Raw genomic sequence first — 56,241 nt, forward strand, 5'->3', positions numbered from 1 at the left:
CGCGGGTGCATCCCCAGCAGCCGGGCGGCCGAGTCGATGCGGGGCGGCGAGGTGCCGAGCATGCGGTCGATGGCGTTCCGGACCTGCGGGGCGACGACCCGCCCCGGCTCGGGGAAGTGGCTGTGCAGGTAGTCGAGCGCGATCTCCCGCAGCGTGTCGTCGACTCCGGCGAGCGGACGGTCCAGGAGGCTGCGGGGCACGCGCAGCAGGGATGCGGCGGCACCGAAGCGCACCTCGGCCCCGAAGAATTCGGCGTACCGGGAGGCAGGAGCCTTCGGTGTGTGCGAGAGGTGCACCGAGTGCAGCCCGTAGGGTCCGTCGACCAGGAAGCGGATCATCCGATGCGAGAAGGCGAGGATGGCGTCCGTGGCCTGCCGCGGCGGCGTGCCCTCGGAGGACCCGTAGCAGAGACCGACATCGCCGGGACGGCCTTCCGGGTCGGACACGATCGTGAAGCGCAGCACCGGACTGTGGAGGAAGAGGAACTGGGACGCGCACTCCAGGGCAGCGCCGACGGTGGGCGAGTTCTGCACGGCCACGGCGAGCGGGCCGAGGATCCCGATGTCCTGGTACTCGGAGATGCGCAGGCCGAGGTCCGGGCAGGGCAGGACGCGAGCCGTACCCTCGAGGAGCTTGGCCATGGCGACGTCGGACACCAGGACATCGTCACTGTCGAGGGCCTCGACGGGCACACGGTACTGCGCCGCGAGCGCTTCGGCGTCGCCCCCGAACTTTGCGGCGACCTCACGGAAGCCGCGCATGCCGGCGGATCGGATCACGGAGCTCATGTCGTCCAAGGGTAAATAGGTGTCGCGCGAAGTCAAGCAGGAGGACCGGCCACCACCGAATAATGGACCTATGGACTCCTCCCTCGAACACCTCGACGTCGTGATCGTCGGCGCCGGGCTCTCCGGCATCGGCGCCGCCTACCGCGTCTCCACCGAACTTCCGGGCAAGAGCTTCGCCGTCCTGGAAGCCCGCAGTGCCATCGGTGGCACATGGGACCTCTTCCGCTATCCGGGCGTCCGCTCCGACAGCGACATGTTCACCCTCGGCTACCCCTTCCGTCCGTGGACCGAGGCCGAGGCGATCGCCGACGGCATGTCCATCCTCATGTACATCCGGGAGACCGCCGAGGATCCGCGGATCCAGGAGCGGATCCGGTTCCACACGAAGCTGGTCGGCGCGGCGTGGTCCTCCGACGACGTGCGGTGGACGCTGGAGCTCGACGTGACGGACGACGACGGCACCACCGAACGCCGACGTCTCACCTGCGGATTCCTCTACCTCTGCAGCGGCTACTACAACTACGAGCACGGCTATGACCCGACCTTCCCGGGCCTCGAGTCCTTCGAGGGCGAGATCGTCCGCCCCCAGTTCTGGCCCGAGGACCTGGACTACACGGACAAGCGCGTCGTCGTCATCGGCAGTGGTGCCACCGCCGTCACCCTCGTGCCGTCGATGGCCCAGGACGCTGCGCATGTGACGATGCTGCAGCGCTCCCCCACCTACATCACGGCCGTCCCAAGCCGCGACAAGTTCTCCGACGCCGCGCGCCGCCACCTGCCCGCGGGGCTCGCCCACCACGTCGCGCGGGCCAAGAACGTCCTCTTCACGCAGGCCTTCTTCCAGCTGTGCCGTCGCCGCCCGGAGCTCGCCAAGAAGCTCATCCGCTCCCAGACGGCGCGGATCCTCGGTAATGACACACTCCTGGACGAGAACTTCACGCCCGCCTACAACCCCTGGGACCAGCGGCTCTGCGTCGCACCGAGTGCCGACTTCTTCCGGGCCCTGAAGTCCGGCAGGGCCTCGGTGGTGACCGACACCATCGACACCTTCACACCTCACGGCATCCGCCTCTCGTCCGGGAAGGAACTCGAGGCCGATGTCGTCGTGACCGCCACCGGGCTGTCGATGCTGCCCCTCGGCGGTGCCAGCTTGACCGTCGACGGGAAGCCCGTGAACCTCGGCGACTCCTGGGTGTACCGGGGGCTCATGGTGAGCGGCGTGCCGAACCTCGCCCTCTGCGTGGGGTACACCAACGCCTCCTGGACGCTGCGCGCGGACCTCAGCTCGCGCTACGTCTGCCGCTTTCTCAAATACCTGGACCGCACCGGCCACCGCTACGGCGCCCCGGCCGTCGACAGCCGGATGAAGGCCCGTCCCATCCTCGACCTGACGTCGGGGTACGTGCAGCGTGCCGTCTCGGCCTTCCCCAAGCAGGGTGACAGGCAGCCGTGGACCATGAGCCAGAACTACCTGCTGGACGCCCCGACCGCACTGCACGGGAACCTCGCGAAGAACATGGTCTTCGACGCCCCCGCACCTCCGAGCACCCCTGCACCCGACCTCCAGGAGATCCACGCGTGAGTATCCGACCCTTCCAGTTCGCCGGCGCCACCGCCGTCCTCACCGGAGCCGCCGGAGGCATGGGCGAACACCTGGCCCGCAAGCTCGCCGAGCGCGGGAGCACGCTGCTGCTCGTCGACCGCGATGCCTCCCGGCTCGACGCCGTCGCGTCCTCCATCCGCTCCACCTATCCCGGCAGCAGGGTCACGACGTTCGTCGCGGACCTCGCGGACCGCGGTGCCGTCGAGCGCCTCGCGGCCGATCTGCTCGCCGCGACCGACACCGTGGACCTGCTGATCAACAACGCCGGGGTGGCCCTCGCGGGGAAGTTCGACCAGATCAGCCTGGAGGACTTCGACTGGGTGATGGCCATCAACTTCTCCGCGCCCGTGCTGCTCACCCACCGCCTGCTGCCGAGGATCTCCCCCGGCGGGCACATCGTGAACGTCTCCAGCCTCTTCGGCCTCGTGGGACCGAAGGGACAGACGGCGTACTCGTCCAGCAAGTTCGCCCTGCGCGGCTTCACGGAAGCGCTCCGCAACGAACTCCTCCCGCGCGGCATCGGCACCACCTCCGTCCATCCCGGCGGCATCCGGACCGACATCGCGCGCAACGCGCGCATCGGCGGCACCCTCAGCGAGGCGGAGGTGAGGAAGGCGAAGGACGACTTCGACAAGCTGCTCACCTTCCCAGCCGACCAGGCGGCCGAGCTCATCCTCGGGGCGGTGAAGGCCCGCAAGCCACGCCTGCTGATCGGACTCAGCGCCAAGGTGCCCGACGTCGTCGCCCGCGTCGCGCCGATGTCCTTCGGCACGCTGGAGCGCCGCGCGACAGCACTCCTCCGCCTGGCCGGGAAGGTGCGCCGATGAGCGGGGCGCGTGCCGACGTCGGGCCCTCGTCCGGTTCGGTCGAGTCCGCGTCGAGGTCCGCCGAGTCCCCGTTTCGTGCTGCCGCGCCGTCGTCCGGGAGCACGACGCCCGACGACGGCTTCCTGCGGGTCCGCGGAATCCGCGTACGCTACCGCGACGAGGGCGCGCGGGAGAAGCCTCCCGTCCTGCTGCTGCACGGCATCGGCCGCAGCCTCGAGGACTGGGAGGGACTGTACGGCCGGCTCACCCGCGACCACCGTGTCCTCAGCGTGGACCTGCCCGGCTTCGGGCTGTCCGAGAGGACCGAGGGACGGTACTCAATGGAGTCGATGGCCCGCTTCGTCCTCGCCGCCCTCGACACCCTCGGCGAGCACCGGCCCCTGCACGTGGTGGGCAATTCGCTCGGTGGCGCGGTCGCCATGAAGATCAGCACCCTCGAGCCCCAGCGCGTCCGGAGCATGGTGCTCGCGAACAGTGCAGGCTTCGGCAAGGAGGTGACGCTCGCACTGCGGATCCTCGCCATCCGGCCGATCGGCCGACGGCTCCTGAAGGACAAGTCCCGCAAGGCCGCCTATCGCACGGAGCGCTCACTGTTCTACGACAAGGCGTTCGTGACCGAGGAACGCCTCGACCACGCGCAGGAGGTGGGCAGGAATCCCGGATACGACGACGTCCTGCTCGCCGTCGCCCGGCACCTCGGCACCGTCCGCGGCGTGCGCCGGCGCTGGCGGACCCAGCTCCTCCGCACGGTCGCCGCCCAGCAAAAACCCACCCTCGTGGTGTGGGGCGACGAGGACCGGGTCCTCCCGGCGTCGCACCTGGAGCACGCCCGCACGGTGTTCCCGCATGCCGAGTTCCACCTGTTCGAGAAGTGCGGGCACATGCCGCAGATCGAACGCGAGAAAGAGTTCGACGCACTGGTGCGGCAGTTCATCGGCGGGGTCGAGGCGCAAGGCCAGGGCGTGCCTCCAGCTTGAAGCCAGAGTGTGATTGATCCGAGGACGGCACCGCCGCGGTAGGTGAGAATGAGTTTGTCGTAGCACCCATGCCCCGCCCGGGGACGCGCCGGTGGCTCAACAGGATCGGGAAGATCGGCGCGTGCCCCGCCTGGCCCGGTCGGCGTGAACTAGAGTCAGGGATTCGGGTGTGTCGACGGTGATGCTGACAAACCTGACCGCACTACTGTCACGACAAGAGATCAAGCAAAGGAAACCCACCGTGCCTGTCATCGCTATCATCGGAGCCGGACCGGGACTTGGGGCGGCAGTTGCGCGAAGGTTTGGACGTGAAGGCTTCTCGATAGCCCTGATCTCGAGGGACCAGTCGAAGCTTGACGTCATGGCCGCGAAGCTCGAGGACGGCGGCTTGACCGCGCGTGGTTATGCTGCAGACGTGCTGGTACCGGCAGCGTTGGAGGACGCCCTCACACGTGCCGCGGCCGAGCTGGGACCGATCACCACGTTGCAGTACAGCCCACTCCCATCGCGCGAGTACCTGAAGCCTGTACTCGACATGACTCCCGAGCTGGCGTTGGAAGCACTGCGGTTCTCGGCTCTCGGGCTGATTCACGCGGTGCGTACGGTATTACCAGCGATGCGGCAGGCAGGAGGTGGCAGCGTCCTCCTGATCAACGGCGGAACCTCGGTCAAGGCGCGCGCCGACTTCGCAGGCACATCGGTAGCGTTCCCGGCCGAGAGCGCCTACGGCGAGATGCTCCACGACGCACTCGAGGGTGAGGGCGTCCGTGTCTCGCAACTCGTGATCCCCGGGGGCATTCCCAAGCTTCAGCTTGCCAATGGAATCGACGACGTCGCGGATCGTATCTGGGGCCTCCATGCCGCAGCGGGTCCGTTCCGCACCATGCTCATCCCGCTCGAGGACGGTAGGGAGTAGGGGCAGCATCGACATCCTGAAGAGCGCGGTAAGCCCCTGGCCCCGGCGCCTCGTCGGTGATGGAATGAACCATGACGCGGGTCATCTATTACACGGCCTCCACGCTCAACGGCTTCCTGGCCGATGAGCACAATTCGCTGGACTGGCTCTTCGCCGTCGAACCTCCGCCACCCGGGCTCTACGAACGCTTCCTCGAGACGGTGGGCGTCCTCGTCGAGGGCTCGACGACGTACGAGTGGGTGCTGGACTTCGAGGGGCTGCTCGCCGATCCGGGGAAGTGGAGCACGCTGTACGGCGAGCGCCCAACCTTCGTCTTCACGTCACGTGACCTCCCGGTGCCGGACGGCGCGGACGTTCACCTCGTATCGGGCGACGTGCGCGCGGTGTTCGGGCAGCTCCGCGAGGCAGCGGGCGACCGCGATATCTGGGTGGTCGGAGGCGGCGACCTCGCCGGGCAGTTCCTCGCGGCCGGACTCCTCGACGAGATCCAGGTGTCCATTGCGCCCGTCGCGCTGACGGGAGGAGCCCCGCTGCTGCCGTTGCGGGTCGAATCGGACCGGCTCACGCTGCGGTCCGTGGAGCAGCAGGGCCAGTTCGCGTTCCTCACCTACGACGTCGCGCACGGCGCGCAGTAGGGCAGCTCCCTACATTTCCCTGTCCGGGCAGGTCCAGCGGAAACAGGGCGTCCTGGAGGACGGGAGCGTCAGTATGGCGCGGAGGCGCCGCCGTCGTCCGGAGCGACATCCCGGTGGCCGCCCGCTCCGGCCTCCGGGACGTAGGCGTCCCGCCAGCGCGCGAGTTCGGCGAAGAACTTGGACCGTGCCGGCTGCGGTGAGAGGGCGAGGTCATGGATGCCACCCTCGATGCGCACCAGGGTGACGTGCCGGCCGAGCCGCGGAGCCCGTCCCGCGATGTGGTCCACGTCGAGGACCACATCCGTCGACGAGATCCGCTCCGGCTCCCGCACGGGATTCGAGGTGGCGTCCGAACATGCGACGAACACCGGACAGTCGATGGCGAGCCCGCGGTTGAGGAGCGCATGGCCCGCCCGGATGGTGCGCAGCCAGCCCGCGACCACGGGGAACCCGCCGTGCGGCTTCCACGCCAGGTTGTAGTCCCAGTCCCCGCCGGTCTCCCGGTGCAGGTAGCGGCCGTAGGAGGTCCCGAGCTTCCCGACGACGGTTCGGGGCTTGAGCGTCCCGATCCGGTGGACCGCGGCCGTCCCCAGGGTGCGCTGGAACAGGCTGGCGTTGAGGTCGAACCAGGGGCTGTTGAGCACGAGTGCGTCCACGATTCCGCGGTCGCGCCGCCGGTGTGTCCAGAGGGAGGTGATCAGGCCACCGGTCGAGTGCCCCATGACCACGAGGACGTCGTGGCCTTCGTCCTCGCGGATGATCCGGGCGGCCTCGTCGAGTTCCTCGTCGTAGTCCTCGAGCGAGGTGACGTAGTTGGGTGTCTGGTGTCCGCCGATGGACCGTCCGTACTTCCGCAGGTCCAGGGCGTAGAAGTCGAACCCCGCCTCGCGCCATGCCTCGGCGAGATTGGTCTGGAAGAAGTAGTCCACGAAGCCGTGGACATAGAGCACTGCCCGGCGTGAGCCGCCCGGGAGGGCAGAGCGGACCAGCGTCGCGACGACCCGGCCCTCGTCGTCGGGCCGCAGCGGCAGCGTGCGCACGTCGTAGCCGGGACCGAGGAAGTCCTCGCGATACGCGTCCTGGTGCTCTGACTCCGTTGTCATGATGGTCCTTCCTGACCTGGATCCGGGCGGAAGGCCCGGATGGGCGCGTGTCGAACGGCGGACCTCTCCGTTCATCCGGGAGTAAGCCCACCGTTCCCAGTGTGTCACCGGTCACGGCTAAGCTGGCGCCACCGCACCACAACAGGAGCTGATTCACTGTGCCAGAAAGTTTCGTCAGGGGGCACCACCGCGCCATCGCGGCGGTCGCCTTCAGCTGCGTCGCAGCACTCGCACTCGCGCCCGCAGCAACCGCCGCACCCGGCGGAAGCAAGGGTCGCGAGGACCCGACGGCCACCATCACCGTTCTGGGGACCAGCGATCTCCACGGCTACATCGAGAACTGGGACTACTTCACCAATGCGGAGTACGACGACGCCGCCTCCAACGACGTCGGGCTCGCCAAGGTCTCCACCCTGGTGAACCAGGTGCGCGCGGACCGCGGCGCGGAGTCGACACTGCTGATCGACAACGGCGACACCATCCAGGGCACCTCGCTCACCGACTACTACGCCACCACGGAGCCCGTGAACGAGACCGGCGAGATGCACCCGATGGCCGCCGCCATGAATGCCATGGGATACGACTCCACCACCCTCGGCAACCACGAGTTCAACTACGGGCTCCCGCTCCTGCGGACCTACGAGGACCAGCTCGACTTCCCGCTGCTCGGCGCCAACGTCAAGGACGCGACGACGGGTGAGGATGCGTTCACGCCGTACGTGATCAAGGAGATCAAGCTCAAGGGCCAGAAGCCCATCCGGGTGGGTACCCTCGGCCTGACGACGCCCGGAAGCGCCATCTGGGACAAGAACAACGTCGAGGGCGAGCTGGAGTTCCTGGACATGGTGGAGCAGGCCAGGAAATACGTGCCCGAGATGAAGTCCGCGGGCGCGGACGTCGTGGTCGTCAGCTCGCACTCCGGACCGTCCGGCACCTCCTCCTACGGGACCGGCCTCCCGGTGGAGAACGCCTCCACCCTGATCGCCGAGCAGGTGCCGGGGATCGACGCGATCCTCGCGGGCCACGAACACCGGGAGATCCCGGAGCGGTTCGTCACGAACCGTCAGACGGGCGAGCAGGTGCTGTTGACCGAACCGAAGAACTGGGGCATGCGCCTGTCCGTGATGGACTTCGAGCTCACGAAGGTGCGCGGACAGTGGGACGTCACCTCGGCGAGCTCGGAGCTGCTCAACACGAACACCGTGCCGGCCGATCCGAAGATCTCCGCGATCGCCGCCGAGCAGCACCAGCGCGTCATCGACTACGTGAACACCCCGATCGGCACCGCGACGGAGACCATGTCCGCCGCCGATGCGCGGATTCGCGACACCGCCGTCATGGACTTCGTCAACAAGGTGCAGGCCGGCGCCGTCGACAAGGCCCTGGAGGGGACGCCGAACGCTGACCTGCCGGTGCTGTCCATCGTGGCACCGTTCAACCGGGCCGCCGTCATCCCCGAGGGTCCCGTCACCATCCGTGACATGGCCGGGCTGTACGTCTTCCCGAACACGCTGTTCGGCGTGGAGATGACCGGCGCCCAGGTGAAGGACTACCTCGAGTACTCGGCGAAGTACTTCACCCAGACCGCTCCCGGCGCTCCGGTGGACCCTGCGACGCTGACCAATGCCGCGGGGACGCCCGACTACAACTACGACATGATGTCCGGCGTCTCCTACGACATCGACATCAGCAAGCCCGTCGGTGAGCGCATCACCGACCTGAGCTACGACGGTGCGCCGATCGACCCCGCGCAGCGCTTCGCCGTGGCCACCAACAACTACCGGCAATCGGGCGGCGGGAACTTCCCGCACATCGCCTCGGCTCCGGTGCTGGTGAACCAGACCACGGAGATCCGCCAGCTGCTGATCGACTACCTGATCGCCGAGGGCACGATCGACCCCTCGACCTTCTTCGAGGAGAACTGGAAGCTGACCCGCGACGGCGTGCCCGTGTTCGGGTAACTCCTGCGGCACAGGCGCAGAACAGCAGGACGCGGACCGGGTGGTCCGCGTCCTGCTGTTCTTCGTCCTAGATTGGGAGCATGACCATCGACATCTCGACGGCGACGCCCGACGACGCCGCCGCCCTCGCGGCGTGTGCCGCCGTCGCCTTCCCGCTGGCCTGCCCACCCGATGCTGACCCGGACGACATCCAGCAGCACATCCGGACGCAGCTCTCCGCGGAGCGGTTCGCGGCGAATATCGCGGCCCCCGGGCACACGATCCTGTGCATCCGGGACGGCGACGGAATCGCCGGGTACAGCATGATCGTGCTGGACCAGCCGTCGGATGCGGACGTCCTGGCGGCGCTGTCGATCTCGCCGGCCGTGGAGCTCAGCAAGTTCTACGTGCATCCCGGCCACCACGGCCGCGGGTCCGCCGCCGCCCTGATGGCGGCGACCCTGCAACGTGCGGCCGCGTCCGGGCTGCCGGGCATCTGGCTCGGCGTGAACCAGGAGAACGCCCGCGCCATCCGCTTCTACACCAAGAGCGGTTTCCGCACCGTGGGCACCAAGCGGTTCCGGCTCGGGAACCGCTTCGAGGACGACTTCATCCTGGAACAGGCGCTACCTACCGGCGCGGACAGCGCCGCCTGAGCTCCAGCAGACTGAGGCTCAGCGGAGTGCCGTCCTCCCCGCAGGCCCCGGCCTTCCGGACCCTGCGCCCTACTCGACCGTCAGCTCTCCCATGCGGCCCCAGCCCTCGGCACCGATGCGCTCGCTGATGATCTCCGGGGTCTCCACGAGTGCCTGCGGCATGTCCTGCATGGCCTGGGAGAAGTGGTCGCTGTTGACGTGGGCTTCCGCGGCGTCGTCCTGGAACGCCTCGACGAGCACGAACCGGTTGGGGTCCTCGACGCTGCGGGACCAGTCGAACCACAGGTTCCCCGGCTCCCGGCGGGTGGCCTCCGTGAAGTCCCGCGTCAGGTCGATCCAGCGGTCGCTCCACTCGGGCTTCACGTTGAACTTGACGACGATGAAGATCATGGGATGGTGCCTTCCTGGTGGACGTACTGTGCTTGCGTACCGTTCCAACCTATAAGCTCCGGCGACCCGGCGCATGCGCTTCCCGCCTGCGGGGAGTTGTCAGAGCGCGAGGCTGGGGTGCAGCTTCTCCAGGGACCACGAGCGGTGCCGGTGCGCCGCGACGACGGACAGGCCCGCCGCGAGCACGAAGAAGACCAGCAGCTGCGCTGCCGAGAGCCAGACGATGCCGAGGTCCCCGCCGGCGATGAGGTGGCGCAGTCCGACGACGGCGTGCGTCATGGGCAGCAGCGGGCTCAGGAATCGTAATTGCGGGAGGGCGATATGACAGCGCGCACGACAACTGACAGCACGACGACGGGAAGGCCGCGGCGCCGCCCACGACGTGAGGACGTGCGCGGGGCTGCTCGTCGCGGCGCTCGAGGTCTTCGAGGAGATCGGCTACGTGGCCGCCCGGCTCGATACGATCGCCGAGAGGGCGGGCTACACGAAGGGCGCCGTCTACTCGAACTTCGGCTCCAAGCAGGAACTCTTCGCCACCCTGCTGAGCGAACGGCTCGCCGACACTGCCGCGGACGTCCTCAGCCAGGTGGATCACCTGACCTCGCTCGACGAGACCGTCCTGCACACCGCGCGCTACCTCGCCCGCGGCGTCCTGCGCGACCAGCGCTGGCATGCGCTCGTCGTCGAGTTCGCCCTCCAGGCGGGCCGGGACCCCGAGGTGGGTGCCGTGTTCCGCGAGCACCGCCGCACCCGGCGCTCGCTGCTGGCGACCACGCTGGCCGAGCGCGCTGCGACCTTCGGCGCGCCGTCGGACCCGGAGCACTACACGGTCTTCGCCACCATCCTGCTGGCGACGGTGAACGGCATGGCCATCGAGTGCGCCGCCGATCCCGGCGCCGTCACCGAGGACCAGGTGACCGAGAGCATCGCGGCCGTCCTGCGCGCCGCCCTCGCCACCCAGCAGTAGGGTGTTCACGGACGATCGCGGGAAGGGGTACGCAGTGGACTGGCAGGTGCTGCTGCAGGCCGCCGTCGCGATCCTCGCCGCCTACGGGCTCTTCCTCCTCTTCCTGGGCCTCTACGCCAGGCGGCACCCGGAGATCCTGTCGCTGACCGATGTGCTGCGTCTCGGGCCGGACCTCCTGCGGCTCATCCGCCGCCTCGCGGCGGACCGGACGGTACCGGGACGTGCCCGGTTCCTGCTGGGCGCCCTCGTGGTGTATCTTCTGCTGCCGATCGACCTCGTCCCCGATTTCCTGCCCGTCATCGGCTACGCGGACGACATCGTCCTGGTCGCCGTCGTCCTGCGCGCCGTCGTCCGGAGCGCCGGACCAGACGCTCTGGAACGGCACTGGCCGGGATCCGACGGTGGCCTCCGCCTCGTGCGCGGGCTGGCGGGCGTCAGCGGTCCGGATACCGCTGGACCCGGCCGCAATACTGCGTAACGCAATGTCATGAAGCGTCTTTGAACGGGCGTAATCTCCTCCGCATGGAGCATTCCACGGGATCGATCCCCACCCTTGACCTCAGTACCGCACGTTCCGCCGATGGTTCCTTCAACCCCGGCTTCATCGAGGAACTGCGCAATGCCGCGCACACCGTCGGCTTCTTCCACGTCGTCAACTACGGCGCCGCGCCCACGCAGGTCGACGACCTCTTCGATGTCACGCGCCGCTTCTTCGACCTCCCGCTCGAGGAGCGGCTGAAGATCCACAACCGCACCTCGCCCCATTTCCGCGGCTACGCAGGACTGGGGACCGAGATCACGCGCGGCAGGCCCGACGCCCGGGAGCAGATCGATTTCTCCCCGGAGCGCGAAGCGCTCAGCGACTACCCCGCCGACGAGCCGTACTGGCTGCTGCAGGGGCCGAACCTGTGGCCGCGGGAGACCCTCCCCGAACTCGAGGAGCAGGCGATGGCCTGGGCCGCGCTCATGTCCCGGGTCGGCGCCGAGCTGCTCTCGGCCATAGCCGTCGCCCTCCACCTACCCGAGGACTACTTCGCCGAGCCCTTCGAGCGGACGCCCGCCTGGATGGCGAAACTCGTCCACTACGTCGGCGGCGTCGTGGAGGGAGCCGGATCCCAGGGCGTGGGCGCCCACGCGGACTACGGCTTCGTGACCCTCCTGCTGCAGGACCAGGTGGGCGGCCTCGAGGTCCTCCCCCACAGCGCGAGCGAGTGGGTGCCGGTCACGCCGATCCCCGGGGCGCTCGTCGTGAACCTCGGCGAGATGCTCGAGGTGGCCACCGAGGGCTACCTCGCCGCCACCATCCACCGCGTCACCGCGCCCCCGGCGGGCGTCGACCGCTACGCCGTCCCGTTCTTCTGGTCACCGCGCCTCGACGCCGTGATCGCGCCGGTGCCGCTCACGGACGACCTGAAGGCCGCGGCCCGCGGCATCACGGACGACCCGGAGAACCCGATGCTGTCCACCTACGGATCGAACGTCCTGAAGGGCCGCGTCCGCGCTCACCCCGACGTCACGGAACTCCACCACCCCGAGCTCGCCAGGAAGTAGGCGCGGGTACGACGACGGCGGCACCCACCGGGTGCCGCCGTCTTCGTGATGTCCGGGATCACCCGCGCATCAGGACCGGTCGGGGCGGTCCACCCAGCGGATGCGGATGGGGCCGCGTGCCTCCGCCTCCACGGGCTCCCCGTGCTGCGTGACGTCCACGCGCCCCTCGCCGGCCAGCTCGAAGGCGATCCGCCGCGCTGCGGGCATCAGCTCCCGCCAGGTGCTCCCGCCGATGCTGCGGGCCGCGTCGGAGGGGCACAACGTCTTCTCACTCCCCCGCTGCTCGGCGATCCGCAGGATCTCCGCCCGCAGCATCCCGTCCGTCGGATGCTCACCCACGGTCGGGCCGCTTGGGGTGCAGCGCGTCGAGATCCTTCAGTGCGGCGGTCCAGCGGGCCGTCCGTTCGGCCTCGGACTGTTCCCACCAGGGGGTCCCCCGTTCGCCGAGCCCTTCCTTGGCCAGCTGGACGGTACGCCGTGCGCGGGGAAGTGCTCCGCCGTCGTCGCCCCTGGCGCTGTTGCGGACACCCGATCGTCCGCGACCCAGGTGGGACATCAGCCGCGCCTTGATGTCCTCGGGCAGCGACGGATCGGTCCTGCGCCAGCGGCGTCCGCCGGAGAGGAAGTACCGCTCGTCGTCGGTGGTGTTGCCTGGCTCGGTCATGGCGCGCCCGTCAGCTCGAGGATCCGGGAGGCCCGACGATCAGCAGCACGGTGAAGACGACCGAGATCCCGGCGATGGCGACGAGCAGTGCGGCGAGCGGGCTCCGCAGCACCCAGGCCTGCATGTTCTCGAGGGGGTTCCGGGGCGCCTCCGCGCCGGGGGCGAGCCGCCAGGCACGCGCGAGCCGCCCGTGGCGTTCGAGCCACCGCTCGTAGGGGATGGTGGCGAAGGGGACAACCGCCGACGCGAGCCCCAGCAGGCCCGTCGCCACGGACCAGCGCTGGTTGATCCAGACGAAGACCGTCGTGACCACGAAGCACAGGAAAACGAATCCGTGCACCGCTCCCGCCGGCGGCACGAGCGCCTCGGTGGTGCGGGCGACGTACTTGAAGAACATGCCGAGCAGCAGGAAGGCCCAGGTCACCGCCTCCGCGACGGCGACGGTGCGGAATAGCGTGCGGGGGTTCATGGCGGTTGCTCCTGGTCGGTGGTCGGTGCTGCCAATTCTTCCATCCCCCGGGATCGGCACCGAGCGCTCCCGCGCTGCTGTGGGCCGGGTCACACGAACGTCGGTGGGACATGATGGACTGGACGAGTCCCGGCAGCACGACGGAAGGTTCCGCAGCACATGTTCCTGCTCGACGGCGGCCCCGAGGCTTCCGGCCCCGATCTCGTGTTCTCCGCGACCGACCTCGTTCTGGCCTCTGAATGCGGCTACCGGCTCCTGCGCGTCCTCGACGAGAAGCTGGGGCGGGCCGAGCGCGCCGAGTTCACTGCGGACGAGATGCTGCAGCGTGCGGCCGCCCTCGGCGACCTGCACGAGCGCCGGGTGCTGGACGAGCTGGTGGCCGAGCACGGGCTCTGGTCGCCGGGCAACCCGACGGGCGTGTACGACGTCGAACCGGCCGCGGTGATGGACCGCGACGTCCTGGCGGACAAGCACGAGGAATCGATCCGCGCGCTGCGCTCGGGAGCATCCGTGGTGTTCCAGGCGGCCTTCTTCGACGGCACGTTCCACGGTCGCTCCGACTTCCTCGTCCGGCAGCGCGACGGCTCCTACGCCGTCTGGGACACGAAGCTCGCGCGCCACGCGAAGGTCGGCGCCCTGCTCCAGCTCGCCGCCTACGGCGATCAGCTGCAGGCGGCCGGCGTCCCGACCTCGCCCGACGTGACGCTCGTGCTCGGTGACCGTACGCACAGCGTCCACAGCCTGTCCGACCTCCTGCCGGTGTTCCGCGAGCGCCGCGCACGCTTCCTCGACCTCGTGCGCACCCACCGGAACCAGCCGGACCCCGTGGCGTGGGAGACGGCGGACCTCGCAGCCTGTGGTCGCTGCGACTACTGCGGGGAGCAGGTCGAGGCGACGCACGACCTGCTGCTCGTCGCCTCGATGACCGGGGAGCGCAGGGCGAGGCTCCGCCGGGAGGGCATCTCGACGATCGAGCACCTCGCCGCCATGGTGCCGCGCGTGGAGGATACGCCCCTCACCCGGCTGCAGGAGCAGGCGCGCCTGCAGCTCGGCACCGCGGAGGTCGATGGCGGAGTCACCTACCGCGACGCCGGAGGCCAGGAGCACACCGTCTCCTACCGCGTCCTCCCCAGCCACACCCTGGCGTCCCTCCCCGCCCCGAGCAAGGGGGACATCTTCTTCGACTTCGAGGGCGACCCGCTGTGGCAGGACCCCGCCGACGGGAGCTGGGGCATCGAGTACCTGTTCGGCGTCGTCGAACAGCCGGCCGACGACGCAATGGAGCCGCCCTTCCGTCCGTTCTGGGCGCACAGCAGGGCCGAGGAGCGCAGTGCCTTCGCCCGCTTTCTGGACTACGTGGCGCAGCGCCGCCGGCAGTATCCGGACCTGCACGTCTACCACTACGCGGCCTACGAGAAGAGCGCGCTGCGCCGCCTGTCCCTCGTCCACGTCATCGGCGAGGACGCCGTGGACACGCTGCTGCGGGACGGTGTGCTCGTGGACCTCTACGAGACTGTGCGCTCCAGCCTCCGGATCTCCGAACGCTCCTACAGCCTCAAGAAGCTCGAGCCCCTCTACATGGACGGCGACCTCCGCTCGGGTGATGTCACGGACGCCGGCGCGTCCGTCGTCGCCTATGCCGCCTACTGCACCGCTCGTGACGCCGGTGAGCAGGCAGCTGCGGCGGAAATCCTGGCGGGGATCAGCGACTACAACCGCTACGACTGCGTCTCGACGCTCCGGCTCCGGGACTGGCTGCTCGGTCTCCGGGGACGCCACGCGGGGCCGGACCCGATGGAACGGGAGGCTCCGGCCGACGAGGAGCGGCTCGCCTACGGGCCCGCCCCGGAGGAGGCGCGGCTGCTGGAACACCTCGCACGGCTGTCGCCCGAGGAGGCGAAGCACCCCGACCAGCAGGCCGTCGCCCTCGTCGCGGCGGCCGTGGGCTACCACCGACGGGAGAGGAAGCAGTTCTGGTGGTCGCACTTCGACCGCCTGGCGGCTCCCGCCTCTGATTCGGAGGAGTCCCGCGATGTGATGGTCTTCCGCACGCTGGAGGTCGTCGAGGACTGGGCCCGGCCGACGTACCGGTCCAACCCCGTGCGGACGCTGAAGGTCACGGCCCGCCTGCAGCCGGGAGCGGACTTCCGCGAGGGCTCCTCCTACTTCGCCCTCTACGACTCCCCCGTGCCCGCCGGCGCCGACGTCGCGGACAGCAGCGGCACCGGGCGCGGCGGATGGTTCGGCGTCGAGGTGACGGAGCTGTCGGAGGACGACGACGGCGTGACCGCGGTCCTCCGGGAGAAGCTGAAGCGCGGTGCAGAAGCTCGTCCCGACGTGCCCGTAGCCCTCGCCCCGGACCAGCCCCTCCTGACGAAGTCCCTCCAGGAGTCGCTGGTGGCGCTGGCGGACCGTGTCGGCCGGGCACTGCCCGGTATCCCCACGGGTCCTGCACTCGACCTGCTGCGGCGCGTACCGCCACGCCTCTCGAGCGGCGTCCTGCCTGCCGTCCCTCCGGGGAGTGACGGCTACGCGGAGGCGATCACCGCGGCGCTGCGACTGCTCTCGGACTCGTACCTCGCGGTGCAGGGACCGCCCGGCACGGGCAAGACGCACGTCGGCGCCGACGTCGTCGAACGGCTGGTACGGAACGGCTGGAAGGTCGGCGTCGTCGCCCAGTCCCATGCCGTCGTCGAGAATTTGCTGTGCCGCGCGATGGAGGCGGGGGTTCCCGCGCGCCTGGTGGCCAAACGGACCGAGGACCCCGACACGCCCTGGAACCAGCGGTCCGACGACGACGTCGCCCGCCTTCTCGGCGCAGCGGGTGGTTGCCTGATCGGCGGCACGGCCTGGACGATGACCGGCAGCAAGGTCCCGGCGGGCTCGCTCGACCTGCTGGTCGTCGACGAAGCGGGTCAGTTCTCACTCGCCAATACGATGGCCGTGGCGCAGGCCGCCCGTCGGCTCCTGCTCCTCGGGGACCCCCAGCAGCTTCCGCAGGTGACCCAGGGGACCCACCCCGAACCGGTCGATGCATCGGCCCTCGGCTGGCTCTCGGCCGGCCACGCAACCCTTCCGGCGGAGTTCGGCTATTTCCTGGCGGACACCTGGCGGATGCACCCGGACCTGTGCCGGGCAGTATCCGCCTTCGCCTACGAGGGACGCCTCACCACTGCTCCGGCCGCCCGCGGCCGCCACCTGGAGGGGCCCGGACCCGGCATGGAGTGCGTCTCCGTGGAGCATTCCGGCAATGCCACGTCGTCACCCGAGGAAGCCGAGGAGGTGGTCGCCCAGGTGCGGCGGCACCTGGGTCTTCGCTGGACCCCGGACGTGTGCGCCACCCCCAGCCCCCTCGCGCAGACCGACATCCTCGTGGTGGCCGCCTACAACGCGCAGGTGCAGCTCGTGCGGAAGGCACTGGCCGCCGCGGGATACGGGGAGGTCCGGGTAGGAACGGTGGACAGGTTCCAGGGCCAGCAGGCCGCCGTCGTGATCGTCACCATGGCGGCCTCCTCGGCTGCGGAGGCCCCGAGGGGCATCGGGTTCCTGCTCAACCGCAACCGCGTCAATGTGGCCGTCTCGCGCGGTCAGTGGCGGGCCGTCCTCATCCGCTCCCCCCGGCTGACCCACCACCTGCCGTCGACGCCCGCAGCCCTCGAGGAGCTCGGCGCCTTCATCGGACTCTGCCCCGGCGCCTCCTGACGGGCAGGAGGTCGCGTCCGATGTGGCCGGTTAAACGAAGAAGCAGGACGGACCGGGGTCCGTCCTGCTTCTTCGAAAAGATCTAGTTGAAGATCCGAGCCTTAGAGGGGCTGGATGTTCGACGCCTGGGGACCCTTGGGGCCCTGCTCGGTGTCGAAGCTGACCTTCTGGTTCTCGTCGAGCGAGCGGTAGCCGCTCGCGTTGATCGCGGAGAAGTGTGCGAACACGTCTGCGCTTCCGTCGTCGGGAGCGATGAATCCAAAGCCCTTTTCAGCGTTGAACCACTTCACGGTACCTGTTGCCATTTTTTGTTCATCCTTCTGAAATTCAGACGCGCTCCGACTTTCGGAACGCCCCAGTCGCGGCGTGCTTGTCCGCTTTTTCAGAGACGCGGCCTATCCCGCGAGGGCTAAACCGCGCGAAATTCAAATGCGCAACACTACAACTAGGTCCTACTTAACCAAACGTTGGAGGGTGATGGCAAGCAGAAGTGCGAGGTTCTTTTTTTAGCGACCCTCAGGCACCGACGGGAAGCATGGTGCCGGCCACCAACTCGAAGGAGCGCAGCCAGGCCTCGGTGCTGCCGGCCTGCGTCGCGACGATGAGCTCGTCCGCCCCGGTCTGGGCCGCGAAACGATCCAGGTAGTCCTGCACGACGGCGGCCGTTCCCACCGCGCTGTACCGGGCCATGTCGGCCATCTGCTGGCCGCCCGGAGAGGCGAGGATGGCCTCGGACTCCTCGCGCGTGAAGGTCTGGCCGCGGCCGAGGAGGAGGCTCACACGACGCAGCATCGCTTCGTGGAACTCGTGGTGCGCATCGTTCGCGCTGTCCGCTGCGATGACGTTGACCCCGGCGATGAAGTGCGGCGTGTCGGCCTGCTCCGAGGGCTTGAACTCCCGGCGGTAGATCGCCGCGGCGTCCTGCAGGGCCTGCGGTGCGAAGTGGGATGCGAAGGCGAAAGGCAGGCCCAGGGCGGCGGCCAGCTGCGCACCGAAGAGCGAGGACCCGAGGATGTACAGCGGGACGTCGGTGCCCTTGCCGGGGGTGGCCTGGACGCCGGGAACCCGCGTCTCGCCCGTGAGGTAGCCCTGCAGTTCGAGGACGTCCTGTGGGAAACTGTCGGCGGAGGCGGGATCGCGGCGCAGCGCGCGGGCCGTGAGCTGGTCGCTCCCCGGGGCCCGGCCGAGCCCGAGGTCGATGCGTCCGGGGTGCAGGCTCTCGAGGGTGCCGAACTGCTCCGCGATCGTCAGCGGAGAGTGGTTGGGCAGCATGACGCCGCCGGAACCGAGCCGGATGGTCGAGGTATGGGCGGCGACGTGGGCGATCAGGACGCTGGTGGCCGAGGATGCGATGCTACCCATGTTGTGGTGCTCCGCGTACCAGATGCGGCGGTAGCCCCACCTCTCCGCGTGCTGCGCGAGCGACACGCTGGACGCGAACGTCTCTGCCGGAGTGGAACCCTCGGCGACCTGCGCCAGATCCAGGATGGACAGGGGGACAGTCATGGATGCACCTCTCGATTTGCAGAACCACGACGGCGGTCGTGGGCCTGTTGAGGGAACGGTTGCCTCGGCGCATCTATTTCCTTGAGGGCCTCGCGCTGCAGGGCAGTGGCCGATATCACGCCGCGGCAGGATGCGCTCTGCGAGACTGGGAGCATGCCGAACACCGACCTGCCGACCTCCGAGACGGCGCTGCGCGAGCGCCAGGACTCCCTCGTCCGGGCACTCGCCGTGGAACAGAACACAGCGCGCCTGCAGTCCCTCAGCGACGAACTGGAAGCCGTGCAGCGGCGCCTGGAGCAGGTCCGCAACGGCTGAAGGGACGCCGGCGTCCAACCGGCCCTACCTGGACCTGCTCAGGCTGGTGCCCGCGGGGTCTCGATGACGAGGACTCCCTCGGCTCCCTCCGTCGACCCGTAGCAGTGCGCCGTGTCGCCGGGCCACGACCGCGACCCGCCGGCATCGACCGACCACTCCGCGCCCTGGGGCCCCACCCGGGCACTCCCCCGCACCAGCCGCAGATGCTCGGTGGTGCCCGGGGCATGCGGTGGTGAGATCCTCGTGCCGCCGGCGGCGATGGTGAGCCAGAAGACTTCCGTGGTCCCGCCGTCGTCGTGCAGGCGGACCGTCAGGAGCCGGGCGTCCACCACGCCGTCGGACACACTGCGGCCCGTCTCGTCCCCCACGAGGCCAGTCAGCGGAACTCCCAGCGGGCCCGCCAGCGCGTAGAGGGTCTCGAGGGTCGCGTTGCGGGTGCCGGCCTCGAGGTCGGACAGCGTGCCCTTGCCGATCCCCGCCCGGGCGGCCAGGCCGCTGAGCGAGAGGCCCTTCTCCCTTCGCAGGGCCGTGATGCGGCGGGCGACGGCGGTTCGCAGCGATACGGTCCGGTCGGGCTTGTCCTCGGGCATCCCCGCATCCTACGCTTGTCGTTCCATATACAGAACACTTCGACCGACGGGGCGCCCGATCGTTCCGGACAGGAGACCCCGGTGCACACGAGTACCGCCGTCCGGCCCAGCCTGCACGAACCGGTCCTCGCCGGGGTCGTCACGGCCCTCGTCGGCTTCACGTCGTCCTTCGCCGTCGTCCTGGCAGGGCTGCGGGCCACCGGCGCAACGCCGGAGCAGGCCGCGTCGGGGCTGCTCGCCCTGACGGCCGTCGTGGGCGTCGGGATCGTCCTGCTGTCGCTGCGGTACCGCCTCCCGGTCACCCTGTCCTGGTCCACCCCCGGCGCCGCCCTCCTGGCCGGCGCAAGCATCCCGGCGGGAGGCTGGCCGGCAGCGGTGGGCGCGTTCCTCGTCACGGGCGTCCTGATCGCCCTGACCGGGGCGGTGCCCTGGCTCGGCCGCCTCGTCGCCCGGATCCCGCAACACCTCGCCCAGGCCATGCTCGCCGGCGTACTGCTGCCCCTCTGCCTGGCCCCTTTCCAGTCCCTGGGCTCCATCCCCCTGCTGGTGCTCCCGGTGATCGCTGTTTGGCTCGCAGCCTCCGCCCTCGCCCCGAAGTGGGCCGTTCCACTCGCCCTCGCCGCCGCCCTGGCGGTGATCGGCTTCCAGCTCGCCCTCCACGGGACCGCCATCGAGCCGTCCTCCCTGGCACCCACGCTCACCGTCACCCTGCCGACCCTCGATCCGGCCGCCGTCGTCGGCATAGCCCTGCCCCTCTACGTGGTCACCATGGCGTCGCAGAACCTTCCCGGCGTCGCCGTCCTCGCGTCCTTCGGCTACCGGGCACCCTGGCGGCCCGCACTCGCGGTGACGGGACTCGGCACCGCCGTCGTCGCGCCCTTCGGCGGGCACGCGGTCAACCTCGCGGCCCTGTCCGCGGCGCTGTCCGCCGGCGAGGGCGCGGGCGAGGACCGGGACCGCCGCTGGATCGCGGCTTTCACGGCCGGAATCTCCTACCTGGTGCTCGCCGGAGCCTCGGGCGCCCTCGTCGTCATCGTTGGTGCCGCCCCGGCAGGGCTCGTGGAGGCCGTGGCCGGCCTCGCGCTCATCGGCACCATGGCGACGGCGGTGACAGCATCCTTCAGCGATGCGAGGGGCCGGATGAGCGGTGCCGTGACGTTCCTCCTGGCGGCGTCCGGCCTGTCCGTCCTCGGGATCGGCGGGGCGTTCTGGGCACTCGTCGGCGGGCTGCTGGTCCGGGCGGCCCTGGAACGGAAAGCTCCGCGCGGCTGAGCGGGTACGGCTAGACGGGTGTGTTCGGCGCCTGCGCCTCGTCGCCCTGTTCGCGCGCCTTACGCTCGCGTGCGCGATCCAGGGCGTTGATGATGGGCGCGGCCGTGATGCCATGGACCACGATCGACAGGACGATGACGAGTCCGCCGATCCGCCACAACGCGGTCTCGTCAGCCGTGAACTCGCCCTTCGAGAGCGCGTAGCTGAGGTAGTAGATGGAACCGATCCCGCGCACCCCGAAGAAGGCGAGGACACCCCTCTCCCGTGGGCCGGTCTTGCCGCGGGAGAGACTGAACCAGGCGGTGAGCGGGCGGACGAGCAGGATGAACGCGACGGCGACCACCACCTCGAGGGGGCGAAGCCCCTCGAAGAGCCCGCGGGCGACGGCGCCGCCGAGCAGGACGAGCACGACGACGGTCAGGAGCCGCTCGAGCTGCTCGATGTAGCTGTGGAGGACACCGTGATAGCCGTGGGTCTGCTCCGCCGCACGGATCGTGACGGCGCAGACGAAGACCGCGATGAACCCGTAGCCCTCCACCGCCTCGGTCACCCCGTACGTCAGGAACGTGGCTGCCAGCGCGACGAAGCCCTCGGAGTGATTCGCGAGCCGGACACTCTTGAACTGCGACCGGAAGAAGATGCGGCCCAGCAGTCTGCCCATGCCGAACCCGAAGGCACAACCGATGACCATGCGCCACAGCACGTCGAGCAGGATCCATTCCGGGAACCAGGCCGACGGCGCCATACCCACGGTGCTGATGAGGATGGCGAGGTAGACGAAGGGGAAGGCCAGCCCGTCATTGAGGCCCGCCTCGGATGTCAGGCCGAAGCGCACCTCGTCCTCTGCCTCGAGATCCTCCTCCGATTCGGATGGCTCCCCGACCTGCACCTCGGAGGCCAGGACAGGATCCGTCGGCGCCAGAGCTGCAGCCACGAGCAGGGCAGAGGCCAGTCCGAGGCCCAGCAGCCACAGTCCCATCAGGGTCAGGATGAGGATGCACAGGGGCATCGCGATGCCGAGGAGCCGCCAGGTGGTGGACCAGCTGCGCCAGCCGACCCTGCGGTCGAGCGCGAGCCCCGCTCCCATGAGCGAGATGATGACGCAGACCTCGCTGAGATGGATGGTGACATCGCTGTACTGCAGGGGGTCCGGGTCCGGCAGGTCGCCGGCGAAGGTGAAGATGAGGACACCCGCCGCGAGGAAGACCATGGGCATCGAGACGGGCGCGCGCATCAGCAGCCGGGGCAGCAACGCGGCGGCAAACACGGCGAACCCGGCCGCCGCATAGATGATGCTTGCTGCTTCGAACACGCTCGTCCTCTTCCGTCGTCCCCGCCATGCTGAATGTCAGTCCCCTTACCAACAGTAAGTGAGGCACCGGGTGCCGTTGCCCGCTTGCGTAATGCGGCATCAGCTGTCAGCGGACTCGGCCGCCGACAGTGGGCCATCTGTGGCCGGGCGCGTCACCGTCGCGTGAGAGCATGGAATTATGCCCAATTCCAGCCACCCCATGGTCGATGTCACCGACATCATCCGGATCGTGGGCGGGGCTGCGTTCCAGCGCGGACAGACCTACGCCAAGGACGGCGCCGTCAGTTCCCTCGCGTGGGATGCGGAGTCCAAGATCCTGACCGGAAAGGTCCGCGGCACCGCGCCCTCCGACTACCGGACCAAACTCCGCCTCGGGGTGAAGGGCGACGGCCGCTTCCGCCCGCTGGAGAACTTCTGCAGCTGCCCCGTCGGCGCGGACTGCAAGCACGTCGCCGCCACCGCCCTGCAGAGCAACACCGAGAACCTCCTCGCGCAGCACGAGCGCGAACTCGGCACACGGCCGGCGCCCCGCCCGTCGGTGCCGGAAGGCTGGCAGGTGTCCCTCCTCGACCTCCTCGAGGCCGACGGCTCCGACGAGAGCCCGGCGGCAGCGCTGACGCCCCTCGGGCTCCAGTTCGAACTGCGGACCCCCGAAGTGGCCGTCCAGCGGTGGGGGTCGGCTGCTGAGCGCCAGGGGCAGCGGACGCTCAACACGCGCCTCGGCGTGCGGCCGGTCAGCCAGAACGGCAAGGGCAAGTGGATCAAGAACAACCTGTCCTGGGGCAGCATCAGCTACCAGACGTACGGGTTGAAGCTCGACCCCGACCAGCACCGCTGGTTCTCCCAGTTCCCGGCACTGCACCGCGGGACGGGCGTCAACTACTTCGGCAACAACGACTCCTGGCTGTACCTCGACGACTTCAGCAATCCACTCCTGTGGCAGCTGCTGGACGAGGCGCAGCGCCTCGGGATCGCCTTCGTGGGGTCCAAGAAATCGGTGACCATCGAGCTCGCCGTCCGCGCCACCCTGAAGCTCGACGTGACGGAGACGGAGGACGGCTCACTCCAGCTCTGCCCGGCCCTCGACGTCGACGGCCGGCCCCACCCCTCGGAGACCGCCCACGTCATCAGCACCCACGGCATCTACACCGTCGCCCCCGATGACACCATCACGCTCGCGCCCACCTCGCGGAGGCTGACGCCCAAGGACATCGAGCTCCTGCAGCGCGGCCGTGCCGTCATCGTGCCCGAGGAGGAGAAGTCCCTGTTCCTGCAGGAGTACTACCCAAAGCTGCGGCAGACCATCTCCGTGGAGAGCAGCGACGGCTCGGTCGAACTGCCCGAGATCCAGCCCCCGGTCCTCGTCCTGACGACGGTCTACGGCGCCGACGGGTCCGTGACCCTCGACTGGCACTTCGACTACCCGCTGGGTGCCGCCGTGCAGCGCCGGCCGTTCCGTCGGGGCGGACCGGGCAGCGACGACGGATACCGCGACATCGATGTCGAGGACGCGCTCGCCACTGCTGTTCGCCAGGTCCTCGGTGCCCTGCCCCTGAAGTCCCAGAAGCTCGAGGACATGCAGGCCGTGGAGTTCGCCGAGGACGTGCTGCCGAGACTCCTGGAGCTCGACGGCGTGAGTGTGGACGTCGTCGGCGAGAAACCGGACTACCGGGAGCTGACGGAGACACCCACGCTGCGCATCAGCACCGTCGAGACGGACAACCGCGACTGGTTCGACCTCGGCGTGATGGTGACGGTGAGCGGGCGCACCATCCCCTTCGACTCGATCTTCCGCGCACTGGCGCAGGGCCGGACGAAGCTGAAGCTCGTCGACAACAGCTACCTGTCCCTCGAGCAGCCCGTCTTCGACCAGCTCCGTGAGCTCATCGAGGAGGCCCGCGCGCTGAGCGAGTGGGACCCCGAGTCCGGCCTGCAGATCAGCCGCTACCAGGCGGGGCTGTGGGCGGACTTCGAGGACCTCGCCGAGGAGACCGAGCAGGCGCAGTCCTGGCGCGACGCCGTGAGCGGCCTGCTCGAACTCAAGGATGTCGAAGCCACCCCGGCGCCCGCCGGCCTCGTCGCGGAGATGCGGCCCTACCAGGCGGAGGGCTTCAGCTGGCTCGCCTTCCTGTGGCGGCACCAGCTCGGCGGCGTGCTCGCCGACGACATGGGCCTCGGCAAGACCCTGCAGGCCCTCGCGCTCATGGCCTACGCGACGGAGCGCACGGGGCTCGACGCTCCGTTCCTCGTCGTCGCACCCACCTCCGTGGTGCCCAACTGGTCCAAGGAGGCGCACCGCTTCGCGCCCGGCCTCAAGGTCGCCGCGATCAGCGACACGCAGGGTGCCTCCGGCGTCCCGATCCGGAATCAGGTGGGCGACGCCGACATCGTCATCACCTCGTACACCCTGTTCCGGCTCGACTTCTCCGCCTACCAGGATCTCTCGTGGTCCGGGCTCGTGCTCGACGAGGCGCAGTTCGTCAAGAACCGCGCGTCGAAGGTGCATCAGGCGGCCAAGGACTTCGGCGCGCCCTTCAAGCTCGCCATCACCGGAACGCCCATGGAGAACAACCTCATGGAGCTGTGGTCCCTGTTCAACATCGTGGCGCCGGGGCTGTTCCCCTCCGCCCGGAAGTTCACGGAGGACTACCGGACGCCGATCGAGAAGATCGGCGACAACCGGCCGCTGGTGCGGCTGCGCAAGCGCATCCGGCCGCTGATGATGCGCCGCACCAAGGAAGCCGTCGCGTCCGACCTCCCGCCGAAGCAGGAACAGGTCCTCGAGGTGGAGCTCCATCCCGAGCACAGGCGCATCTACGAGACGTACCTGCAGCGCGAGCGGCAGAAGCTCCTCGGCCTGATCGAGGACATGAACCGCAACCGGATGATCGTCTTCCGGTCCCTGACCCTGCTCCGCATGCTCAGCCTAGATGCCTCGCTCGTCGATCCCGAGCACGAGGGCGTCCCGTCCGCCAAGCTCGAGGTCCTGTTCGAGAACCTCGAGGACGTCATTGCGGAGGGACACCGCGCGCTCGTCTTCAGCCAGTTCACGTCCTACCTCAAGAAGGCCGCCGAGCAGCTCGACGCCCGGGGCATCGAGTACGCGTACCTCGACGGCTCCACCCGCAGCCGGGGCGAGGTCATCGACTCCTTCAAGGACGGCAGGGCCCCCGTGTTCCTCATCAGCCTCAAGGCCGGCGGTTTCGGCCTCAACCTCACCGAGGCGGACTACTGCTTCCTCCTCGACCCCTGGTGGAACCCGGCCTCCGAGGCGCAGGCCGTGGACCGCACACACCGCATCGGGCAGACGAAGAACGTCATGGTCTACCGCATGGTGTCCACGGGGACCATCGAGGAGAAGGTCATGAAGCTCAAGGAGCAGAAGGCCAAGCTGTTCACCTCGGTCATGGACGACGACGCCATCTTCAGCGCCGCGCTCACCGCCGACGACATCCGGGGCCTGATCGAGGCGTAGCGCCGATCGGAGCCCTGATCAGGCTCGGTCGCGCAGCGAGGGGTCGAGCAGTTCCGCGAACGCGCGGGGTCGCGAGGCGATCCACCAGTGGCCCCCGGGAACGGTGGTGACGGTGAGGTCCTCCACCCACTCCTCCAGCCCGTCGACGAGGTGCGGGGACAGGAACGCATCCTTCCGGGGGACGATGACGTGCACGGGAAGCGTGACCGGGCGGCGCCGCGGAGGCTTCGCAGCAGCGCGGGACATGTTGGTCCGGTACAGGGCGAGGCCGCGGAGCGGATCGGCGCCCACGTTGCGCCGCGCCGCCAGCTCGTAGCGGCGGGTCAGGACGTATTTCCAGGCCAGCTCCGGCAGGGCAGGCAACTGGAAGGCCGCGACGTACCAGCTGCGCAGCACCTGTCCGATCCCCTGGGGGACCAGCCGCGGGTCGCGGAAGCGGCCGCGCAGCCAGCGGGAGAAATGGCGCAGGTCGGGACCCGAGATGCTCGTGTAGTGGGTGATCCTCCCGTCCGCGCGCTCGTCCTGCACCGCGGCCCAGCCCTGGATGGAACCCCAGTCGTGCCCCACGAGCCGGACCCCGGCGGGGGCGTCGATCCCGTCGAGGACGGCGAAGAGGTCGTCTACCAGTTCCGCCAGCGTGAAACCGGCCCCGTCGCGGGGGCGTGACCGGCCGGCGTTGCGCGTGTCGAACGCGACGAGTTGGCGTGTGGGTGCGAGCTCCCGCAGGACAGGGTGGAACACCCGGTGGTCGTCGGGGTACCCGTGCAGGAAGACCATCGTCGGAACGTCGGGGTGCGGGTCTCGCCCGTACTCGAACACCGCGAGGTCCGCGCCCTCCGTGCGGATCGTCCGATGCCTTTCACGCAATACGTCCATGCGTCCCACCCTAGGTGCTCACCGGCGCGGACGGGCCGTGTATCAGGGGGCGGAATCGATGCCGGCGCCGGGGATCCTGCCGTCCTCGAGCGGGCTGCGTCCGGGGCGGCGCCGCGTCAGGAGGCGGGCGCCGAGCCGGTGCCGCGGACCCTGCCGTCCTCGAGCCAGATGGACCTGTGGGCGACGGTGTCGGCGAAGGCGGCATCGTGCGTGGCCAGGACGACGGCGCCTCCACCCTTGGCATGGCCGGTCAGCAGGGTGGCGAGCATCGAACGGGTGGGCTCGTCGAGGCCGGCGGTCGGCTCGTCGAGCGCCCACACCAGCGGACCCGTGGCCATCAGGGAGGCAAGGGCGACGAGGCGCCGCTGCACGAAGCTCAGTTCGTAGGGGTGCGCGTCCTTCAGTGCGCCCAGTCCCACGCGGTCGAGGGCCTCACCGGCCTTCCGGGTGCCGTCGGCCCTGCTCGACCCGGTGGCCAGCGGGCCGAAGGAGACCTCGCGCAGCACGGTGCGCTCGAAGAGCTGCTGGTCCGTGTCCTGGAACAGGTGGCCGACCGTGGTGGCGAGGGTACCCGTCGGCTGGCGGCGGATCGGGATCCCGCCCACCGTGACGGAGCCGCTGTCCGCCCGGTACAGGCCGTCGAGGTGCTGGAGGAGCGTCGACTTCCCCGAGCCGTTGGGTCCCCGCACCGCGACGATCTCGCCCGCCGAGATCGACAGGTTCACGCCCGTCAGGCCCGTCGGCGGGCGGGTTCCACCGGTTGCCGGGTAGCGGAAGGTGACATCGCGCAGTGCGACGAGTGGAGGGTTGGGTTCAGCGTCGAATTCGTGGTCGGGACCCGGGCGGCCCGGGGTAGCTGCGACCCCGGGGTCGACGCGGGGAGGCTCTCCTGCCGTGCCGATCCCGTAGCGCCGCAATCCCGCCCGGAGCCCTTCCTCCAGCGCGCCGTCGAAGACGGGAAGCCCGTCGGCCAGCCCGACGACGCGGGCGCCCGAGGGTGCGGACCGCGGGAGCATCGGCTCGCAGACCACCACGGCGGTGCCGTCCCGGCGAAGGGCCTCCAATGCTTCCGCGACGTCCTGTACGGCGTCGTCGTCGAGCCCCTGGAACGGCTCGTCGAGGACGAGGATCCGGGGTCGCTGGACCATGGCAGCGGCGATGAGAGTCCGCTGCAGCTGGCCGCCGGAGAGCCGGCGGGGGTCGCGGTCGAGCAGGGGTGTCAGCTTCAGGGACGCTGCGACCTCCGCGACGAGCCGGCGCAGCCGCTCCGTGGGGACGCCGCGGTTGGACGGGCCGAAGGCTATCTCCTCCCCGACCGTGGCGGACATCATGGACAGCTGTCCCCACGCTCCCTGCGCCACGTACGCGACCCTGCTGCTCCAGGCGGCGGGGTCGATCCGCGGATCCGTGGGGGTACCCGTGAAACGGATCGTCTCGCCGTCCAGTGCTATCGATCCGCGGAAGACGGACCCGGCATCGGCACCCGTCATCCCGGCGAGCAGCCGGGCCAGCGTCGTCTTGCCGGAACCCGAAGCTCCCGCGATGACGACGTACTCCCCCGGCCGCACCGTGAGGGTCAGGCCCGCAAGGAGCGGTACGCCGTCGTCGTAGGTGAACGTCTCGCTGTCGAGGCTGATCATGCGATCGCTGCGACCACGAGCCAGGCCGCCGAGAACACGCCGACGACGCCGACCATCGCGCGGCGGGCCCGGCGCTGGTGCGGGGTGTCCGTGTCCGGCAGGTAGCTCGTGCGTGCGCCCGAGGACGAGAAGCCCCGGGCCTCGAGCATGGCGTTGCGTTCCGATGCGTCCACGAGGAGCCCGATGACGAGCGGCGTCGTGACCGTCACCAGGGCCCGGAAGCGCGAGAGCGGGCCGCGGCCGACGACCAGTCCACGGGCCTGCTGGGCGCGCGTGACCTGCCGCGCCCGCAGGGCGACGTGGGGAAGGAGCCCGACGGCGGATCCCACGATGAAGACGAGTTTCCGGTTCCAGCCGCGATGCGTCATGGTGGCCAGCAGGTCGGGGATGTCCAGCGTCATCGCCGCCGTCAGCAGCACTCCCGTGAAAACGGTCATGCGCAGGCCCATTCCGGCCGCGAAGGTGAGGCCCTCCGCCGTGACCCGGGCGATGCCGAGGTCCACCAGGACGGTCCTGCCCTCGGGGAAGAACAGACCATGGAGCAGGAGCGACGAGAGGAGCAGCGGCCCGGCCACGAGCACGATCGCGAGGCCGATCGGGCGCGCCCTGCCGGACAGCAGCACCGCCGGGAGCACCCCCAACACCAGGACCGCGAGGGAGAACTCCCAGCGGTTCACCACGAGGACGAGCACCACCAGCAGGACTGCGGCGAGCAGTTCGGTCAGTGGGTTGTAGATCCTTCGGCGGGGCATGGCTGAGGCTACGGGCGCTATTTCCCCGCGGGCTGGACGGCAGCGTCGCCGGTCCGGGTGCCGGTCCGCGTCCCGAGGACCCGGTAGGTCCGTGCGAACGGGAACTGGCGGACGGCACGCTGCGGCAGGGCGTAGACGATCAGGGCCACCAGGACGAAGACCACGATCTTGTCCAGCGAGTCCGACAGCAGTCCCTGCTTGGTGGCGGCGACCAGCAGCTTGTCGCCCATCGAGCGGAAGGCGGCGATGATGGCGTTGGTGCCGAAGGTCCCGGCCGCGCCGAACATGAACACGGCGACCGGGGCTGCCACGAGCCCGCCGATGGCGCCGACGACGACCCCCGCCACGGGCGCGAGGTATACGCGGCGGAACGCGCCGTACCTGGCAGCCAGTCCTGCGAGCAGTCCGATGAGTGCGGCACCCGCCGCGAAGGGCAGTGCGAAGGGGTTGAAGAGCCCCCAGATCGCGTTGCTGATCGCGCCGGTCGCGGCACCGGCGGCAGGACCGGCGAGGACGGCCACGAGGACGGTCCCGATGGCGTCGAGGTAGATCTGCATTCCCAGGGAGCCCGCGATCTGCCCGATGGCGATGTTCAGGGCGATCCCGAGCGGCATGACGACCAGGGAACTCGTGGTCAGCATCGGCAGGATGCCGCCGACCAGCAGCGCACCCCCGCCGAGGAATCCGAACAGGGAGACGAGCGAGGCCGTGCTGCCCATCCCGCCGGCGATCTCCGCCGGCTGGACGGTCACGAGGAACAGGTAGGTAGCGACGATGAGCGCTCCGCCCAGGGCGAGGAGCAGGCGCCGCGGGCGCTGTGCGGTGGGCTCGGCTGCGAGGGTCAGGGATGAACTCACGATATTCCTTGGGCACGATGGAGGGAGGAGGACGCACCTCATGTCACCTCGGCACCGGCCGCGCAGCACTGCGGGCAGCTACCAGTGTACCGGGGCGTTGCGCCGCCGCGCCGGGTGCCCAGGGCCGGGGCAACGCCCCCACGGGTCTGCACCGCCGCGCCGGGTGCCCGCCCGACGCCGGCGGGGGACGCCCTACGGATCGTGTGCCGCCGCGCCGGGTGCCCAGGGCCGGGGCAACGCCCCCACGGGTCTGCACTGCCGCGCCGCGTGCCCGCCCAACGCCGGGTGCACGCCCGACGCCGCGCTGAGGTCCGGCCGGACAGCAGGCCTCAGCCGTGCATCCTCGCGAGGCTCGACAGCCGGCGGACCAGGAGCTCGAACACCGCGGCAGGGTCGTTCCCCGTGACGATCCGCGCATTCGGCGCCCGCTTCCACATCCCCGCGAAGTCCGCGACCGTCTGCCCGATGGTCAGCGGCGAGTCCGTCTCGACGTCCACGGTTGCGAGCCGCTCCTCGAAGCCAGCCTCCCCCGTCGCCACCATCGCCGCGAACGGGTCGTGCAGGTGCGCGATGTAGCCCTGGTCGTACAGGCGGTGGAACTCCATGTAGAAGCGCAGGGCGTCGGACACGCAGGCGACGACGGCGTTGTCGCTGCCGCTGCGGGTCCCCTCCGGTTCGTCCGGGTCGAGCACCTCGGGTCCGGCACCGGCCGCACGCGCGACGGCGTCGACGTGGGCCGGCGTGCACTCGATGCGCTCCGTGGTCTCGAGCGCGCACACCACGGGCAGCTTCTCCCGCGGCAGGCCTTCGTAGGCCGCGAAGACCTCCTTGGCCGCGTGGGGGTCGACATGGATGTTCCATTCGGCCACCGGCGTCGTGTTCCCCGGGTAGTTGAACGCCCCGCCCATGATCACGAGGCCCTTCAGGAGCATCGGCAGCTCCGGCTCGGCACGGAGGGCCAGGGCGAGGTTGGTGAGCGGTCCGGTGACCAGCCCGGTGATCTGCCCTGGATGGCAGCGGACGGCTTCGAGCCACACGTCGACGGCGTGGCGCCTCGAGATAGAACCCCGCGGCGACGGCAGGACGGCGTACCCGATGCCCTGGTCGCCGTGCGTCTCCTCGGTGGTGACGAGCGGGACCTCGAGCGGGACCTCACTGCCGATGGCCACCTCGACGCCGGCATGTCCGCACAGTTCGAGCAGGGCGAGGTTGTTGATGGCCACCTGCCGGGCACCGACATTGCCGGCCGTGCAGGTGATGGCCTCGATGCTCACGCCGGGCGTCGCGAGCAGGTACAGGAGGGCGACGGCGTCGTCGATGCCGGTATCGACGTCGAGCAGGAGGCGCTGCCGGGTATCCGCCACCCTCAGTCCGCCGCGGTGGTGCGGAGCAGCTGCAGCCGGAGCGTGCGGGCCGTCTCCATGTGCGTCCGGGCGATGGCGCGGGCGTCGTCGCTGCGCCGCTCCGCGATGGCGCTGATCAGCGACTCGTGCTCGAGGAGCACTTCCTGCCAGCGGTTCCCCACGGAGAGCGTGGACCGCGGCGTGTGGATGAGGTGGGTCGAGAGCCGCTGCAGCAGGTCCATGAGGATGGGGTTGCGCGCGGAGGCCCAGAGAGAGGTGTGGAATTCGAGGTTGTTGGTCACCCTGGTGGTGTCATCGGGGTCGACGACGGCGCGGTCGCGTTCCAGCAGCGCCTCGAGGCGCATGATGTCCGCCGCGCCGCGGTTGAGGGCTGCCTGGCCGGCGGCTTCCTCCTCGAGCATGACCCGGAGGTCGTAGATCTGGATGACCTCCTGGGCGTCGATCTGGGGCACCTGCAGGCCGCGGGCCGCTCTCTCGAGCAGCCGTTCGTGCTGGAGCCGGCTGAGTGCCTCCCGGACTGGAGTGCGCGACACCCCGAAACGCTCGGAGATGACCACTTCCCGCAGTGCCGTTCCCGGCGGATGGACACCGGCGAGGATCTCGCTCCGGAGGACGCGGAAGATGGCGTCTCCGTCCACGCGCGTCGAAAGATCTGTCGACTCTGCCATGGCGCCCCCTCGGTTCGTCGCGGATCGGGTCGCAGGGCGGATGCCCTGCGGACGGCCCGGGCCGGGAGGTTGAACTCCCGGCCCGGAACCATGCGGACGCTAGCTGGCGAGCTGGCGCAGCACGTACTGCAGGATGCCACCGTTGCGGTAGTAGTCCGCTTCACCCGGGGTATCGATGCGCAGCACGGCGTCGAACTCGACCGGCGTGCCGCCGTCGGCCGGGGTCGCGGTGACCTTGACCGTGCGGGGCGTGCGGCCCTCGTTGAGCTCCGTCACACCGCTGACCGCGAAGGTCTCCGTCCCGATGAGGCCGAGTGACTGCGCGTTCTGACCGGACGGGTACTGCAGCGGCAGCACGCCCATGCCGATGAGGTTCGAGCGGTGGATGCGCTCGTAGCTCTCGGCGATGACGGCCTTGACGCCGAGCAGCGCGGTGCCCTTGGCGGCCCAGTCACGCGACGATCCGGAGCCGTACTCCTTGCCGGCGAGGACCACCAGCGGGGTGCCCGCTGCACGGTAGTTCTCGGCGGCGTCGTAGACCGCGGCCTGCGGTGCGTCCGGCTGCGAGAAGTCCTTCGTGAACCCGCCCTCGACGCCGTCGAGCAGCTGGTTCTTGATGCGGATGTTCGCGAAGGTGCCGCGGATCATGACCTCGTGGTTGCCACGGCGCGAGCCGTAGGAGTTGAAGTCCTTGCGCTGGACGCCCTTCTCGGTCAGGTAGCGGCCGGCCGGGGTGTCCGACTTGAAGGATCCCGCGGGCGAGATGTGGTCCGTCGTCACCGAATCGCCGAGCTTGAGCAGGACGCGCGCGCCGTCGATGTCCTCGACCGGGCTCGCTTCGCGCTGCATGCCCTCGAAGTATGGGGGCTTCCGCACGTAGGTGGACTCCGGATCCCAGGCGAAGGTGTCGCCCTCGGGCGTGGGCAGGGACTGCCAGCGCTCGTCGCCCTCGAAGATCGTCCGGTAGCTCGAGGTGAACATCTCCTCGTCGATCGACTCGTCCATGACCTTCTGCACCTCGACCGGGTTGGGCCAGATGTCCTTCAGGAAGACGTCGTTGCCGGCGTCGTCCTGGCCGAGGGGCTCGGCGTCGAAGTCGAAGTCCATCGTGCCGGCCAGGGCGTAGGCGACCACCAGCGGCGGTGACGCCAGGTAGTTCATCTTCACGTCGGGGTTGATGCGGCCCTCGAAGTTGCGGTTACCGGACAGGACGGCGGTGACGGCGAGGTCGTTGTCCTGGATGGCCTGCGAGATCTCGTCCTCGAGCGGTCCGGAGTTGCCGATGCAGGTGGCGCAGCCGTAACCGACCGTGAAGAAGCCGAGCTTCTCCAGGTACGGGATCAGGCCCGACTTCTCGTAGTAGTCGGTGACGACCTTGGATCCCGGTGCCACGGACGTCTTGACCCACGGCTTGGACACGAGGCCCTTCTCGACGGCGTTGCGGGCCAGCACGGCGGCGGCGAGCATGACCGAGGGGTTGGACGTGTTGGTGCAGGACGTGATCGACGCGATGCTGACGGCGCCGTGGTCGAGTTCGAACGCGCGGCCGTCCTTCATGCTCACGCTGACCTTCTTGGAGGGACGCGAGCCCGCAGCGCCGGCGCCGACGGTCTCGCGCGGCTTCGTGTTCTCCTCGGTGACCGAGGCCGTCGTGCCGGGGGTGAAGCTCGGCGAATCCGATGCCGGGAAGCTCTCCTGCGAGGACTCGTCGACGGTGCCGCCGGGCGCGAAGTCCAGGTCGGGGTCGGTCGAGTAGTTGCGCAGGTCCTCGCGGAACTGGGCCTTCGACCTGCTGAGCTCCACGCGGTCCTGCGGGCGCTTCGGACCGGCGATCGACGGCACGACGGTGGACAGGTCCAGTTCGAGGTACTCGGAGAAGCGGATCTCGCGCGACGGGTCGTGCCAGAGGCCCTGCTCCTTCGCGTACGACTCGACCAGTGCGACGTTCTCGGCCGGCCGGCCGGTGAGGCGCAGGTAGTCCAGCGTGACGTCGTCGATCGGGAACATCGCGGCGGTGGAGCCGAACTCGGGGCTCATGTTGCCGATGGTCGCGCGGTTGGCGAGCGGCACGGAGGCGACGCCCTCACCGTAGAACTCCACGAACTTCCCGACGACGCCGTGCTTGCGCAGCATCTGGGTGATCGTGAGGACGACGTCGGTCGCGGTGGCGCCGGCGGGGATGTCACCGGTCAGCTTGAAGCCGACGACGCGCGGGATGAGCATCGAGACGGGCTGGCCGAGCATGGCAGCTTCTGCTTCGATGCCGCCGACGCCCCAGCCGAGGACGCCGAGTCCGTTGACCATCGTGGTGTGCGAGTCGGTGCCGACGCAGGTGTCGGGGTAGGCGCGGAGGACGCCGTCGACCTCGCGGGTCATGATCGTGCGGGCCAGGTACTCCAGGTTGACCTGATGCACGATGCCCATGCCCGGCGGGACGACCTTGAAGTCGTCGAACGCGGTCTGTCCCCAGCGGAGGAACTGGTACCGCTCGCCGTTGCGCTGGTACTCGATCTCCATGTTGCGTTCGAGCGCACCGGCGTTGCCGAAGGCGTCGATCTGCACCGAGTGGTCGATGACCATCTCGGCGGGCGCGAGCGGGTTGACCCGCTTGGGGTCTCCGCCGAGGTCCGCGACGGCCTCACGCATCGTCGCGAGGTCGACGACGCAGGGAACGCCGGTGAAGTCCTGCATGATGACGCGCGCAGGGGTGAACTGGATCTCGGTATCGGGCTCTGCTGCGGCGTCCCACTGCGCGAGTGCGCGCACGTGGTCGGCCGTGATGTTCGCGCCGTCTTCGGTGCGCAGCAGGTTCTCCAGCAGGACCTTGAGACTGAACGGAAGGTTCTCGGCGCCCTCGACCGCGCTTAGCCTGAAAATTTCGTATTCAGCGCCGGCGACATCGAGTACGCCCTTCGCGCCGAATGAGTCCGCGGTCGACATGACGTTGGCTCCCTTCAGAGAGATTGTGGAATAGCTTCATCCTATTCCACGTCCAGCGTCACTGTATACAGTCGTACACCGAGGCGTCTGTCAGCGACAGGAAAGCCTCCTGTGCGTCGCGAGGAGGGGTCCTAGGCGTCGCGGCGGGTCGGGACGTCGCGCCCGGCAGCGCCCTGCAGCCCGACGAAGACGTCCTCCCGGTTCGGCGATCCGATCCGGCTGTGGTCCACCACGGGGCCCGTACCGGCTATTTCCCGGATGAGTTCGATCCCGGCGATCGCCTCTTCCTTCGAGGCGTAATACGTGGAAACTGCGACGAGCGTTCCATCCGGAGCGGTCAGTTTCACGCGGAAACCGTCGTCATGTGCATCCACCAGTTTGAAGTATCCTGCCATCGTCCTACCTCCTTGTAAGGGGCATTCCCACCAACCTGCGGTCCCATATGATAAGCATACTTACCGACCTGTTTCGCGGGACCCGGTACCTGTTTCCGGGAGACGGACACCGCGTGGGAGTAGTGTTCCCGGTGCCACCTCCGTTTCGACCAGGCGCTGACGACGACAGCGCATCGACCAGAAGGAGCACGATGACAGAGTCAAGCAGCGCCGGGGACCCTGCCGGCGCAGCCCTTCCCGCTGATCACCCCCTCGGGCCCGCAGTACCCATTCCCCCCCTCGAGAAGGAAGCCCGGCGCAGCCGGCAGGACCTCTCACCGGAGGTCGGTACCGCGCCGACCGATCGCCCGGATTCCGGCTCCGCCGGGCATGACGACACTCCTGGACATGGTGATGGGGGGCGCCCCCGCCGGGATCGGCGCGAGAACGTCCTCGACCCCTCGGCGGGATCCGGCGGCCACCACGGAACCTCCATCCGGGACGAGCAGCACATACACGAAGCAGGCGTGGTGCCCGCCGCGTACGTCGGCGCGGGAACGCCGGGGCACCCGGACGAGAACCGCCACCCCGAGGATGCCGTCCTGGAACCCGATTCCTGGGACCGGGACACCGAAGAGGATTGACGCGAGGAGGATTGACGCGAGAAGTCAGCGACCCCGCTGGGCGAGCCGCGCCACGACCGACGACGGCGCGACCCGTGCCAGTGCCGTGAGCGCCTTGTAGCGGAGGCTCGGGATGGAGACGGCCCTGCCCGCGGCCGTGTCGTTCAGCGCTTCGCGGACCACGAGCCCGGCATCGAGCCACAGGACGGCCGGGACGCTCGCCTTGTCGGCACCCATCCGCTGGTGGAACTGGGTGTGGACGAAACCAGGGCAGACGGCCGTCACCCGGATACCCTCCGGCCCGTAGGTGAGGTTCGCCCAGCGGCTGAAGCTGATCATGGCCGCTTTGGCCGCGCCGTAAGTGCCCCTCGGGGTGAATCCGGCGACGCTCGCCACGTTGATGATGGTTCCGGCTCTGCGGGGGCGCATCGACTGCAGGGCCGCATGGGCGAGAGCCAGGGGCACCTCCACGTGGATCCGGAGATGCCGGACCTCGTCGTCGAGCGTATTGTCCGCGAACGGCTTGACCAGCCCGTACCCGGCATTGTTCACGAGCACCGTGATGGCGCCCCGTGCTGCGCCCGATCCCCCCGCAGCGGGCTCCCCCGTATCGGGCTCGGCCGCAGCACGGATCCGACCGAGTACCCGCGCCAGGCCGTCGTCGTCGAGCAGGTCCGCGGCCAGAGTCTCCACGCCGACGCCCCACTTCTCCCGCAGGGTCGCCGCCTCCTCCTCGAGCGGACCGGGAGCCCGGGCCACCAGGACCAGGTCGCAGCCGCGGGCGGCGAACTGCCGTGCGAACTCGGCTCCGATGCCGGAGGTGGCACCCGTGACAAGCACAGTCTCAGTCATGCAGCCACCTTCCCCCGGCTCGGCCACCGGCACAAGCCAGCCGGCGCAAGACAGCCTGCACAAGACAGCCTGCACAAGACAGCCTGCACAAGACAGCCTGCTGACGATGCAACGTTCATGCGACCCCCCGGGTTGTACGGTCGCGCTATCGGCGTGGTCGGGCAGTCATGCCCGACGTACGCCGGGTGCAGCGCCCGGGCACACCGGACCCACCACGTGCAGGCATGAGAGGAAGTTCCATGAGCGGTAACAGAGCTGTTGCGTACAAGGGACCAGGGAAGGTCGAGGTGATCGACACCGACTACCCCACATTCGAACTCAAGGACGGGCCGGGGGTGAATCCGGCCAATATCGGCCGGAAACTCAATCACGGCGTGATCCTGAAGACCGTCACCACCAACATCTGCGGCTCGGACCAGCACATGGTGCGTGGCCGCACCACGGCGCCGTCCGACCTCGTGCTGGGCCACGAGATCACCGGTGAGGTCGTCGAGGTGGGGTCCGACGTCGAATTCATCAAGAAGGGTGACATCTGCTCCGTCCCCTTCAACATCGCGTGCGGCCGATGCCGCAACTGCAAGGAGCGCAAGACCGGCATCTGCCTCAACGTGAACCCTGCCCGTCCCGGAGCCGCCTACGGCTATGTCGACATGGGTGGCTGGGTCGGCGGGCAGGCGGAGTACGTCCTGGTCCCTTACGCGGACTGGAACCTGCTGAAGTTCCCGGACCGCGACCAGGCCCTCGAGAAGATCCTCGACCTGACGATGCTCTCGGACATCTTCCCCACCGGGTTCCACGGCGCGGTGACGGCGGGAGTAGGGGTCGGTTCGACGGTCTACATCGCAGGTGCCGGTCCGGTCGGTCTCGCCGCTGCTGTCTCGGCGCAACTGCTGGGTGCCGCTGTCGTGATCGTGGGCGACCTCAACGAGGGCCGGCTGGCGCAGGCACGGAGCTTCGGCTGCGAGACGGTGGACGTGTCCAAGGGTGATCCCCGTGACCAGGTCGAGCAACTGCTCGGCACTCCCGAGGTCGACTGCGGCGTGGACGCGGTGGGATTCGAGGCACGCGGACACGGCAAGGGCTCGTCGAGCGAAGCCCCTGCCACGGTACTGAACTCCCTCATGGAGCTCACCGCGGCCGGCGGCGCCCTCGGCATCCCGGGGCTCTATGTCACGGGCGACCCGGGCGCGGTGGACGAGGCGGCAAAGGTGGGGTCCCTCTCCATCAGTCTCGGCACGGGGTGGGCGAAGTCACTGTCCTTCACCACCGGTCAGTGTCCGGTCATGAAGTACAACCGTGGACTGATGATGGCGATCCTGCACGACAAGGTGTCGATCGCGAAGGCCGTCAACGCGAAGCCGATCGGCCTCGAGGAGGCACCGCGCGGTTACGAGGAGTTCGATGCCGGGGCTGCGACCAAGTACGTGCTCGATCCGCACGGCTACGTGGCGGCCTGACCGGCGGGTCGCGCCTCGGGCACGGCGGATAGACGCCATTGTGAGGTGCCGGTGAGGCGGTGATCACGCCGTCTGGACGGAGCGGCGAGGGGCCCGGGCACGAGGTGTCCGGGCTCTTCCTGCGCCCTCCCTGGGCTGCAGAACGCAAGTGTGCCAGAGGAAACTCAAATGATCCACTTTTTCTTCCCTTGTTTTTCATCAATGTCAAGCACCGCACCGTACCGGTTTGGCAACGAATGAAAAATAATCTACGGTGGAGGTAGTTCCCCGCTCGGGGAAGCGAAAAAGCTGCCGAAAATCGGGCAGCCATGAATGCCCGGCGCCGCCCTCCACCGCTCGTTGCTCAACAGGCGGCTGCCGAACCATGACCTCTATATCGTCAAGGTGAGCAGCGGCGCGAAGAAGTCCGGGGACGGGCCTAGTGCGGGTGGCCTTTCGGAGCATCGTAACCCCATGAATACACACACCTTCAGCACCAGCGCACGTCGTGGACTCGCAGCAGTAGCACTCACCGGCCTCGGCCTCGGCGCAGCGGCTGGTGCAGCCAACGCTGCCCCCGCCAGCGACTGGGATGCACTGGCACAGTGCGAGAGCGGCGGAAACTGGGGCATCAACACCGGCAACGGCTTCTCCGGCGGACTGCAGTTCACCCCCTCGACCTGGGCAGCCTTCGGCGGCCAGGGCGCCCCCCAGGACGCATCCCGCGAGCAGCAGATCGCTGTCGCCGAGAACGTCCTCGCCGGCCAGGGCTGGGGAGCATGGCCCGCATGCTCGGCCAAGCTCGGCCTCGGCAGCGCAGCCGCTCCGGGTCCGGTCCAGTTCCAGCAGGCCCAGGCTCCGGCCGTCGTCCAGGCTCCCGTCCAGGCTCCGGTCGTCGTCGAGGCTCCCGTCCAGGCTCCGGCCGTCGTCGAGGCCCCCGTCCAGGTCCAGGCCCCCGTAGTAGCGGCTCCGGTCGTCGTCGAGGCTCCCGTAGCGGCTCCGGTCGTCGTCGAGGCTCCCGTCCAGGCTCCGGTACAGGCCCCCGTCGCGCTGAGCGGCCAGACCTACACGATCCAGGCCGGCGACACCCTCAGCACGATCGCCGAGAAGCTCGGCATCGAGGGTGGCTGGCAGGCACTGTTCGCCGCCAACACCGACACCGTGATCCACGCGGACCTGATCTTCACCGGTTCCGTCCTGCAGCTCCCGGCCTAGTCCGGCTGATCGGCGCCGAGCTGGCACCCACGCCCTCCGCGTGATCCGCCCGGTCTGATTCCGAACCGATCCCCCGTCTCCTCGAGACGGGGGATCGGTCGTTTAACGGCTACGCCGCTCGGAGACGGCTGCGCCGAGAGATGCCGGGAGTACGTGCCTAGCCGCAGGACGTGGCGTCGACGTCGATCGCCAGGTCGTGCGGTACGGAATAGTCGCGGTCGGGGGTGGAGTAGGCGACGAGTATGTTGTCCGCGCTCCCGTGGGTGACGCCCTCCGCCAGTTCGACGGTGATGATGATGTTGACGTGCGCGTCGGGCTCGAACGCGTAACCGTCCGCGGGCACGGGGGGACCGATCGGCTCCGGCGCTTTGCTCGGGGTCGGTGCGGCGGAGTGTTCCTCGTGGGCGCCGGTGGTCGATTCGGCGCCGGGGTGGTGGTGCCCTTCGCGATTCGCGGTCTGCACCATGGACGAGAGGACCACCAGACCCTCGGGATCGCCCAGCGTCATCTCACCGAAGGTGAAGGTCTCCAGGGTGGGATTGTGCAGCATGACCGTGTAGCGCAGGCGGCTGTCATCGGGCTGCACACCGCACAGCTGCGCGCCGTCGATGCCCACACCGAGCGGGTCCTCCCCGAGGTCCCCCACGGACACAGCCTGGCTGCCGTCCTGCGGAGCGCTCACGGCTCCCGATCCAGCCTGTTCCCGGCCCGCGGTGTTGACACCCAGGGGATTCTCCTCGGCAGTGCCGCAGCCCCCGAGTGCCAGCGAGGCCGACAGCGCGACGGCGAAGAGGGCGATCCGGCGTCCGGGCGGCAGTGCAGTTCCGAGGTTCACGATCGATCGACCAATCCTGTCAGCTGGCCGCCGGAGTGCGAGGCTCCGGCGCTGGTACCTGACATTCGTCGCACCGCCGGGCCCGGCTTGGTCCTGCTCCTGAACCATCCGGAGGACGCCCCGTCAGGCGAGCGGTTTGCCGCCCGTGACGCCCAGGATCTCTCCTGAGACGTACCGGGCGTCGTTGGAGGCGAGGAAGACGTAGGCGCCCGCCAGTTCGGCCGGCTGCCCCATCCGGCCGAGGGGCGTGTCCTCCCCGAACGACTCGAGCTTCTCGCTGGTGGTCGTCGCCGGCTGCAGTGGAGTCCAGATGGGCCCTGGAGCCACGGCGTTCACGCGAATCCCGCGCTCCCCCAGCAGCTGGGCCAGGCTGAAGGTCAGGTTGTTCAGCGCGGCCTTGGTGGCGGCGTAGTCCATGAGGCTCGTGGACGGATGGTAGCCCTGCACCGAGGTGGTGTTGATGATCGAGGAGCCCTCGCTGAGGTGGGGCAGGGCGGCCTGCGTCAGCCAGATGGTGCCGTAGACGTTCGTCTCGAAGGTGCGGCGCAGCTGGTCCGCGTCGATGTCGGGAAGACCCTGGGGCTGGGCGATGTGGAAGCCTGCGTTGTTCACGAGGATGTCGAGCCCTCCGAGCCCGTCCACCACCTGGCGGATCGCCGAGGACGCGTACGCCTCGTCGCGCAGGTCTCCCGGCACGGCCAGTGCTTTCCGCCCCTCGGCACGGATCAGTTCCAGGCAGCTGGCGCCGTCCTCCTCCTCCTCGGGAAGGTACCCGATCGCGACGTCGGCACCCTCGCGGGCGAACGCGAGGGCCACCGCACGGCCGATACCGGAATCACCGCCGGTGATGAATGCCCGCCGGCCCTGCAGCCGGCCGTGTCCCGTGTAGCTGTCCTCGCCGTGGTCCGGGCGCGGGTCCATGCGCTCCGTGAAGCCGGGATATTCCTGCAGTTCCGGAGACGCATCGACGGCGGGCCCTCTCGGGTCGTCCTGGTCGAGCGTGCCTGACGGATCGTTGCCCATGGTGCTCCTGATGGTGGTGGACGGGAATACTAAGCCTACTGTCATTGTGTTTGTCGCGTTAGTCCTCTAGTAATTGACCTATGACAGTGATCCTGAGGTCCCTTGAAACGGCTGTACCTGACACGGTCCTGGTGCAGTCCCAGGTCCGGGACGCGTTCGCGGCGCAGCCGGGACTCACGCGGCTGGGGCAGCGCCTCGTCGGGGCTGCCTTCGACTCCTCCGGCATCGAGACCCGGCACAGCGTCATCGGGGAGTTCACTCTCGGCAAGTCCTTCGACGACCCCGTCTTCTTCGACCGGGAGAACATGCTGGTCCTCTCGCCGAGCACCAAGACCCGCAACGAGGCCTACGCCGAGGAGGGTGCGAAACTCTTCATCGAGGCCGGGCGGAAGGCACTGGAAGCTGCTCCGGGCATCGAGGCCGCGGACATCACGCACGTCGTCACGGTCTCCTGCACCGGCTTCTTCGCTCCGGGCCCCGACTACAAGGTGGTGCGTGCCCTGGGCCTCAACCCGTCGGTGCAGCGCTCCCACCTCGGCTTCATGGGCTGCTATGCGGCCCTCCCCGCGCTGCGGTCCGCGAAGGCCTTCTGCGAGGCGGACCCGGATGCCGTCGTCCTCGTGATCTCGGCGGAGCTGTGCTCCCTGCACGTCCGCTCGTCGAACAACCCCGACACCATCGTGGGATCCTCCCTGTTCGCCGACGGTGCGGCGGCCGCCATCGTCTCCGCGCGGGACATCCCCCTGGAGGGGCCCGCCCTCAGCCTGGACCACTTCGAGACGGTCCTGACGCCCGTCGGGGAGGAGTCCATGGCCTGGAACATCGGCGACGAGGGTTTCGAGATGGTCCTCGGCACCTACGTCCCCCACATCATCGACGACCACATCGTGGGCGCCCTCGAACCGCTCCTGGCCCGGGACGCGTCGCTGCAGGGCCTCGACTACTCGGACATCGAGCACTGGGCCATCCATCCCGGCGGCCGCAGCATCCTCGACAAGGTGGAGGCGAAACTCGGCCTGAGCGAGCAACAGCTCGTCCCGGCGCGCGAGACCCTGCGCGACTACGGGAACATGAGCAGCGCAACCGTGATGTTCGTGCTTCGGAACATCCTCGATACGCCGGCCACCGACGGGAACAACCGGATCTGCTCGATGGCGTTCGGCCCCGGCCTCACGGTCGAGACCGCACTGCTCACCAGGATCGGCGCACACCCCTCCTCCGACGCCGCGGCAGCGCGCACGACGGCAGCGGGCACGACGGTCCGCGACGTGTCCGTCGCAGAGGACCTCAAGCCCGTTCTCGCAGAAGCCGGAGCATGAGCCGAGTCGGGTTCCTCGCACAGCGGGACCCGGAGGCCATCGAGGAGATGGACCGGCCCGACTGCGACCTACGGAAGCTCGAGCGGACCTACGCCCAGTTCGGAGTCGTCAACGCCGTGGTGTCGGGCTGGCGGCGCACCTACGCCTCGCTGCTCCGGCCGGCCTTCTCACGGGACCGCACGAACACTCTGCTGGACATCGGCTCGGGTGGTGGCGATGTACCGCGGGCGATCGCGCGCTGGGCTCGCCGTGACGGCTTCCGGCTCGAGGTGACGGCGATCGATCCCGACGAGCGCGCCCACGCCTACGCGTCGTCGCGCCCGCCCCTGCCGGGGCTGTCCTTCCGGCGCGCCCTGAGTGCCGAGCTCGTTGCCGAGGGCGCGGTATTCGACGCCGTGGCCTCCAACCACGTCCTGCACCACCTCGACCCCGCCGGCTTCACCGGCCTCCTCGACGACACGGAGCGGCTGGCACGGCGCGTCGCGGTCCACAGCGACATCGCCCGGCACCCGCTCGGGTACGCCCTGTTCTCGGCCGGCACGCTGCCGCTCCCCGGGTCCTACATCCGCCGGGACGGCCTGACCTCCATCCGCCGGAGCTACACGCCGGACGAGCTGCGCTCCTCGATCGCGGACCGCGACGGCTGGCAGGTACGCACGGCCGCGCCGTTCATCAACCTGCTGGTCCTGGATCGATCTCCCGGAGTACCGCACGGTGCATGATGTGATCGTCGTCGGCGCCGGTCCGGTGGGACTGTACACCGCACTGCTCCTGCGCCGGGCGGGCCTCGACGCCGTCGTGCTCGAACGCCGCACGGTACGCAGCCGCCATTCGCGGGCCATCGGGATCCACCCACCGGCGCTGCGGGCCCTCGCCTCGGGGGGCATCGCCGATGAGCTGCGCGACCGCGGGGTCCTCATCCGCGAAGGAGCCGCACGGAGCGCGGGACGGCCGGTGGGCACGCTGTCGTTCGGCACCCTGCCCGGCGACGAGAAGTACGTGCTCGCCGTACCGCAGGCCGTCACCGAGGAGGTCCTCGAACGCCGGCTCGAGGAGGCCTTCCCCGGCACCCTGCGGCGCGGCGTCGCCGTCGTCGGGACGCGGGACACAGGCGGTTCCGTCCTGGCCGCCACGAGGACCGAGCGGGAGGACGGCGTCCTCGCAGCAAGGCTCGTCGTCGCCGCGGACGGAGCCCGAAGTCCGCTCAGGGACGCCGCGGGGATCCGCGCGCCGGTGCGGCGCTACCCGGACTGCTATGTGATGGGGGATTTCCGGGACAGCACGCAGGACGGCGACGACGCCGTCCTCTACCTCGAGACCGGTGGCATCGTCGAGTCCTTTCCCCTCCCCGGCGGCATCCGCCGCTGGGTGGTCCGCGTCGGATGTCCGGTGGAACGCCCGACGGCGGAGGACCTCACGCAGCTCATCCTCGAAAGGACGGGCGTCGGCGTCGATCCGGGCACCAACTCGATGCTCAGCGCCTTCGAGGTCCAGTCGCGGCTCGCTGACCGCTTCGTCTCGGGGCGCATGGTGCTGGTCGGCGACGCGGCGCACGAGGTGTCTCCCATCGGCGGACAGGGCATGAACCTGGGCTGGCTCGACGCCGTCCGGCTGGTACCGATCGTCGCGGCGTCGGTGCGGGACGGGCGGGACGTCGCCGGGGAGCTCGTGCTGTACGAGAAGGAACGCCGCGCCGAGGCCACGGTGGCACGCCGGAAGGCCGCCATCAACATGGCGCTGGGACGTCCGCTGCCGGCGCCACTGATGCGTCTCCGCAATGCGGTCTTCGGGTCGCTCCTAAGGAGCGACGCGGTCGCCGGGGGCATCGCGCGCGCCTTCACCATGCAGTAGGAGACTGCGCCGCCTGCAGTTGCCCGCCGACGCAGAAACCCCCGCAGCGTACCGCCGCCTGCACCGGAGGGTGCGGAGCGGCAGGGGCGCTGCGGGGGTCAGCCGGGCCAGGAGACCGGAGGGCCTACTTCTTGAACAGGCCCTTCTTGACGTTCTCGGGGCGCTGCATCTCGCCCTGCTTCGCACCCATCACCACGACGATGCCGCTGATGAGGGGCAGGAGCCACTGGGTGACCTTGAGCTGCGACTGTGCCTTCGCCAGTTCGTCGCTGGCGCCGGGACGGGGCTCGGTCGCGCCCGCGCTACCCTGCTCGGCGAGCTCACCGACCTTCTTGCCGAGGATGCCCGAGTACAGCGAGAGCGCCATACCCAGGACGGTGACGACGGACTTCCAGACGGTGTTGGAACCGACGCTGTCCTGGGCGGCGACGCGACCCTTGTTGCCGAGGATCAGGCCGATGCCACCGACCGCGTGGGCTGCGAAGGCGGCGACCTGGACCGGGGTCCACTTGGCCCAGCCGAGGGACGAGAGGCGTGTGCGCTCCTTGGGGTCCTTCGCCTTGCCGGTTGCACCGTTGAGTCCGACAGCGCCCATCAGGGTGCCGCCGAACCATGCAGCGGCGCCGAGGTCGTGGGCTGATCGTGCCAAAAGGTTTCCTGCCATGATGTGAAGCTCCTTAGACGTTGGTTCGACCTACGCCTCTACATTTATCAGCATGCTTAGGATTAAGCTACGGGAAACCCGCCCGGAGAGACCGGGTGGGATCCTTCCCGGAGAACTGCTACGAGAGGCCGACGCGCATGAAGGACGATACGAACGATCTCGACCAGGTGTGGCCCGAGTGGAAGGATGCGGTCAACATGAGCGCCTCCCAGCTCGCGGCATGGCTGGACACCGAAGAATCGCGGTCGGTGGGCCAGAAGGAGTCGGACTCGGACGAGTCCGTGGGGCACAGATCGGGCAGGCGGATCATCGACATCCTGAACACGAAGCACGACGACCTCACGGACGACGACGTCGAGCACATGCACAAGGTCGTGGGCTACGTCCACCGCCATCTCGCCCAGCGACCCACCAAGGAGGACATCGAATCCTCGAAGTGGCGCTACTCGCTCATGAACTGGGGACACGATCCCCTGAAATAGCAGCAGAGAGGTAGCAGCAACCGGCACCCTCGAGGCGACGGAGGGCGCCCCGCTGGTGCGGGACGCCCTGCGCTGCGTCGGCCGGTTACTTCTTCGTCAGCGCGCTTTCCTTGTGCGCCGCTTTCTTGCCGGACTTCGAGCTCTCGACGGTGTAGTACGGCTCGTCCTTCGATGCGTTGAACTTCTGATCGTCGAACGTGAACTCCTTCTCGTGCTTCTCCACGACCTTGCCCTCGGTCGTGCCCTGGGACGTGTTCCAGGTGACCGTGTCGCCCTTGCGAAATGACATCGCGCTCCTTCTCCGAGGTGGTTGTGCTTCCGACACTCTCATCGGAGGAGAAGAAACGGAAGCCTACTGGTCGAGGTGCGTGGGCGCGAAGAGCCGCACGAGCGTCTCCACCACGACGACGTTGGGGCCGTCGGCCGCGAGGCTCTCGCGAAGGGCCGTGCCGATGTCCTCGGGTGCCACGCGGCGGGCCGGCACCCCGAAGGACTCGGCGAGGGCCACGAAATCGGGGCGCGCGAGTTCGGTCGCCGTAGCCTTGCCGAAGGCACCCTCCATGTATTCGCGGAGGATGCCGTAGCCGCCGTCGTCGACGATCAGCCACGTGACGGGGATGTCGTGCTGCCGGGCGGTCGCCAGTTCGGCGATCGAGTACATCGCCGATCCGTCGCCGGACACGGCGAGGACCCTCGCGGGAAGCCCCCGGGACTCCAGGCCGACGGAACCACCGATGGCTCCGGGGAAGCCGAAGCCCAGACCGCCGGCGCCCTGCGCGGAGTGGAACTGGCCCTCGCGGGCGTCCCAGCAGCTCCAGGCCCAGTAGGCCGAGATCGTCATGTCCCAGAAGGTCTGCATGCCCGCGGGGACGGCGTCACGGATGTCCTGGAGGAACGCCCGCTCCTTGGCGAGGTCCTGTGCGTCGAGCCTCGAGCGCACCTTCGCGAGGGTCCCGGCCACGAGTGCGGCGGCGTCGTACCCGGGCTCGCGGTCCCGGTCGAGCGGCTCGAGCGCGGCGTCGAGGGCGGCGAGCGCCTGCCCGGCGTCGGCCCGGATGCCGAGTGCCGGCCGGTTGGACTCGAGGACGCGCGGTTCGGCGTCGATCTGGATGATGCGTCCACGCGGTTCCAGGGTGAAGTAGTTGGAGGTGACCTCGCCGAGCGACGAGCCGACGACGAGCAGGACGTCGGCGTCCTCGAGCACCTCGGTGACGTGCCGGTCCTCGACCCAGGACTGGAGGGACAGCTCGTGCGTCCAGGGAAAGGCCCCGTTGCCGCCCGGCGAGCACACCACGGGAGCGCCGAGCTTCTCGGCGACGGACAGGAGCCATTTCTCGGCCCTGCCCCGCCGCGTCCCGCCGCCGGCGACGATCGCCGGCCGCCGGGAGTCCCTGAGCCAGGCGACGGCTTCCCGTACCAGTTCGATCCTCGGAGGATTGTCGAAGGGTTCCGCGAGTGCGTCCTCCACCGTCGGGACCATCACGGGATCCAGCAGGACGTTCTGCGGCACCTCGACCCACACGGGGCCCTGCGGGGACGAGACGGCCTCGGTCCAGGCGTCCTGGATGGCCGAGGGGATGCCGGAGGCGTGCTGGATCAGGCGCTGGCTCTTCGTGACGTTCGCCGCTGACGCCTTCTGGTCATCGAGCTGGTGCAGCATTCCCTTGCGTCGCGCCCCGAGTCCCTCGAGGGGGATCTGGCTCGCGACGACGACCATGGGCACGCCGGTCGCGTAGGCCTCCTGCAGTCCTGCGAGCGAGGTCAGCGCGCCGGGCCCGGTGGAGAGGAACAGGACGCCGACGTCGCCGGTGGCCCGGGAGAAGCCGTCGGCGGCGAAGGCCGAGTTGTTCTCGACGCGGGACGACACGAAGCGGAGGTCGGAACGGGACAGGGCGTCGAAGAGGCCGAGCGCGTGCTGGCCGGGGATGCCGAACACTGTCGTGGCACCCAGGGCGGACAGCGTCTCGACGACGAGGTCACCGCCGTTCCGCTGTCCATTGACGGGGCTGGGGGGCGCGGAGGCTGCGCCGCCGGTGACGTCCATCTACTTGTCCCCGGCGGCGGGAGTCAGGGTGTCGGCCATCAGCGTCACGAGGTCGTAGGCGACGTGGGAGGCTGCGACGCCGGTGAGTTCGGCGTGGTCGTAGGCGGGAGCGACCTCGACGACGTCGGCGCCGACGAGGTTCAGGCCGCGCAGTCCGCGCAGGATCTCAAGCAGTTCCCGGCTCGTGATGCCGCCCGCTTCGGGTGTTCCGGTACCGGGCGCGTGCGCCGGGTCGAGCACGTCGATGTCCACCGACACGTAGAGGGGGCGGTTGCCGATCCGCGTCCGCAGCTTGTCGACCACCTCGTCCACGCCCTGCCGGTAGACGTCGGAGGACGTCACAATGCCGAAGCCGAAGCGGCGGTCGTCCTCGAGGTCCCGGACGCCGTAGAGGGGGCCGCGCGTGCCGACGTGCGAGATGGCCTCGGTGTCGAGGATGCCCTCCTCCACGGCCCGCCGGAAGGGGGTGCCGTGGGTGTACTCGGCGCCGAAGTAGGTGTCCCAGGTGTCGAGGTGGGCATCGAAGTGCAGCATGGCGACGGGGCTTCCGGCTCGTTCCGCGGCTGCACGGAGCAGCGGCAGGGCGATGGTGTGGTCGCCGCCGAGGGTCACGAGGCGCGTCCCGTCCGCCGTCAGGTCCAGCGCGTTCTGCTGGACCGTCTCGATGGCCTCGTGGATGTTGAACGGGTTGACGGCCATGTCGCCGGCATCGGCGACCTGCACGCGCTCGAACGGCGAGACGTCGAGCGCCGGGTTGTACGGCCGCAGGAGGCGCGACGCCTCGCGGATGTGGTTGCCACCGAAGCGTGCCCCGGGCCGGTAGGACACCCCAGAGTCGAAGGGCACGCCGACGACCGCGATGTCTGCGCGGTCCACCTGGTCCAGGCGCGGCAGCCGCGCGAAGGTCGCCGCACCTGCATAGCGGGGAATACGGGAGGAGTCGATGGGGCCGAGGTGGCCGCCTCCGGTGACGCGCAGTTCTTCCACAGCTTCCATCCGATCCGAGCTTAAAAGTTGCCCAATATGCACCAAACGTTTTGCACAAGGCTATTCTCCTGCCCGAGCCCGGTCAAGGATCGGAACGGAGAGCGGTTGCATCAAGGAAGTGTTAAGACGCCCGGAATGCGACCGCCCCGGTCCTACGGTGATGCAGTGAGTTCATCATCGGTACGCACCCTACCGGCCCCGACGAGCAGGCGCCTCGAGCGCTGGCTGCTCAACGAGTCCAGCCAGCCCACCGCCCACCAGCCCGAACCGGAGCGGACGCAGTCCTGGTGGAAGGTGATGTGCCTGACCGGCGTCGACTACTTCTCCACCCTCGGCTACCAGCCGGCCATCGCCGCAGCCGCCGCCGGCGTCCTCTCCCCTCTCGCCACCCTCATCCTGGTGGCCGTGACGCTCTTCGCCGCACTCCCCGTGTACAAGCGCGTGGCAGCGGAGAGCCCGCGCGGCGAAGGCTCCATCGCGATGCTGGAGAAGCTGCTGCCCAAGTGGCGCGGCAAGATCTTCGTCCTGGTCCTGCTCGGCTTCGCCGCAACCAGCTTCCTCATCACCATGACCCTGTCCGCCGCGGACGCCAGCGCGCACCTCATCGAGAACCCCTTCGCCCCCGCCTGGCTGCAGGGCCAGGAGGTCCTGATCACCGTGGTGTTCCTCGGCCTGCTGTCCGCCGTCTTCCTGCGGGGGTTCCGCGAGGCCATCGGCATCGCGGTCGCGCTCGTCGCGGTCTTCCTGCTGCTGAACCTGTGCGTCGTCGTCGTCGCCGCCGTGGAGATCGTCGAGCAGGGCGGACTGGTGGGCGACTGGTGGTCCGCGCTCACCACCCAGCACGGCAATCCGCTCGTGATGGTGGGGCTCGCCGTCCTGATCTTCCCGCGCCTCGCACTCGGCCTCTCGGGCTTCGAGACCGGCGTCGTCGTGATGCCCCAGATCAATGGCAGGCCCGGCGACACGGACGAGAACCCCGCGGGCCGCATCGCCGGCGCGCACAGGCTCCTCACGTCCGCAGCGCTCATCATGAGCGGCTTCCTCATCGCCTCGAGCTTCGTCACCACGCTGCTCATTCCCGCCGAGGCCTTCGCCGAAGGTGGGCCGGCGAACGGCCGGGCACTCGCCTACCTCGCGCACGAGTACCTCGGCGACGGCTTCGGCACCGCATACGACGTCTCGACGATCGGCATCCTCTGGTTCGCCGGGGCCTCCGCCATGACCGGCCTGCTCAATCTCGTACCGCGCTACCTGCCGCGCTACGGCATGGCACCGGCGTGGGCCAAGGCCGTCCGCCCGCTCGTGCTGGTCATCACACTGATCGCCATCCTGGTGACCTTCTTCTTCCGGGCCGACGTCGAAGCGCAGGGCGGCGCATACGCCACCGGCGTCCTCGCCCTCATCACCTCGGCGTCCGTCGCCGTCACGCTCTCGGCCCGCCGCAGGCACCAGCGGGGACGGACCATCGGTTTCGGTATCGCCGCCGCGGTCTTCGTGCTGACGACGGCCGTGAACATGATCGAGCGCCCCGACGGGCTCAAGATCGCCACCTGCTTCATCCTCGGCATCATCGTCATCTCGTTCGTCTCCCGCTCGCGCCGTGCCTTCGAGCTGCGGGCCACGAGCATCCGCCTCGACGAGACGGCACTGTCCTTCGTCAGTGCGCAGGACGACGGCGAGATCCTGCTGATCGCCCATGAGCCCAAGCGCCTGAGCGGCTCCGCCTACCGTCACAAGCTCCAGCACGCCTGCGCGGTCTCCCACTTCCCGAAGACCGCCATGCCCCTCTTCATCGAGGTGACCGTCGACGATTCCTCGGACTTCGAGACGGAGCTGCAGGTGCGCGGCGTGCTGCGCCACGGCTTCCGCATCCTGGAGGTCCACAGCTCCAACGTGCCGAACACCATCGCCGCGGTGATGCTGCACATCCGCGACATCACCGGGCTCATGCCCCACGTGTACTTCCGGTGGACCGAGGGCGACCCCGTCGCCAACCTGTTCAAGTTCCTGTTCACGGGCGAGGGCGAGATCGCCCCGGTGACGCGTGAGGTCCTGCGCGCCGCGGAGCCGGACGTGACCAAGCGCCCGTGGGTGCACGTCGGCTGACGGTGCACCCGGGCGAAGACCGACTACTTTCCTGACGCCGCGGGCACGAGTGTCCACAGCACGACGGCTGTGCGCCCCTCCGGGTTCAGCCAGGTGTGGGGTTCGCGGCCCGGGAAGGTCACGGTGTCCCCGGCGTCCAGTTCGTACCGGTCGTTGGAGAAGATGAGCACGAACCGACCCTCGATCACATGCAGGGTCTCCACCTCGCAGTCCACGGAGTAGAGCTCGTCCTCTCCCCGGCCGTGCGGTTCGACGACGGCGCGGATCATCTGCAGCCGCCGCTCCGAGCGCGCCGTCATCAGTCGCTCGTTGATGCCCTCCCCGCCGAGGCTGATGCGCGGGGCTTCCGCGAGGCGCGTCAGGTGCGTCTCCGGCACGAGGAACAGGTCGCCGATGGAGATCGACAGGACCTGGCACAGCGTCACGAGCGAGGCGACGGACGGCGACGTGAGGTCCCGCTCCACCCTGCTGAGGAAACCCTTGGTCAGGCCCGTGGAGTCGGCGACCTGCTCGATGGTCATGCGCTGGGCCTGGCGCGCGGCCCGGATGCGCGAGCCTATGGCGACCGGCGTGTTCGTCGGCTCGACGGGCAGGGCCTTCATGCTTGTCCTCTCCTACGGCAATCCTGGAAGCTTACCCGTTCCCCGACGGTCATCCGGCTGACACACGAGCTTGCCATGATTGGCAAGTGACGCCCGTCACGAGTAGCTTAACGGTCAACAATAGTTGCCCTTAGGGCATCGGCAGCCAAAGGACCTCTTCATGCAAGCACTCAACATCGGCATCGTGGTGGCGTACCTCGTCGCCATGCTCGGCTTCGGATGGTGGGGCAAATCCCGCACCCGGAACGCCAGCGACTACCTCGTCGCGGGACGGCGCCTCGGTCCGTTGCTCTACACCGGGACCATGGCCGCCGTCGTCCTCGGCGGGGCATCCACTGTCGGGGGCGTGGGCCTGGGTTACCAGTACGGCATTTCCGGGATGTGGCTCGTGGTGGCCATCGGCACGGGCGTCCTGCTGCTCAGCCTCCTGTTCGCTCCCACCATCCAGCGGCTGAGGATCTACACGGTCTCCCAGATGCTCACGCTGCGCTACGGGCACCGGGCCACCCGGGTCTCGGGCATCGTGATGCTCGCCTACACGCTGATGCTCTGCGCCACGTCCACCGGTGCCTATGCCACGATCTTCGTGGTGCTCTTCGGCTGGGACCGGGCGGCGTCCATCGCCGTCGGCGGCGTGATCGTGCTGATCTACTCCACGGTCGGTGGCATGTGGTCCATCACCCTGGCGGACATGGCGCAGTTCGTCATCAAGACCGTCGGCGTCTTCGCCCTCATGCTCCCCTTCTCGCTGGCCGCGGCCGGGGGTTTCTCCGGGATCGCCGAACGGGCCGGGGACGAGTTCTTCAGCATCACGGGGATCGGCGCGCAGAGCATCATCACCTACTTCGTGGTCTACACGCTCGGACTGCTGATCGGCCAGGACATCTGGCAGCGCGTCTTCACGTCCCGCACGCCGGAGATCGCCCGCTGGGGCGGTTCCGCCGCCGGCATCTACTGCATCCTCTACGGCGTCGCGGGCGCCGTCATCGGCATGAGCGCCAGCGTCATCCTGCCCGCCATCGAGTCCCGGGACGACGTCTACGCGGACGTCGCCCTGAACGTCCTGCCGATCGGCGTCGGCGGGCTCGTCCTCGCCGCGGCCGTGGCCGCCATGATGTCGACCGCGTCCGGCGCACTGATCGCCGCCGCCACCGTCGCACGGACCGACGTCGTCCCCTTCGTTGCCGGCTGGTTCGGCAGGGAGACCGAGGAACGCGCGACGTCTGACCACGACGTCCGGTCCAGCCGCTGGTGGGTCCTCGGCCTCGGCATCGTCACGATCGCTCTTGCCGTGATCGTGCAGGACGTGGTGGCCGCCCTGACCATCGCCTACGACATCCTCGTCGGCGGGCTCCTGGTGGCGATCCTCGGTGGCCTGGTCTGGCGTCGCGGCAACGGCATCGGAGCAGGAGCGTCCATGGCAGCAGGCACGCTCGTCACACTCGGCGTCATGGCCTATCTCGAGATCACCGCGGAGAACCAGTACGACGGCATCTATGCCAACGAGCCGATCTACTACGGGCTCGCGGTGTCCGCGCTCGTGTACGTCGCCGCCTCGCTGGCCACGCGCCCCACGGCTCCGGACGTCATGGCGGCGTGGGACCGCCGCGTTGCCGGCCAGGTCCCGGACGACGTCCCGGTCGAAGCAGGCCACTGACCCGACAGCGCACGTCCGGGTCAGCTGACCTGGAACGAAGGAGGGCTACCGGCGGTTGCCGGCAGCCCTCCTTCGTTCCGCGTCCAGGGGACGCCCCTGAGCAGCCCTCAGCGACCTGCCGCCGAGGATCCGCCCCGGCTGCCGCCGGCATCGCCGGCGGACCCGCTGTCGAGGTCATCCTGCCCTTCGACCTTGCGGTGCTGGGTGCCCGGCCGCTCGGTCGATTCCTCCGCGGCGACGGTCGCGGCGGCCAACGCCTCGTCCTGCTCCTCCTTGGGCGTCGAGCTCAGGCCGTGCCCGGTCTCGTCCAGCGCCGTGAGCCGCTCGGCCTTGTCGACCTCGGCCTCCGTGATCTCGTCATCCTTCTCCTGGTTCCAGGCCTTGATCGCAGCCCAGCCGACCGCGGCCACGGGGACGGACAGGATGGCACCGATGATGCCGGCGAGGATGGTGCCGGCGGTGAGGGCCAGCAGGATCACGAGGGCATGCACCTGCAGCGTACGGCCCATGACGACCGGCTGCAGGAAGTTGCCCTCGAGCTGGTTGACGACGATCACCACGATGATGACCATCAGCGCCACGAACGGCCCGTTGGCCACGAGAGCGATCAGGGCGGCGAGGACTCCGGCCAGCGTCGCACCGACCAGGGGGATGAACGCGCCGATGAAGACGATCGCAGCCAGTGGCAGCGCGAGCGGGACCCCGAGCAACAGGAGCGCGACCCCGATGAAGACGGAGTCGACCAGTGCCACGATCGCCGTGCCGCGCACGTAGCCACCGAGGACCGCCATGCTGCTGTAGCCGACCCGACGGGCCTTCACGAGGCGCCTGCCCTTGAAGGCGCGGAGCATGAACGCCCAGATCTTCTCGCCGTCCTTGAGGAAGAAGAACAGGATGACCACCATCAGCAGTGCGCCGGCGGTGAAGTTACCCGCCGCGCTGAGGCCGGAGATCGCCCCCGCACCCACCGTGCTGCTCGTGGCGAAATCGACTGCCCAGTCCCGCGCCTGCTGGATCTGTGCGTCATCGATCGGGATGGGACCGTTCTGCGCGAATTCGTAGAGCTTGTCGAACCCCTCCGTCGCCGAGGACACGAGTTCACCGGCCTGCCCCATGACAGCGAACACGATGCCCGTGATCAGCCCGCCGAAGAGAAGCAGGAGCAACAGGAAGGAGACCGCGGTCGCCGAGGAGGCGCCCCAGCCTCGGCGGCGCAGCAGACTCACGAACGGACCGATGGCGGCCGCCAGGATCAGCGCCAGCAGCATCGGGATCACCACGAGCCGAACCTGGATCAGGGCGTACACGGCCACCACGGCGAGCACCAGGAGCAGGAGTACCTGCGCCACACGGATGCTGACGCGCCCCAGGGTGTCGTGCCAGGGGCTCTGTGGAGCGGACGTTTCCGCCCGCGCGTAGGGAGTCATCGATTGTCACCTTTTCCTTCGGCCCGAGGGCCATTGTCGAGCAATTGTGTGCGCACCTCGCGCCGGAGGACCTTGCCGATCAGGGACCGGGGCAGGTCCTCGGCCTGCACGATGATGCGTGGGACCTTGTAGGCGGCGAGCGCCGCCCGGCAGGAGGACCGGAGCGCCCCGGCATCGAGGACGGCGCCGGGTGCGAGGACGACGACGGCGGCGACGTCCTCGCCCCCGCCGGCCCGCGGGAGCCCGACGACGGCCGCATCCCTCACGTCGGGATGGGCCCTGAGCGCGTCCTCCACCTCGGACGGCGCCACGTTGAAACCGCCGGTGATGATCAGTTCCTTGATGCGGTCGACGATCGAGATGAAGCAGTCCTCGTCCATGCGGACGATGTCGCCGGTGCGGAACCAGCCTCCGTCGAGCAGGGCCGCGTGGGTCTCGTCGGGCCTGCGCCAGTAGCCCCCGAACACCTGGGGTCCGCGGATGAGCAGCTCCCCCGCCTCGCCCGGACCGCGGTCCCGGGTGGGGTCCTCCGGGTCGACGATCCGTACATCGGTGCCGGGGAACGGCACCCCGACGGTCCCCGGACGCCGGGTGGGACCGATCGGGTTGCCTGCCGCCACGGGCGAGGTCTCCGTCAGCCCATAGCCCTCGATCAGGTAGCCCCCCGTTGCCGCCTCCCAGGTCTCCACCGTGGACTGGGGCAGGTTCATCGCGCCGGAAATCGCGAACCGGATGCTGCGGAGGTCCGCTCCGCGTTCTGAAGCGCCCGCTGCGAGCCTGTCGTAGATGGGCGGTACGGCGGGCAGGAAGGTGGGCGGGCTCTTCCGTGCGGCGTCGAGCACCAGCCCGACGTCGAACCGGGGGAAGAGGACGAGACGGGCACCGATACTCATCGCGAACGTCAGGCACAGCGTGAGGCCGTAGGCGTGGAACATCGGCAGGACGGCGTACACGGTCTCGCGGCCCGCCTCGAGGCCGGGCACCCAGGCGCGGCCCTGGGCGGCGTTGGCCAGCAGGTTCCGGTGCGTGAGGATCGCGCCCTTGGGCGCGCCGGTGGTGCCGCTGGTGTACTGGAGGACGGCCGTGTCCTGCGGCGCCGGGCGGGGATGCCGGTGCGGCAGGGGGCGGTGGCGGAGCAGGTCCCTCCACGTCACCACGGTCCGGGGACCGGTCGGCTTCTCCGTCGTCGTGAGCGCGGCCCTCGCGTCGCGGGCCCGGCGGACAGGCAGTTTCAGGGCGAGCCGGCGGGATGCGGGCATGGCGCGGACGAGGTCGACCGTCACGACGGCGGTGACCGGGATGTCCCCGGGCAGCCGCTGGACGCGCGGGGCCACCCGGTCCCAGACGATCGCCACCTTCGCCCCGTGGTCCTCGAACTGGTGCCTCAGCTCGCGGTCGGTGTAGAGCGGGTTGTGCTCGACGACGATCGCCCCGAGGCGGAGGACGGCGTAGAAGGCGATGATGTGCTGGGGACAGTTCGGCAGCACGAGGGCCACCCGGTCGCCGGCGGTGACGCCGAGCGACCGCAGGCCCGCCGCCGCGCGCGCTACGGCGCCACCCAGGGTGCGGTACGTCGTCGGAGCGCCGAAGAATTCCAGAGCCGTCGCCGTACCATAGGTGCGGACTGAGGAATCGAGCAGGTCGGAGAGCGTGCCGTCGGGCACGTCGAAGGACCGGGGTACGCCGGGCGCGTAGCTCGCGACCCAGGGCCGGGCTGCCAAATCCATAAGCCTGCTTCCTGTTATCCGTTCGACTGTATCGCGGGTCTCCGGCTTCCGGTACCTGACCCGCCGGGAGGGAAGCTGCGGCCCGGCGGTCCGGGGCGGTCCGGTAGGATGGATGGTCGAAGGGGAGTAGCTCCGCGTCCAGAGGACGCGCGGCCTGTCGACATACTGGCGCCAGAGGTGCCCGGCAGTCCACCGGATCCACCCGGCGAGCGAGACCTTCGGCCGAATCAGCGCACCTGCGTTCCCCGGCCGGAGCCTCCCG

At 69.3% G+C, this 56,241-nt stretch carries 52 protein-coding genes (1 of these 52 only partly in view); 23 read left to right on the top strand and 29 right to left on the bottom strand.

Annotated features, from left to right (window positions below; all coding sequences use genetic code 11):
- Positions 1-788: the 5' portion of an AraC family transcriptional regulator gene (locus tag ACX80H_RS12660; RefSeq protein ID WP_459313712.1), read on the bottom strand. 406 nt of this gene lie to the left of the window's left edge; the window shows 788 of its 1,194 coding nt (coding positions 1-788); the start codon lies at positions 786-788; the stop codon falls past the left edge of the window.
- A gap of 70 nt (positions 789-858) precedes the next feature.
- On the opposite strand from ACX80H_RS12660, the gene ACX80H_RS12665 reads away from it, so the two are divergent.
- The 5 genes from ACX80H_RS12665 (at position 859) to ACX80H_RS12685 (ending at position 5,746) form a co-directional block, all read left to right on the top strand.
- Entirely contained in the window at positions 859-2,370 is a 1,512-nt protein-coding gene (locus ACX80H_RS12665) for a flavin-containing monooxygenase (protein WP_459313713.1), read from the top strand.
- The gene (locus ACX80H_RS12670; protein ID WP_459313714.1) at positions 2,367-3,218 is read left to right on the top strand and encodes an SDR family NAD(P)-dependent oxidoreductase; all 852 of its coding nucleotides are present in this window, start codon (positions 2,367-2,369) and stop codon (positions 3,216-3,218) included. Before ACX80H_RS12665 ends, ACX80H_RS12670 begins: the two co-directional genes overlap by 4 nt.
- A complete protein-coding gene (locus ACX80H_RS12675) occupies positions 3,215-4,195 on the top strand; it encodes an alpha/beta fold hydrolase (RefSeq protein ID WP_459313715.1) in 981 nt (326 codons plus the stop codon). The genes ACX80H_RS12670 and ACX80H_RS12675 overlap by 4 nt, the downstream gene beginning before the upstream one ends.
- 241 nt (positions 4,196-4,436) lie before the next feature.
- Entirely contained in the window at positions 4,437-5,111 is a 675-nt protein-coding gene (locus tag ACX80H_RS12680) for an SDR family NAD(P)-dependent oxidoreductase (RefSeq protein WP_459313716.1), read from the top strand.
- A gap of 71 nt (positions 5,112-5,182) precedes the next feature.
- Positions 5,183-5,746 (top strand): dihydrofolate reductase family protein, encoded by a 564-nt coding sequence (locus tag ACX80H_RS12685; RefSeq protein WP_459313717.1) that lies wholly within the window; start codon positions 5,183-5,185, stop codon positions 5,744-5,746.
- A gap of 68 nt (positions 5,747-5,814) precedes the next feature.
- On the opposite strand, the gene ACX80H_RS12690 is transcribed toward ACX80H_RS12685, so the two are convergent.
- Positions 5,815-6,849 (bottom strand): alpha/beta hydrolase, encoded by a 1,035-nt coding sequence (locus ACX80H_RS12690; RefSeq protein WP_459313718.1) that lies wholly within the window; start codon positions 6,847-6,849, stop codon positions 5,815-5,817.
- Between the two features lie 158 nt (positions 6,850-7,007).
- Here ACX80H_RS12690 and ACX80H_RS12695 point away from each other — a divergent pair, with 158 nt between their 5' ends.
- The gene (locus ACX80H_RS12695; protein ID WP_459313719.1) at positions 7,008-8,810 is read left to right on the top strand and encodes a bifunctional metallophosphatase/5'-nucleotidase; all 1,803 of its coding nucleotides are present in this window, start codon (positions 7,008-7,010) and stop codon (positions 8,808-8,810) included.
- A gap of 80 nt (positions 8,811-8,890) precedes the next feature.
- A complete protein-coding gene (locus ACX80H_RS12700; RefSeq protein ID WP_459313720.1) occupies positions 8,891-9,445 on the top strand; it encodes a GNAT family N-acetyltransferase in 555 nt (184 codons plus the stop codon).
- Positions 9,446-9,514: 69 nt separating this feature from the next.
- On the opposite strand, the gene ACX80H_RS12705 is transcribed toward ACX80H_RS12700, so the two are convergent.
- Together ACX80H_RS12705 and ACX80H_RS12710 are read right to left on the bottom strand one after the other, a co-directional pair.
- Positions 9,515-9,835 (bottom strand): putative quinol monooxygenase, encoded by a 321-nt coding sequence (locus ACX80H_RS12705; RefSeq protein WP_459313721.1) that lies wholly within the window; start codon positions 9,833-9,835, stop codon positions 9,515-9,517.
- 99 nt (positions 9,836-9,934) lie between these two features.
- Positions 9,935-10,114 (bottom strand): ABC-2 transporter permease, encoded by a 180-nt coding sequence (locus ACX80H_RS12710; protein WP_459313722.1) that lies wholly within the window; start codon positions 10,112-10,114, stop codon positions 9,935-9,937.
- Between the two features lie 103 nt (positions 10,115-10,217).
- Here ACX80H_RS12710 and ACX80H_RS12715 point away from each other — a divergent pair, with 103 nt between their 5' ends.
- The 3 genes from ACX80H_RS12715 to ACX80H_RS12725 are packed head-to-tail and all read left to right on the top strand — an operon-like array spanning position 10,218 to position 12,353.
- Positions 10,218-10,802, top strand: a complete 585-nt coding sequence (locus tag ACX80H_RS12715; RefSeq protein ID WP_459313723.1) for a TetR/AcrR family transcriptional regulator — start codon at positions 10,218-10,220, stop codon at positions 10,800-10,802.
- A gap of 34 nt (positions 10,803-10,836) precedes the next feature.
- Positions 10,837-11,280: a YkvA family protein gene (locus ACX80H_RS12720; protein ID WP_459313724.1), complete on the top strand. Its 444-nt coding sequence runs from the start codon at positions 10,837-10,839 to the stop codon at positions 11,278-11,280.
- 44 nt (positions 11,281-11,324) lie between these two features.
- Entirely contained in the window at positions 11,325-12,353 is a 1,029-nt protein-coding gene (locus ACX80H_RS12725) for an isopenicillin N synthase family dioxygenase (protein ID WP_459313725.1), read from the top strand.
- Positions 12,354-12,422: 69 nt separating this feature from the next.
- Here the strand turns inward: ACX80H_RS12725 and ACX80H_RS12730 are convergent, their stop codons facing one another.
- From ACX80H_RS12730 to ACX80H_RS12740, 3 genes are read right to left on the bottom strand one after another with little or no spacing between them, the layout of a single operon-like run.
- The gene (locus ACX80H_RS12730; protein WP_459313726.1) at positions 12,423-12,692 is read right to left on the bottom strand and encodes a DUF3253 domain-containing protein; all 270 of its coding nucleotides are present in this window, start codon (positions 12,690-12,692) and stop codon (positions 12,423-12,425) included.
- The gene (locus ACX80H_RS12735) at positions 12,685-13,017 is read right to left on the bottom strand and encodes a biopolymer transporter Tol (RefSeq protein WP_459313727.1); all 333 of its coding nucleotides are present in this window, start codon (positions 13,015-13,017) and stop codon (positions 12,685-12,687) included. The genes ACX80H_RS12730 and ACX80H_RS12735 overlap by 8 nt, the downstream gene beginning before the upstream one ends.
- 10 nt (positions 13,018-13,027) lie before the next feature.
- A complete protein-coding gene (locus tag ACX80H_RS12740) occupies positions 13,028-13,486 on the bottom strand; it encodes a DUF3817 domain-containing protein (protein WP_459313728.1) in 459 nt (152 codons plus the stop codon).
- A 159-nt stretch (positions 13,487-13,645) separates the two neighbouring features.
- Here ACX80H_RS12740 and ACX80H_RS12745 point away from each other — a divergent pair, with 159 nt between their 5' ends.
- Positions 13,646-17,188, top strand: a complete 3,543-nt coding sequence (locus ACX80H_RS12745) for a TM0106 family RecB-like putative nuclease (protein ID WP_459313729.1) — start codon at positions 13,646-13,648, stop codon at positions 17,186-17,188.
- Between the two features lie 101 nt (positions 17,189-17,289).
- Here the strand turns inward: ACX80H_RS12745 and ACX80H_RS12750 are convergent, their stop codons facing one another.
- Both ACX80H_RS12750 and ACX80H_RS12755 read right to left on the bottom strand, forming a co-directional pair.
- The gene (locus tag ACX80H_RS12750; RefSeq protein WP_026533290.1) at positions 17,290-17,493 is read right to left on the bottom strand and encodes a cold-shock protein; all 204 of its coding nucleotides are present in this window, start codon (positions 17,491-17,493) and stop codon (positions 17,290-17,292) included.
- Positions 17,494-17,704: 211 nt separating this feature from the next.
- The gene (locus ACX80H_RS12755) at positions 17,705-18,694 is read right to left on the bottom strand and encodes an LLM class flavin-dependent oxidoreductase (RefSeq protein ID WP_459313730.1); all 990 of its coding nucleotides are present in this window, start codon (positions 18,692-18,694) and stop codon (positions 17,705-17,707) included.
- A gap of 153 nt (positions 18,695-18,847) precedes the next feature.
- Here ACX80H_RS12755 and ACX80H_RS12760 point away from each other — a divergent pair, with 153 nt between their 5' ends.
- A complete protein-coding gene (locus ACX80H_RS12760) occupies positions 18,848-19,009 on the top strand; it encodes a hypothetical protein (RefSeq protein WP_459313731.1) in 162 nt (53 codons plus the stop codon).
- A 38-nt stretch (positions 19,010-19,047) separates the two neighbouring features.
- Here the strand turns inward: ACX80H_RS12760 and ACX80H_RS12765 are convergent, their stop codons facing one another.
- Positions 19,048-19,599: a helix-turn-helix domain-containing protein gene (locus ACX80H_RS12765; RefSeq protein WP_459313732.1), complete on the bottom strand. Its 552-nt coding sequence runs from the start codon at positions 19,597-19,599 to the stop codon at positions 19,048-19,050.
- Positions 19,600-19,680: 81 nt separating this feature from the next.
- On the opposite strand from ACX80H_RS12765, the gene ACX80H_RS12770 reads away from it, so the two are divergent.
- Positions 19,681-20,871: a benzoate/H(+) symporter BenE family transporter gene (locus tag ACX80H_RS12770; RefSeq protein ID WP_459313733.1), complete on the top strand. Its 1,191-nt coding sequence runs from the start codon at positions 19,681-19,683 to the stop codon at positions 20,869-20,871.
- A gap of 10 nt (positions 20,872-20,881) precedes the next feature.
- Here ACX80H_RS12770 and ACX80H_RS12775 read toward each other — a convergent pair whose 3' ends face one another.
- The gene (locus ACX80H_RS12775; RefSeq protein WP_459313734.1) at positions 20,882-22,183 is read right to left on the bottom strand and encodes a cation:proton antiporter; all 1,302 of its coding nucleotides are present in this window, start codon (positions 22,181-22,183) and stop codon (positions 20,882-20,884) included.
- Between the two features lie 178 nt (positions 22,184-22,361).
- On the opposite strand from ACX80H_RS12775, the gene ACX80H_RS12780 reads away from it, so the two are divergent.
- On the top strand, positions 22,362-25,658 hold the full coding sequence (locus ACX80H_RS12780) for a DEAD/DEAH box helicase (RefSeq protein WP_459313735.1): 3,297 nt from the start codon (positions 22,362-22,364) through the stop codon (positions 25,656-25,658).
- Positions 25,659-25,676: 18 nt separating this feature from the next.
- Here the strand turns inward: ACX80H_RS12780 and ACX80H_RS12785 are convergent, their stop codons facing one another.
- The 8 genes from ACX80H_RS12785 to ACX80H_RS12820 all read right to left on the bottom strand — a co-directional run bounded on the left by ACX80H_RS12785 (position 25,677) and on the right by ACX80H_RS12820 (position 35,150).
- Entirely contained in the window at positions 25,677-26,534 is an 858-nt protein-coding gene (locus ACX80H_RS12785) for an alpha/beta fold hydrolase (RefSeq protein WP_459313736.1), read from the bottom strand.
- A 116-nt stretch (positions 26,535-26,650) separates the two neighbouring features.
- Positions 26,651-28,174: an ABC transporter ATP-binding protein gene (locus tag ACX80H_RS12790; RefSeq protein WP_459313737.1), complete on the bottom strand. Its 1,524-nt coding sequence runs from the start codon at positions 28,172-28,174 to the stop codon at positions 26,651-26,653.
- Complete coding sequence (locus ACX80H_RS12795) at positions 28,171-28,926, bottom strand: energy-coupling factor transporter transmembrane component T (RefSeq protein WP_459313738.1); 756 nt, start codon at positions 28,924-28,926, stop codon at positions 28,171-28,173. The genes ACX80H_RS12790 and ACX80H_RS12795 overlap by 4 nt, the downstream gene beginning before the upstream one ends.
- A 17-nt stretch (positions 28,927-28,943) precedes the next feature.
- Entirely contained in the window at positions 28,944-29,783 is an 840-nt protein-coding gene (locus ACX80H_RS12800) for an ECF transporter S component (protein ID WP_459313739.1), read from the bottom strand.
- A gap of 329 nt (positions 29,784-30,112) precedes the next feature.
- The gene (locus tag ACX80H_RS12805; protein ID WP_459313740.1) at positions 30,113-31,147 is read right to left on the bottom strand and encodes a nucleoside hydrolase; all 1,035 of its coding nucleotides are present in this window, start codon (positions 31,145-31,147) and stop codon (positions 30,113-30,115) included.
- A 2-nt stretch (positions 31,148-31,149) separates the two neighbouring features.
- On the bottom strand, positions 31,150-31,815 hold the full coding sequence (locus ACX80H_RS12810; protein WP_459313741.1) for a GntR family transcriptional regulator: 666 nt from the start codon (positions 31,813-31,815) through the stop codon (positions 31,150-31,152).
- A gap of 99 nt (positions 31,816-31,914) precedes the next feature.
- A complete protein-coding gene (locus ACX80H_RS12815) occupies positions 31,915-34,755 on the bottom strand; it encodes an aconitate hydratase (protein ID WP_459313742.1) in 2,841 nt (946 codons plus the stop codon).
- Positions 34,756-34,886: 131 nt separating this feature from the next.
- Positions 34,887-35,150 carry a YegP family protein gene (locus tag ACX80H_RS12820; protein ID WP_459313743.1) on the bottom strand — a complete coding sequence of 88 codons (264 nt, stop codon included), beginning with the start codon at positions 35,148-35,150 and terminating at the stop codon, positions 34,887-34,889.
- 191 nt (positions 35,151-35,341) lie between these two features.
- Here ACX80H_RS12820 and ACX80H_RS12825 point away from each other — a divergent pair, with 191 nt between their 5' ends.
- Positions 35,342-35,773, top strand: a complete 432-nt coding sequence (locus tag ACX80H_RS12825) for a hypothetical protein (RefSeq protein WP_459313744.1) — start codon at positions 35,342-35,344, stop codon at positions 35,771-35,773.
- A gap of 24 nt (positions 35,774-35,797) precedes the next feature.
- On the opposite strand, the gene ACX80H_RS12830 is transcribed toward ACX80H_RS12825, so the two are convergent.
- On the bottom strand, positions 35,798-36,604 hold the full coding sequence (locus ACX80H_RS12830) for an SDR family NAD(P)-dependent oxidoreductase (RefSeq protein ID WP_459313745.1): 807 nt from the start codon (positions 36,602-36,604) through the stop codon (positions 35,798-35,800).
- Positions 36,605-36,843: 239 nt separating this feature from the next.
- Here ACX80H_RS12830 and fdhA point away from each other — a divergent pair, with 239 nt between their 5' ends.
- A complete protein-coding gene (fdhA, locus tag ACX80H_RS12835) occupies positions 36,844-38,061 on the top strand; it encodes a formaldehyde dehydrogenase, glutathione-independent (RefSeq protein ID WP_459313746.1) in 1,218 nt (405 codons plus the stop codon).
- Between the two features lie 453 nt (positions 38,062-38,514).
- Positions 38,515-39,255 (top strand): transglycosylase family protein, encoded by a 741-nt coding sequence (locus ACX80H_RS12840; protein WP_459313747.1) that lies wholly within the window; start codon positions 38,515-38,517, stop codon positions 39,253-39,255.
- A 157-nt stretch (positions 39,256-39,412) separates the two neighbouring features.
- Here ACX80H_RS12840 and ACX80H_RS12845 read toward each other — a convergent pair whose 3' ends face one another.
- Together ACX80H_RS12845 and ACX80H_RS12850 are read right to left on the bottom strand one after the other, a co-directional pair.
- A complete protein-coding gene (locus tag ACX80H_RS12845; protein ID WP_459313748.1) occupies positions 39,413-40,090 on the bottom strand; it encodes a hypothetical protein in 678 nt (225 codons plus the stop codon).
- A gap of 123 nt (positions 40,091-40,213) precedes the next feature.
- On the bottom strand, positions 40,214-41,113 hold the full coding sequence (locus ACX80H_RS12850) for an SDR family oxidoreductase (RefSeq protein WP_459313749.1): 900 nt from the start codon (positions 41,111-41,113) through the stop codon (positions 40,214-40,216).
- 80 nt (positions 41,114-41,193) lie between these two features.
- Between ACX80H_RS12850 and ACX80H_RS12855 the strand changes: the two genes are divergently transcribed.
- The 3 genes from ACX80H_RS12855 to ACX80H_RS12865 are packed head-to-tail and all read left to right on the top strand — an operon-like array spanning position 41,194 to position 44,283.
- Positions 41,194-42,432: a type III polyketide synthase gene (locus ACX80H_RS12855; RefSeq protein ID WP_459313750.1), complete on the top strand. Its 1,239-nt coding sequence runs from the start codon at positions 41,194-41,196 to the stop codon at positions 42,430-42,432.
- A complete protein-coding gene (locus ACX80H_RS12860) occupies positions 42,429-43,154 on the top strand; it encodes a class I SAM-dependent methyltransferase (RefSeq protein ID WP_459313751.1) in 726 nt (241 codons plus the stop codon). The genes ACX80H_RS12855 and ACX80H_RS12860 overlap by 4 nt, the downstream gene beginning before the upstream one ends.
- Entirely contained in the window at positions 43,147-44,283 is a 1,137-nt protein-coding gene (locus ACX80H_RS12865; RefSeq protein ID WP_459313752.1) for an FAD-dependent oxidoreductase, read from the top strand. The genes ACX80H_RS12860 and ACX80H_RS12865 overlap by 8 nt, the downstream gene beginning before the upstream one ends.
- A 124-nt stretch (positions 44,284-44,407) precedes the next feature.
- Here the strand turns inward: ACX80H_RS12865 and ACX80H_RS12870 are convergent, their stop codons facing one another.
- Positions 44,408-44,947, bottom strand: coding sequence for a hypothetical protein (locus ACX80H_RS12870; protein ID WP_459313753.1), 540 nt, complete (start codon positions 44,945-44,947; stop codon positions 44,408-44,410).
- Between the two features lie 137 nt (positions 44,948-45,084).
- Between ACX80H_RS12870 and ACX80H_RS12875 the strand changes: the two genes are divergently transcribed.
- Positions 45,085-45,429 (top strand): DUF3140 domain-containing protein, encoded by a 345-nt coding sequence (locus ACX80H_RS12875; protein ID WP_459313754.1) that lies wholly within the window; start codon positions 45,085-45,087, stop codon positions 45,427-45,429.
- A gap of 85 nt (positions 45,430-45,514) precedes the next feature.
- Here the strand turns inward: ACX80H_RS12875 and ACX80H_RS12880 are convergent, their stop codons facing one another.
- The 3 genes from ACX80H_RS12880 to speB form a co-directional block, all read right to left on the bottom strand.
- Positions 45,515-45,718 carry a hypervirulence associated TUDOR domain-containing protein gene (locus ACX80H_RS12880; protein WP_459313755.1) on the bottom strand — a complete coding sequence of 68 codons (204 nt, stop codon included), beginning with the start codon at positions 45,716-45,718 and terminating at the stop codon, positions 45,515-45,517.
- A gap of 63 nt (positions 45,719-45,781) precedes the next feature.
- On the bottom strand, positions 45,782-47,473 hold the full coding sequence (locus tag ACX80H_RS12885) for a thiamine pyrophosphate-binding protein (RefSeq protein ID WP_459313756.1): 1,692 nt from the start codon (positions 47,471-47,473) through the stop codon (positions 45,782-45,784).
- A complete protein-coding gene (gene speB, locus ACX80H_RS12890) occupies positions 47,474-48,460 on the bottom strand; it encodes an agmatinase (protein WP_459313757.1) in 987 nt (328 codons plus the stop codon).
- A gap of 297 nt (positions 48,461-48,757) precedes the next feature.
- On the opposite strand from speB, the gene ACX80H_RS12895 reads away from it, so the two are divergent.
- On the top strand, positions 48,758-50,566 hold the full coding sequence (locus ACX80H_RS12895; protein ID WP_459313840.1) for an APC family permease: 1,809 nt from the start codon (positions 48,758-48,760) through the stop codon (positions 50,564-50,566).
- 23 nt (positions 50,567-50,589) lie between these two features.
- On the opposite strand, the gene ACX80H_RS12900 is transcribed toward ACX80H_RS12895, so the two are convergent.
- The gene (locus ACX80H_RS12900) at positions 50,590-51,168 is read right to left on the bottom strand and encodes a helix-turn-helix domain-containing protein (RefSeq protein ID WP_459313758.1); all 579 of its coding nucleotides are present in this window, start codon (positions 51,166-51,168) and stop codon (positions 50,590-50,592) included.
- Positions 51,169-51,328: 160 nt separating this feature from the next.
- Between ACX80H_RS12900 and ACX80H_RS12905 the strand changes: the two genes are divergently transcribed.
- The gene (locus ACX80H_RS12905; protein ID WP_459313759.1) at positions 51,329-52,825 is read left to right on the top strand and encodes a sodium:solute symporter family protein; all 1,497 of its coding nucleotides are present in this window, start codon (positions 51,329-51,331) and stop codon (positions 52,823-52,825) included.
- Between the two features lie 107 nt (positions 52,826-52,932).
- Here ACX80H_RS12905 and ACX80H_RS12910 read toward each other — a convergent pair whose 3' ends face one another.
- Both ACX80H_RS12910 and ACX80H_RS12915 read right to left on the bottom strand, forming a co-directional pair.
- Positions 52,933-54,252 (bottom strand): AI-2E family transporter, encoded by a 1,320-nt coding sequence (locus ACX80H_RS12910; protein ID WP_459313760.1) that lies wholly within the window; start codon positions 54,250-54,252, stop codon positions 52,933-52,935.
- On the bottom strand, positions 54,249-55,979 hold the full coding sequence (locus ACX80H_RS12915) for a long-chain-fatty-acid--CoA ligase (RefSeq protein ID WP_459313761.1): 1,731 nt from the start codon (positions 55,977-55,979) through the stop codon (positions 54,249-54,251). Before ACX80H_RS12915 ends, ACX80H_RS12910 begins: the two co-directional genes overlap by 4 nt.
- Between the last annotated feature and the right edge of the window lie 262 nt (positions 55,980-56,241).

This window comes from Arthrobacter pasteuri, from assembly GCF_054510955.1.

Excerpts from the sequence above, each read along its gene's own strand:
- ACX80H_RS12785 (WP_459313736.1), bottom strand. The coding sequence starts at position 26,534 with ATGGACGTATTGCGTGAAAGGCATCGGACGATCCGCACGGAGGGCGCG.
- ACX80H_RS12665 (WP_459313713.1), top strand. The coding sequence starts at position 859 with ATGGACTCCTCCCTCGAACACCTCGACGTCGTGATCGTCGGCGCCGGG.
- ACX80H_RS12870 (WP_459313753.1), bottom strand. The coding sequence starts at position 44,947 with ATGGCAGGAAACCTTTTGGCACGATCAGCCCACGACCTCGGCGCCGCT.
- ACX80H_RS12780 (WP_459313735.1), top strand. The coding sequence starts at position 22,362 with ATGCCCAATTCCAGCCACCCCATGGTCGATGTCACCGACATCATCCGG.
- ACX80H_RS12685 (WP_459313717.1), top strand. The coding sequence starts at position 5,183 with ATGACGCGGGTCATCTATTACACGGCCTCCACGCTCAACGGCTTCCTG.
- ACX80H_RS12760 (WP_459313731.1), top strand. The coding sequence starts at position 18,848 with ATGCCGAACACCGACCTGCCGACCTCCGAGACGGCGCTGCGCGAGCGC.
- ACX80H_RS12880 (WP_459313755.1), bottom strand. The coding sequence starts at position 45,718 with ATGTCATTTCGCAAGGGCGACACGGTCACCTGGAACACGTCCCAGGGC.
- ACX80H_RS12765 (WP_459313732.1), bottom strand. The coding sequence starts at position 19,599 with ATGCCCGAGGACAAGCCCGACCGGACCGTATCGCTGCGAACCGCCGTC.
- ACX80H_RS12900 (WP_459313758.1), bottom strand. The coding sequence starts at position 51,168 with ATGAAGGCCCTGCCCGTCGAGCCGACGAACACGCCGGTCGCCATAGGC.
- fdhA (WP_459313746.1), top strand. The coding sequence starts at position 36,844 with ATGAGCGGTAACAGAGCTGTTGCGTACAAGGGACCAGGGAAGGTCGAG.
- ACX80H_RS12700 (WP_459313720.1), top strand. The coding sequence starts at position 8,891 with ATGACCATCGACATCTCGACGGCGACGCCCGACGACGCCGCCGCCCTC.
- ACX80H_RS12910 (WP_459313760.1), bottom strand. The coding sequence starts at position 54,252 with ATGACTCCCTACGCGCGGGCGGAAACGTCCGCTCCACAGAGCCCCTGG.
- ACX80H_RS12815 (WP_459313742.1), bottom strand. The coding sequence starts at position 34,755 with ATGTCGACCGCGGACTCATTCGGCGCGAAGGGCGTACTCGATGTCGCC.
- ACX80H_RS12840 (WP_459313747.1), top strand. The coding sequence starts at position 38,515 with ATGAATACACACACCTTCAGCACCAGCGCACGTCGTGGACTCGCAGCA.
- ACX80H_RS12705 (WP_459313721.1), bottom strand. The coding sequence starts at position 9,835 with ATGATCTTCATCGTCGTCAAGTTCAACGTGAAGCCCGAGTGGAGCGAC.
- ACX80H_RS12875 (WP_459313754.1), top strand. The coding sequence starts at position 45,085 with ATGAAGGACGATACGAACGATCTCGACCAGGTGTGGCCCGAGTGGAAG.
- ACX80H_RS12795 (WP_459313738.1), bottom strand. The coding sequence starts at position 28,926 with ATGCCCCGCCGAAGGATCTACAACCCACTGACCGAACTGCTCGCCGCA.
- ACX80H_RS12885 (WP_459313756.1), bottom strand. The coding sequence starts at position 47,473 with ATGGACGTCACCGGCGGCGCAGCCTCCGCGCCCCCCAGCCCCGTCAAT.
- ACX80H_RS12725 (WP_459313725.1), top strand. The coding sequence starts at position 11,325 with ATGGAGCATTCCACGGGATCGATCCCCACCCTTGACCTCAGTACCGCA.
- ACX80H_RS12895 (WP_459313840.1), top strand. The coding sequence starts at position 48,758 with ATGTGCCTGACCGGCGTCGACTACTTCTCCACCCTCGGCTACCAGCCG.
- ACX80H_RS12755 (WP_459313730.1), bottom strand. The coding sequence starts at position 18,694 with ATGACTGTCCCCCTGTCCATCCTGGATCTGGCGCAGGTCGCCGAGGGT.
- ACX80H_RS12810 (WP_459313741.1), bottom strand. The coding sequence starts at position 31,815 with ATGGCAGAGTCGACAGATCTTTCGACGCGCGTGGACGGAGACGCCATC.
- ACX80H_RS12750 (WP_026533290.1), bottom strand. The coding sequence starts at position 17,493 with ATGGCAACAGGTACCGTGAAGTGGTTCAACGCTGAAAAGGGCTTTGGA.
- ACX80H_RS12850 (WP_459313749.1), bottom strand. The coding sequence starts at position 41,113 with ATGGGCAACGATCCGTCAGGCACGCTCGACCAGGACGACCCGAGAGGG.
- ACX80H_RS12825 (WP_459313744.1), top strand. The coding sequence starts at position 35,342 with ATGACAGAGTCAAGCAGCGCCGGGGACCCTGCCGGCGCAGCCCTTCCC.
- ACX80H_RS12915 (WP_459313761.1), bottom strand. The coding sequence starts at position 55,979 with ATGGATTTGGCAGCCCGGCCCTGGGTCGCGAGCTACGCGCCCGGCGTA.
- ACX80H_RS12690 (WP_459313718.1), bottom strand. The coding sequence starts at position 6,849 with ATGACAACGGAGTCAGAGCACCAGGACGCGTATCGCGAGGACTTCCTC.
- ACX80H_RS12745 (WP_459313729.1), top strand. The coding sequence starts at position 13,646 with ATGTTCCTGCTCGACGGCGGCCCCGAGGCTTCCGGCCCCGATCTCGTG.
- ACX80H_RS12675 (WP_459313715.1), top strand. The coding sequence starts at position 3,215 with ATGAGCGGGGCGCGTGCCGACGTCGGGCCCTCGTCCGGTTCGGTCGAG.
- ACX80H_RS12860 (WP_459313751.1), top strand. The coding sequence starts at position 42,429 with ATGAGCCGAGTCGGGTTCCTCGCACAGCGGGACCCGGAGGCCATCGAG.
- ACX80H_RS12735 (WP_459313727.1), bottom strand. The coding sequence starts at position 13,017 with ATGACCGAGCCAGGCAACACCACCGACGACGAGCGGTACTTCCTCTCC.
- ACX80H_RS12820 (WP_459313743.1), bottom strand. The coding sequence starts at position 35,150 with ATGGCAGGATACTTCAAACTGGTGGATGCACATGACGACGGTTTCCGC.
- ACX80H_RS12855 (WP_459313750.1), top strand. The coding sequence starts at position 41,194 with ATGACAGTGATCCTGAGGTCCCTTGAAACGGCTGTACCTGACACGGTC.
- ACX80H_RS12740 (WP_459313728.1), bottom strand. The coding sequence starts at position 13,486 with ATGAACCCCCGCACGCTATTCCGCACCGTCGCCGTCGCGGAGGCGGTG.
- ACX80H_RS12905 (WP_459313759.1), top strand. The coding sequence starts at position 51,329 with ATGCAAGCACTCAACATCGGCATCGTGGTGGCGTACCTCGTCGCCATG.
- ACX80H_RS12830 (WP_459313745.1), bottom strand. The coding sequence starts at position 36,604 with ATGACTGAGACTGTGCTTGTCACGGGTGCCACCTCCGGCATCGGAGCC.
- ACX80H_RS12790 (WP_459313737.1), bottom strand. The coding sequence starts at position 28,174 with ATGATCAGCCTCGACAGCGAGACGTTCACCTACGACGACGGCGTACCG.
- ACX80H_RS12710 (WP_459313722.1), bottom strand. The coding sequence starts at position 10,114 with ATGACGCACGCCGTCGTCGGACTGCGCCACCTCATCGCCGGCGGGGAC.